The sequence below is a fragment of the Tepidicella baoligensis genome (assembly GCF_013432195.1).
In the GTDB taxonomy this organism is placed as follows: Bacteria; Pseudomonadota; Gammaproteobacteria; order Burkholderiales; family Burkholderiaceae_C; genus Tepidicella; species Tepidicella baoligensis.
The window spans coordinates 57672-110918 of sequence record NZ_JACCDB010000010.1; the positions used below are offsets into that span (position 1 = coordinate 57672).

The 53247-nt window shown below is 62.7% G+C and carries 55 protein-coding genes, 2 tRNA genes and 1 riboswitch (1 of these 58 cut by a window edge); of the genes, 28 read left to right on the top strand and 29 right to left on the bottom strand.

Going from position 1 to position 53247, the window contains the following annotated elements:
- The 6 genes in view from HZS63_RS10745 to bamC are tightly spaced (at most 52 nt apart) and all read left to right on the top strand, a layout consistent with a single transcriptional unit that may run on beyond the window.
- On the top strand, positions 1–1167 hold the 3' portion of the coding sequence (locus tag HZS63_RS10745; protein WP_180684031.1) for an AsmA family protein. Its footprint begins 657 nt before the window's first position; 1167 of the gene's 1824 nt are visible here — the last part of the coding sequence; the start codon falls outside the window, past its left edge; the stop codon is at positions 1165–1167.
- Positions 1168–1210: 43 nt separating this feature from the next.
- A complete protein-coding gene (locus HZS63_RS10750) occupies positions 1211–2461 on the top strand; it encodes an MFS transporter (RefSeq protein ID WP_180684032.1) in 1251 nt (416 codons plus the stop codon).
- Between the two features lie 26 nt (positions 2462–2487).
- Positions 2488–2640 carry a hypothetical protein gene (locus tag HZS63_RS10755; protein WP_180684033.1) on the top strand — a complete coding sequence of 51 codons (153 nt, stop codon included), beginning with the start codon at positions 2488–2490 and terminating at the stop codon, positions 2638–2640.
- A gap of 6 nt (positions 2641–2646) precedes the next feature.
- A complete protein-coding gene (locus HZS63_RS10760) occupies positions 2647–3225 on the top strand; it encodes a class I SAM-dependent methyltransferase (RefSeq protein ID WP_180684034.1) in 579 nt (192 codons plus the stop codon).
- A 41-nt stretch (positions 3226–3266) separates the two neighbouring features.
- The gene (gene dapA / locus HZS63_RS10765) at positions 3267–4151 is read left to right on the top strand and encodes a 4-hydroxy-tetrahydrodipicolinate synthase (RefSeq protein WP_180684035.1); all 885 of its coding nucleotides are present in this window, start codon (positions 3267–3269) and stop codon (positions 4149–4151) included.
- Positions 4152–4203: 52 nt separating this feature from the next.
- Positions 4204–5331, top strand: coding sequence for an outer membrane protein assembly factor BamC (gene bamC, locus HZS63_RS10770; protein ID WP_180684036.1), 1128 nt, complete (start codon positions 4204–4206; stop codon positions 5329–5331).
- A gap of 65 nt (positions 5332–5396) precedes the next feature.
- On the opposite strand, the gene ahpF is transcribed toward bamC, so the two are convergent.
- Together ahpF and ahpC are read right to left on the bottom strand one after the other, a co-directional pair.
- The gene (gene ahpF, locus HZS63_RS10775) at positions 5397–6983 is read right to left on the bottom strand and encodes an alkyl hydroperoxide reductase subunit F (protein WP_180684037.1); all 1587 of its coding nucleotides are present in this window, start codon (positions 6981–6983) and stop codon (positions 5397–5399) included.
- Positions 6984–7180: 197 nt separating this feature from the next.
- A complete protein-coding gene (ahpC, locus tag HZS63_RS10780) occupies positions 7181–7744 on the bottom strand; it encodes an alkyl hydroperoxide reductase subunit C (protein WP_180684038.1) in 564 nt (187 codons plus the stop codon).
- Between the two features lie 296 nt (positions 7745–8040).
- Between ahpC and HZS63_RS10785 the strand changes: the two genes are divergently transcribed.
- The 7 genes from HZS63_RS10785 to hemP all read left to right on the top strand — a co-directional run bounded on the left by HZS63_RS10785 (position 8041) and on the right by hemP (position 14394).
- Positions 8041–10371, top strand: coding sequence for a TonB-dependent receptor (locus tag HZS63_RS10785; protein ID WP_180684039.1), 2331 nt, complete (start codon positions 8041–8043; stop codon positions 10369–10371).
- 6 nt (positions 10372–10377) lie between these two features.
- Positions 10378–11070 carry a Fe2+-dependent dioxygenase gene (locus tag HZS63_RS10790; RefSeq protein ID WP_180684040.1) on the top strand — a complete coding sequence of 231 codons (693 nt, stop codon included), beginning with the start codon at positions 10378–10380 and terminating at the stop codon, positions 11068–11070.
- Positions 11070–12185 carry an alpha-hydroxy acid oxidase gene (locus HZS63_RS10795; RefSeq protein ID WP_180684041.1) on the top strand — a complete coding sequence of 372 codons (1116 nt, stop codon included), beginning with the start codon at positions 11070–11072 and terminating at the stop codon, positions 12183–12185. The genes HZS63_RS10790 and HZS63_RS10795 overlap by 1 nt, the downstream gene beginning before the upstream one ends.
- A 93-nt stretch (positions 12186–12278) precedes the next feature.
- Positions 12279–13034, top strand: coding sequence for an energy transducer TonB (locus HZS63_RS14250; protein ID WP_180684042.1), 756 nt, complete (start codon positions 12279–12281; stop codon positions 13032–13034).
- Positions 13035–13040: 6 nt separating this feature from the next.
- Positions 13041–13775, top strand: coding sequence for a MotA/TolQ/ExbB proton channel family protein (locus tag HZS63_RS10805; protein ID WP_180684043.1), 735 nt, complete (start codon positions 13041–13043; stop codon positions 13773–13775).
- An 11-nt stretch (positions 13776–13786) separates the two neighbouring features.
- Positions 13787–14194: an ExbD/TolR family protein gene (locus tag HZS63_RS10810; RefSeq protein WP_180684044.1), complete on the top strand. Its 408-nt coding sequence runs from the start codon at positions 13787–13789 to the stop codon at positions 14192–14194.
- Positions 14191–14394, top strand: coding sequence for a hemin uptake protein HemP (gene hemP, locus HZS63_RS10815; protein ID WP_219339165.1), 204 nt, complete (start codon positions 14191–14193; stop codon positions 14392–14394). Before HZS63_RS10810 ends, hemP begins: the two co-directional genes overlap by 4 nt.
- Positions 14395–14421: 27 nt before the next feature.
- Here hemP and HZS63_RS10820 read toward each other — a convergent pair whose 3' ends face one another.
- The gene (locus tag HZS63_RS10820; protein WP_180684045.1) at positions 14422–14829 is read right to left on the bottom strand and encodes a GlcG/HbpS family heme-binding protein; all 408 of its coding nucleotides are present in this window, start codon (positions 14827–14829) and stop codon (positions 14422–14424) included.
- 108 nt (positions 14830–14937) lie between these two features.
- Here HZS63_RS10820 and HZS63_RS10825 point away from each other — a divergent pair, with 108 nt between their 5' ends.
- Positions 14938–15630 (top strand): Bax inhibitor-1/YccA family protein, encoded by a 693-nt coding sequence (locus HZS63_RS10825; RefSeq protein ID WP_180684046.1) that lies wholly within the window; start codon positions 14938–14940, stop codon positions 15628–15630.
- An 84-nt stretch (positions 15631–15714) separates the two neighbouring features.
- Entirely contained in the window at positions 15715–16179 is a 465-nt protein-coding gene (locus HZS63_RS10830) for a hypothetical protein (protein ID WP_180684047.1), read from the top strand.
- A 3-nt stretch (positions 16180–16182) separates the two neighbouring features.
- On the opposite strand, the gene rlmD is transcribed toward HZS63_RS10830, so the two are convergent.
- The 4 genes from rlmD to surE all read right to left on the bottom strand — a co-directional run bounded on the left by rlmD (position 16183) and on the right by surE (position 20214).
- Positions 16183–17622, bottom strand: a complete 1440-nt coding sequence (gene rlmD / locus HZS63_RS10835; RefSeq protein ID WP_180684048.1) for a 23S rRNA (uracil(1939)-C(5))-methyltransferase RlmD — start codon at positions 17620–17622, stop codon at positions 16183–16185.
- The gene (locus HZS63_RS10840) at positions 17622–18443 is read right to left on the bottom strand and encodes a peptidoglycan DD-metalloendopeptidase family protein (RefSeq protein ID WP_246316304.1); all 822 of its coding nucleotides are present in this window, start codon (positions 18441–18443) and stop codon (positions 17622–17624) included. The genes rlmD and HZS63_RS10840 overlap by 1 nt, the downstream gene beginning before the upstream one ends.
- A gap of 89 nt (positions 18444–18532) precedes the next feature.
- Positions 18533–19174 (bottom strand): protein-L-isoaspartate(D-aspartate) O-methyltransferase, encoded by a 642-nt coding sequence (locus HZS63_RS10845; RefSeq protein WP_180684050.1) that lies wholly within the window; start codon positions 19172–19174, stop codon positions 18533–18535.
- A gap of 197 nt (positions 19175–19371) precedes the next feature.
- The gene (surE, locus tag HZS63_RS10850) at positions 19372–20214 is read right to left on the bottom strand and encodes a 5'/3'-nucleotidase SurE (RefSeq protein ID WP_180684051.1); all 843 of its coding nucleotides are present in this window, start codon (positions 20212–20214) and stop codon (positions 19372–19374) included.
- A gap of 103 nt (positions 20215–20317) precedes the next feature.
- Here surE and HZS63_RS10855 point away from each other — a divergent pair, with 103 nt between their 5' ends.
- Both HZS63_RS10855 and HZS63_RS10860 read left to right on the top strand, forming a co-directional pair.
- Complete coding sequence (locus HZS63_RS10855; protein ID WP_180684052.1) at positions 20318–21310, top strand: NADPH:quinone oxidoreductase family protein; 993 nt, start codon at positions 20318–20320, stop codon at positions 21308–21310.
- Between the two features lie 23 nt (positions 21311–21333).
- A riboswitch (TPP riboswitch) is annotated at positions 21334–21442 on the top strand.
- Positions 21432–22799, top strand: a complete 1368-nt coding sequence (locus HZS63_RS10860) for a sodium:solute symporter family transporter (protein WP_180684053.1) — start codon at positions 21432–21434, stop codon at positions 22797–22799. Its footprint overlaps the riboswitch before it by 11 nt.
- A 22-nt stretch (positions 22800–22821) precedes the next feature.
- Here HZS63_RS10860 and HZS63_RS10865 read toward each other — a convergent pair whose 3' ends face one another.
- Positions 22822–24180 carry a glutamine synthetase family protein gene (locus tag HZS63_RS10865; RefSeq protein WP_180684054.1) on the bottom strand — a complete coding sequence of 453 codons (1359 nt, stop codon included), beginning with the start codon at positions 24178–24180 and terminating at the stop codon, positions 22822–22824.
- Positions 24181–24365: 185 nt separating this feature from the next.
- Between HZS63_RS10865 and HZS63_RS10870 the strand changes: the two genes are divergently transcribed.
- Positions 24366–24629, top strand: a complete 264-nt coding sequence (locus HZS63_RS10870) for a hypothetical protein (RefSeq protein ID WP_180684055.1) — start codon at positions 24366–24368, stop codon at positions 24627–24629.
- 241 nt (positions 24630–24870) lie between these two features.
- Here HZS63_RS10870 and HZS63_RS10875 read toward each other — a convergent pair.
- The 3 genes from HZS63_RS10875 to HZS63_RS10885 form a co-directional block, all read right to left on the bottom strand.
- Positions 24871–24946, bottom strand: a tRNA-His gene (locus HZS63_RS10875).
- A gap of 67 nt (positions 24947–25013) precedes the next feature.
- The gene (locus HZS63_RS10880) at positions 25014–26927 is read right to left on the bottom strand and encodes a SurA N-terminal domain-containing protein (RefSeq protein ID WP_180684056.1); all 1914 of its coding nucleotides are present in this window, start codon (positions 26925–26927) and stop codon (positions 25014–25016) included.
- Between the two features lie 329 nt (positions 26928–27256).
- Entirely contained in the window at positions 27257–28039 is a 783-nt protein-coding gene (locus tag HZS63_RS10885) for an IclR family transcriptional regulator domain-containing protein (RefSeq protein ID WP_180684057.1), read from the bottom strand.
- A 111-nt stretch (positions 28040–28150) separates the two neighbouring features.
- On the opposite strand from HZS63_RS10885, the gene HZS63_RS10890 reads away from it, so the two are divergent.
- The 5 genes from HZS63_RS10890 to HZS63_RS10910 all read left to right on the top strand — a co-directional run bounded on the left by HZS63_RS10890 (position 28151) and on the right by HZS63_RS10910 (position 32792).
- Complete coding sequence (locus HZS63_RS10890) at positions 28151–29122, top strand: Bug family tripartite tricarboxylate transporter substrate binding protein (protein WP_180684058.1); 972 nt, start codon at positions 28151–28153, stop codon at positions 29120–29122.
- Between the two features lie 8 nt (positions 29123–29130).
- Positions 29131–30369, top strand: a complete 1239-nt coding sequence (locus tag HZS63_RS10895; RefSeq protein WP_180684059.1) for an aromatic ring-hydroxylating dioxygenase subunit alpha — start codon at positions 29131–29133, stop codon at positions 30367–30369.
- Entirely contained in the window at positions 30362–30826 is a 465-nt protein-coding gene (locus tag HZS63_RS10900; RefSeq protein ID WP_180684060.1) for an aromatic-ring-hydroxylating dioxygenase subunit beta, read from the top strand. The genes HZS63_RS10895 and HZS63_RS10900 overlap by 8 nt, the downstream gene beginning before the upstream one ends.
- A 77-nt stretch (positions 30827–30903) precedes the next feature.
- Complete coding sequence (locus tag HZS63_RS10905) at positions 30904–31782, top strand: PdxA family dehydrogenase (protein WP_180684061.1); 879 nt, start codon at positions 30904–30906, stop codon at positions 31780–31782.
- A complete protein-coding gene (locus HZS63_RS10910; protein WP_180684062.1) occupies positions 31779–32792 on the top strand; it encodes a 2Fe-2S iron-sulfur cluster-binding protein in 1014 nt (337 codons plus the stop codon). Before HZS63_RS10905 ends, HZS63_RS10910 begins: the two co-directional genes overlap by 4 nt.
- Before the next feature lie 87 nt (positions 32793–32879).
- On the opposite strand, the gene HZS63_RS10915 is transcribed toward HZS63_RS10910, so the two are convergent.
- The 6 genes from HZS63_RS10915 to uvrC all read right to left on the bottom strand — a co-directional run bounded on the left by HZS63_RS10915 (position 32880) and on the right by uvrC (position 37897).
- Positions 32880–32955 (bottom strand) — tRNA-Val (locus HZS63_RS10915).
- Positions 32956–32974: 19 nt separating this feature from the next.
- Positions 32975–33247, bottom strand: coding sequence for an HU family DNA-binding protein (locus HZS63_RS10920; RefSeq protein ID WP_180684063.1), 273 nt, complete (start codon positions 33245–33247; stop codon positions 32975–32977).
- On the bottom strand, positions 33234–34367 hold the full coding sequence (locus HZS63_RS10925) for a tartrate dehydrogenase (protein ID WP_180684064.1): 1134 nt from the start codon (positions 34365–34367) through the stop codon (positions 33234–33236). The genes HZS63_RS10920 and HZS63_RS10925 overlap by 14 nt, the downstream gene beginning before the upstream one ends.
- Positions 34368–34385: 18 nt before the next feature.
- Positions 34386–35279, bottom strand: a complete 894-nt coding sequence (locus HZS63_RS10930) for a DMT family transporter (protein WP_180684065.1) — start codon at positions 35277–35279, stop codon at positions 34386–34388.
- 14 nt (positions 35280–35293) lie between these two features.
- Positions 35294–35863 carry a CDP-diacylglycerol--glycerol-3-phosphate 3-phosphatidyltransferase gene (pgsA, locus tag HZS63_RS10935; protein ID WP_180684066.1) on the bottom strand — a complete coding sequence of 190 codons (570 nt, stop codon included), beginning with the start codon at positions 35861–35863 and terminating at the stop codon, positions 35294–35296.
- A gap of 21 nt (positions 35864–35884) precedes the next feature.
- Complete coding sequence (gene uvrC / locus HZS63_RS10940) at positions 35885–37897, bottom strand: excinuclease ABC subunit UvrC (protein WP_180684067.1); 2013 nt, start codon at positions 37895–37897, stop codon at positions 35885–35887.
- Between the two features lie 43 nt (positions 37898–37940).
- Between uvrC and earP the strand changes: the two genes are divergently transcribed.
- The 3 genes from earP (at position 37941) to HZS63_RS10955 (ending at position 40731) form a co-directional block, all read left to right on the top strand.
- Positions 37941–39038, top strand: coding sequence for an elongation factor P maturation arginine rhamnosyltransferase EarP (gene earP, locus HZS63_RS10945; RefSeq protein ID WP_180684068.1), 1098 nt, complete (start codon positions 37941–37943; stop codon positions 39036–39038).
- Positions 39039–39131: 93 nt separating this feature from the next.
- Complete coding sequence (gene efp / locus HZS63_RS10950; RefSeq protein WP_180684069.1) at positions 39132–39686, top strand: elongation factor P; 555 nt, start codon at positions 39132–39134, stop codon at positions 39684–39686.
- A gap of 163 nt (positions 39687–39849) precedes the next feature.
- Complete coding sequence (locus tag HZS63_RS10955) at positions 39850–40731, top strand: LOG family protein (protein WP_180684070.1); 882 nt, start codon at positions 39850–39852, stop codon at positions 40729–40731.
- Positions 40732–40747: 16 nt separating this feature from the next.
- Here HZS63_RS10955 and mnhG read toward each other — a convergent pair whose 3' ends face one another.
- The 12 genes from mnhG to HZS63_RS11020 all read right to left on the bottom strand — a co-directional run bounded on the left by mnhG (position 40748) and on the right by HZS63_RS11020 (position 51158).
- Positions 40748–41086 carry a monovalent cation/H(+) antiporter subunit G gene (gene mnhG, locus HZS63_RS10960; RefSeq protein WP_180684071.1) on the bottom strand — a complete coding sequence of 113 codons (339 nt, stop codon included), beginning with the start codon at positions 41084–41086 and terminating at the stop codon, positions 40748–40750.
- Positions 41083–41349 carry an MrpF/PhaF family protein gene (locus HZS63_RS10965; protein ID WP_180684072.1) on the bottom strand — a complete coding sequence of 89 codons (267 nt, stop codon included), beginning with the start codon at positions 41347–41349 and terminating at the stop codon, positions 41083–41085. Before HZS63_RS10965 ends, mnhG begins: the two co-directional genes overlap by 4 nt.
- Entirely contained in the window at positions 41346–41693 is a 348-nt protein-coding gene (locus tag HZS63_RS10970) for a Na+/H+ antiporter subunit E (protein WP_180684073.1), read from the bottom strand. Before HZS63_RS10970 ends, HZS63_RS10965 begins: the two co-directional genes overlap by 4 nt.
- A gap of 1 nt (position 41694) precedes the next feature.
- Positions 41695–43149 (bottom strand): complex I subunit 5 family protein, encoded by a 1455-nt coding sequence (locus HZS63_RS10975; protein ID WP_180684074.1) that lies wholly within the window; start codon positions 43147–43149, stop codon positions 41695–41697.
- Positions 43146–43583 carry an NADH-quinone oxidoreductase subunit K gene (locus tag HZS63_RS10980; protein WP_180684075.1) on the bottom strand — a complete coding sequence of 146 codons (438 nt, stop codon included), beginning with the start codon at positions 43581–43583 and terminating at the stop codon, positions 43146–43148. The genes HZS63_RS10975 and HZS63_RS10980 overlap by 4 nt, the downstream gene beginning before the upstream one ends.
- A complete protein-coding gene (locus HZS63_RS10985; RefSeq protein ID WP_180684076.1) occupies positions 43580–44044 on the bottom strand; it encodes an MnhB domain-containing protein in 465 nt (154 codons plus the stop codon). Before HZS63_RS10985 ends, HZS63_RS10980 begins: the two co-directional genes overlap by 4 nt.
- Entirely contained in the window at positions 44041–46356 is a 2316-nt protein-coding gene (gene mbhE / locus HZS63_RS10990; RefSeq protein WP_180684077.1) for a hydrogen gas-evolving membrane-bound hydrogenase subunit E, read from the bottom strand. Before mbhE ends, HZS63_RS10985 begins: the two co-directional genes overlap by 4 nt.
- A 53-nt stretch (positions 46357–46409) precedes the next feature.
- Positions 46410–47798, bottom strand: a complete 1389-nt coding sequence (locus HZS63_RS10995; RefSeq protein ID WP_180684078.1) for a DNA recombination protein RmuC — start codon at positions 47796–47798, stop codon at positions 46410–46412.
- A gap of 7 nt (positions 47799–47805) precedes the next feature.
- Positions 47806–48813 carry a 2-hydroxyacid dehydrogenase gene (locus HZS63_RS11000; protein WP_180684079.1) on the bottom strand — a complete coding sequence of 336 codons (1008 nt, stop codon included), beginning with the start codon at positions 48811–48813 and terminating at the stop codon, positions 47806–47808.
- A gap of 22 nt (positions 48814–48835) precedes the next feature.
- Entirely contained in the window at positions 48836–49564 is a 729-nt protein-coding gene (locus HZS63_RS11005) for a nitroreductase (protein ID WP_180684080.1), read from the bottom strand.
- Between the two features lie 176 nt (positions 49565–49740).
- A complete protein-coding gene (locus HZS63_RS11015) occupies positions 49741–50190 on the bottom strand; it encodes an acyl-CoA thioesterase (protein ID WP_180684081.1) in 450 nt (149 codons plus the stop codon).
- Complete coding sequence (locus HZS63_RS11020; RefSeq protein ID WP_180684082.1) at positions 50187–51158, bottom strand: arginase family protein; 972 nt, start codon at positions 51156–51158, stop codon at positions 50187–50189. The genes HZS63_RS11015 and HZS63_RS11020 overlap by 4 nt, the downstream gene beginning before the upstream one ends.
- A gap of 232 nt (positions 51159–51390) precedes the next feature.
- Between HZS63_RS11020 and HZS63_RS11025 the strand changes: the two genes are divergently transcribed.
- A complete protein-coding gene (locus tag HZS63_RS11025; RefSeq protein WP_180684083.1) occupies positions 51391–51930 on the top strand; it encodes a phasin family protein in 540 nt (179 codons plus the stop codon).
- Positions 51931–52130: 200 nt separating this feature from the next.
- Positions 52131–53183: an extracellular solute-binding protein gene (locus HZS63_RS11030; RefSeq protein ID WP_180684084.1), complete on the top strand. Its 1053-nt coding sequence runs from the start codon at positions 52131–52133 to the stop codon at positions 53181–53183.
- The last annotated feature ends 64 nt before the right edge of the window (positions 53184–53247 follow it).

Here is a 53247-nt window from a genome sequence, read left to right on the forward strand (position 1 = left end):
CACATCGCCTCCAGCCATTTGGCGCTGCCCCGCCTGCAGGGCGAGCTGGACCTGCACCACCCCGGCCTGCCGCAACAGCGCCTGACCCTAGCACTCACCGGGCAGGCTGGCCTGAACTGGGGTGCCTCCACCGCCGAAGCCCGGCTGGACACTCGTCTCGACGGGAGCCCCGTCAAACTGGCACTGGAGGTGGGCGCCTTCCAGCCCTTCACCTTCAAGCTGGACCTGGACGCTCAGCGCCTGGACGTGGACCGCTACACCAAGCGAGAAGCCGCCCCCGCACCCGCTGGAGGACCGGCTTCAGCGCCCAGCCGCATCGACTTGAGCGGGCTCAACGCCCTCAACGGCCAGGCCACGGTGCGCATTGGCGAGTTGAAGGCCAGCGGCCTCACACTCAACGAACTGCGCCTGGGCATGTCGGCGCGGCAAGGGCGCATCGACGTAGCCCCCATCAACGCCCAGCTCTATCAGGGCACGCTCACGGGCAGCGCCAGCCTGCAGACGGCCGGCAACCGGCTGAGCCTGCGCCAGACGCTCAGCAACGTGGCCATAGCCCCCCTGCTGAAAGACCTGGCCGCCAACGACAAACTGGAAGGCCGTGGCAACGTGACGCTGGACGTGAACACCCGGGGGGCCACCACGCAGGACTGGCTGCGTGCCCTGCAAGGCACCGCCAGCCTTGATCTGAAGGACGGTGCCATCCGGGGCATCAACCTGGCCCAGGTGGTGCGCAACGCGCAACAGTTGTTGGGCAGCTCCCGCGCGGCGGCCCTGAACACCAATCCCTCCCAGAAAACCGACTTCAGCGAACTGAGCGCCAGCTTCCAGATCAGCCAGGGCATTGCCACCAATCGGGATCTGAGCCTCAAGGCGCCGTTGATACGCCTGGCCGGCGAAGGCCGCGTGAACCTGCCTGACCAGACCCTGGACTACCTGCTCAAGCCCACACTGGTGGCGACCAGCCAGGGCCAGGGCGGTCGCGAGACCAGCGACCTGCGCGGCCTGACCGTGCCGGTTCGCCTGACCGGCCCGCTGGCCAACCCCGACTGGCGCCTGGAGCTCGGCAGTGCCGTGACAGACACCCTGCGCTCCACCGCACAGGACAAGCTGCAGTCCCCCCAAACCGACCAGATTCGCGACCGCCTTCGCGGGCTGATCGGGCGTTGAGCCTGCGCGCACGCAAATCCCGTGTATTGGTTAGGATTGGCGGATGACCTCGACTGACGCATCCCCTCCGCCCGACCGGAAGCTGTCGGCCCTGCAGGTACTGGCCTGCGGCGCCGCCATCGTTACCCTGTCCATGGGCATCCGACACGGCTTCGGCCTGTGGTTGCAGCCGATCACCCAGGAACAGGGCTGGACGCGCGAAACCTTCGCCTTCGCCATGGCGATCCAGAACCTGTCGTGGGGCCTGTTCGGCATTTTTGCCGGTATGCTGGCCGACAAGTTCGGCGGCTACCGGGTGCTGGTGGGTGGTGCCCTGCTGTATGCCCTGGGGCTGGCCGGCATGGCGCTGTCCACGTCCACGCTGGTGTTCGCACTCACGGCGGGCGTGCTCATCGGCGCCGCCCAGGCCGGGACGACCTACGCGGTGATCTACGGCATCATCGGCCGGCAAATTCCGGCCGAGCGGCGCTCCTGGGCCATGGGCATGGCGGCGGCGGCCGGTTCGTTCGGCCAGTTTCTGATGGTGCCGGTCGAAGGCTTTCTGATCGCGCAGTTCGGCTGGCAGGACGCGCTGCTCATCCTCGGAGCGGCTGCCCTGCTCATGGCGCCGCTGGCCTGGGGGCTGCGCGAGCCGGGCTTCAGCGGCCAGACGACGCCGGTGGTGCGCGAGCAAACCATCCTGCAGGCCCTGCGCGAAGCCTTCGGCTACCGCAGCTTCCAATTGCTCATGGCCGGCTACTTCGTGTGCGGCTTCCAGGTGGTGTTCATCGGCGTGCACATGCCCAGCTACCTGAAGGACAACGGCCTGTCGCCCCAGGTGGCCAGCTACGCGCTGGCGCTGATCGGGCTGTTCAACGTGTTCGGCACCTACGCCGCGGGCGTACTCGGGCAGAAGCTGGCCAAACGCAAGATCCTGGCGTTCATCTACCTGATGCGCTCCGCCGCCATCACCTTGTTCCTGTTGGTCCCACTGTCACCTTGGTCGGTGTACCTGTTCGCCTGCGCCATGGGCTTGCTGTGGCTCTCCACCGTGCCCCCCACCAACGCGATCGTGGCGCAGGTGTTCGGGGTGGCCCACCTCTCCATGCTGGGTGGTTTCGTCTTTTTCAGCCACCAGGTGGGCAGCTTCATGGGGGTGTGGCTCGGCGGCCTGCTGTACGACCGCACAGGCAGCTATGACATCGTCTGGTACATCTCGATTGCGCTGGGCATTTTTGCCGCCCTGGTGAACTGGCCCATTCGCGAACAGCCCATCCATCGCGGTCCCCAGCGTGTGGCAGGCGCCACGGCCTGACTCCGCCAATGGAAGCCTCCTCGGCCATGACACCGCAGCCCCGACCACCCCAATCCCAGCCAGCTTGGCGTTGGCTGGGCTGGGCGATCGCTGTCGCACTCATGCTAGGGGTGTTCAGCCTGTACGCCCACCCTGATTTCATGGTGGACCTCGCCGACCGGCTCTGGTCCTGCTTCTGAATCCGCATGCTGCACACCGCACAGACACCGTCCGACTGGGTTTGCCGCTGGACCCATCTCATCCCCGACCAGCGGCCCGGCGGTCCTCGGACCCTCGATTTGGCTTGCGGCCACGGCCGGCACACCCGCTGGCTGGTGCGTCAAGGCTGCCACGTCACCGCGCTCGACCGCGACGCCGAGGCCCTGATCACGCTGGCCGACCTGGCTCCGCAGGTCCGGACCGTGTGCGCCGACATCGAATCCGGCCCCTGGCCTCTGGCCGGCCAGCGCTTTGATGCGGTGGTGGTCACCCACTACCTCTGGCGCCCACTGTGGCCACAAATCCTCGACAGCCTGGCTCCGGAGGGCGTCCTGATCTACGAAACCTTTGCCCACGGCAACGCCAGCGTCGGCAAACCTGCCCGACCGGATTTCCTGCTTCAACCGGGTGAATTGCTGCAGGTATGCAAAAACCTGCGCATCGTCGCCTATGAAGACGGTTTCCTCACCGCACCCGAGCGTTACATCCAACGCATTTGCGCAGTGCGCCCCAGCGGCAAAGAAATCGATCCACCGCCTCGCTATCCACTGCGCGCGGCTGGGTAGAATGCGCATTTGATCCATTTCCTCACCACCATCCCTCCTCTATGACAACGATCACTGGCAGCATCGTGGCGCTAGTCACCCCCATGCTTGAAGACGGCAGCGTGGACTACCCTACCTTGCGCCAGTTGATCGACTGGCACATCGCCGAAGGCACCGACTGCATCGGCGTGGTGGGCACCACGGGGGAGTCCCCGACGGTGAGCGTGGAGGAACATTGCGAAATCATTCGCGTGGCGGTGGAACAGGCCGCTGGTCGCCGGCCGATCATGGCCGGCTGTGGCGCCAATTCCACGGCCGAAGCCATCGAATTGGCCAAGTTCGCCCGCAAAGTCGGCGCCGACTGCCAGTTGCAAGTCGTTCCTTATTACAACAAGCCCACCCAGGAAGGGCAATACCAGCACTTCAAGGCCATCGCCGAGGCCACGGGCGATCTGCCCATCGTGCTCTACAACGTGCCCGGCCGCACCGTGGCCGATCTGGCCCACGACACCGTGCTGCGCCTGGCTCAGGTGCCTGGCATCGTCGGCATCAAGGAGGCCACCGGCAACATCGAACGCGCCCAATGGCTGATCCGCGAAACCCCCGAACACTTTGCCGTCTATTCCGGTGACGATCCCACCGCCGTAGCGCTCATGCTCTGTGGCGGCCAGGGCAACGTGAGCGTGACGGCCAACGTGGCCCCCAGACTCATGCACGAGCTCTGCATGGCCGCCATCGCTGGGAACGTGAAAACCGCCATGGCCATCCAGATGAAGCTGATGCCTGTGCACAAACAATTGTTCGTGGAGCCCAATCCCATACCCGTGAAATGGGCCATGGCCCAGATGGGCCTGTGCAGTGCCGCCCTGCGGCTACCGCTGACCCCGCTCAGCCCAGCCAATCAACCCGTCGTGGCCGAAGCCCTGCGCACCGCAGGCCTGCTTTGAAGCACCTTCTGGAACTTCTGACACACGCGCCAATCATCCGATGAGTCGCTCCATGAACCTGAAACACACCGCTGTCCGACATCCCCCCCGCCCCAACCTTGTTCAGTGGGGAACCGTGGCCCTTGCCGTCGCCCTGGCCAGCGGATGTTCGGTCCTGGAAGAAGACCGCATCGATTACAAAAGCGCCCGACAGGTCAATTCCCTCGAAATTCCGCCTGATCTCACTCAACTCAGCCGCGACTCTCGCTACACCATTCCTGGCGGCGTGGTCACTGCCACCGGCTTCCAGATCGCACAACCCCAGCAGGGGATGCCGACCGCCGCCAACCAGATCGGCGATGTGCGTATCGAGCGGGCTGGCAACCAGCGCTGGCTGGTCGTGGACCGGGCTCCAGAAGAGCTGTGGGGATCCATCAGAGACTTCTGGCAAGAAAACGGCTTTCTGCTCATACTCGATCAGCAGAACCTCGGCCTGATGGAGACCGACTGGGCCGAGAACCGCGCCAAGCTGCCACAGGACTTCATCCGCGCCACCATTGGTCGGATTTTCGAGAATCTCTACTCGACCGGCGAGCGCGACAAGTTTCGTACCCGGCTGGAGCGCAACGCCGCCGGAGGCACCGAGATCTACATCAGTCACCGCGGCATGGTAGAGGTCTATACCAGTGCCCGCCAAGACAACACCATCTGGCAACCACGCCCGGCTGACCCGGAGCTCGAAGCCGAGTTCCTGCGTCGCCTCATGGTCAAACTGGGCGTGAGCCAAGAGCAGTCGCAAGCACTGATCGCCGCTGGAGCCATACAGCCGGCCGCGCGCGTTGCCACGGTCGACAACGTTCCCGTGGTGCAATTGGATGAAGGTTTCGACCGGGCTTGGCGGCGCGTGGGTCTGGCACTGGACCGCACGGGTTTCACGGTGGAAGACCGTGACCGCTCGCAAGGTGTGTATTTCGTTCGCTATGTGGCCCCTGATGCCACCATGGAAGCGGAAAAAACGGGCTTCCTGAGCCGCATGTTTGGAGGCTCGCGCCGCAACGATGCCACCCCTGTGCGCTACCGCATCGTCGTGCGCAGCAGTGACAACCAATCCACCGTCTCGGTGCTGGACGCCAATGGCCAGCCCGAGTCCTCGGCGAACGCCCAGCGCATCGTTCAGGTGATTGCCGACGACCTCAAGTAATCAGCACTTCAACCCTGCAACAAAACGGCCAGCCATGCTGGCCGTTTTGTCATCTGCCAAGGGCTTCAGAGCGCGGCTGCTTCCTCGGTTGCAGGCATCGGGGTGCGAATCAGGTAGTCGAAGGCGCTGAGCGCGGCCTTGGCACCCTCGCCGGCTGCGATCACGATCTGCTTGTATGGCACCGTGGTGCAGTCACCCGCCGCAAACACACCCGGCACATTGGTTTGCCCCTTGGCGTCCACCACGATCTCACCGAATCGATTGAGCTCCACGGTACCCTTGAGCCATTCGGTGTTGGGCACCAAGCCAATCTGCACGAAAATGCCCTCCAGCTCCAGGTGGTGTTCGGCGCCACTGATCCGATCCTTGTACCGGATACCGTTGACCTTGTGGCCATCGCCAGTGATTTCGGTGGTTTGGGCATTGGTGATGATGGTCACGTTCGGCAGGCTCTTGAGCTTGCTCACCAGCACAGCATCGGCCTTGAGCTGATCAGCGAACTCGATCAGCGTGACGTGCTGCACGATGCCGGCCAGGTCGATGGCCGCTTCCACACCGGAGTTACCCCCGCCGATCACTGCCGTGCGTTTGCCCTTAAACAACGGGCCATCGCAGTGCGGGCAATAGGCCACGCCCTTGTTTTTGTATGTCTGCTCGCCAGGCACATTCACGTTGCGCCAGCGCGCACCGGTGGACAGGATGACAGAGCGCGCCTGCAGCACCGCACCGTTGGCCAGCTCCACCGACACATAGCCGCCTTCCTGCTCGGCCGGAATCAGCCTCACGGCCTGTTGCAGGTTCATGATGTCCACGCCGTAGTGCTTGACCTGCTGCTCCAGCGCGGCGGCAAACTGGGGGCCTTCGGTTTCCAGCACCGAAATGTAATTCTCGATGGCCAGGGTGTCGTTCACCTGCCCGCCGAAACGCTCGGCAGCCACGCCGGTGCGGATGCCCTTGCGCGCGGCATAGACGGCTGCCGCCGCCCCGGCCGGGCCACCACCGACGATCAGCACGTCGAACGGGTCTTTCACACTAAGTTTGGCGGCCTCTTTCTCGGCGGACTTCGTATCCAGCTTGGCCACGATCTCTTCCACCATCATGCGGCCGGAACCAAACACCTGGCCATTCAGATACACCATGGGTACCGCCATGACCTCGCGTTCGCTGACCTCCTGTTGGAACAGCGCGCCGTCGATCACCACGGTCTTGACCTTGGGATTGAGCACGGCCATCAGGCTGAGCGCCTGCACCACATCCGGGCAGTTGTGGCAGCTCAGCGACATATACACCTCGAACTGGTAGTCGCCATCCAGCGCCCGGATCTGTTCGATCACGTCCGGATCGACCTTGGGGGGGTGACCACCCGTCCACAGCAGTGCCAGCACCAGCGAGGTGAATTCATGCCCCAGCGGAATGGCGGCAAAACGCAGGCTCATGTCAGAGCCGACCCGTTGCAGGCTGAACGATGGCTTGCGGGCATCGGTGCCATCGGTACGCACGGTGATTTTGTCGCTCAGGCTGGCAATGGTCTGCAGCAACTCCACCATCTCGCGGCTGCTGTCGGAGTCATCCACCGTGGCGACCAGTTCAAACGGCAAGGTCACACGTTCCAGGTAGGCTTTCAATTGGGCCTTGAGGGTATCGTCGAGCATGGTTTTCTCCTTGTAAGCAGGGTGTTGGGAGGTTGCCGTCAGTGCAACCCATACCTAAATTATAGATTCAGACTATTGATTTTGTTATTGGATATTTCTAATCTATCGATAGACTCTTTCCATCTGAACTCGAGTCGAAAAAAAAGGTGTCGACCTGCGACACCTTTTTCTCTGGCCAGTCAACAGGCCCAGCGGCATCAGATCTTGCCGACCAGTTCCAGCGACGGAGCAATGGTCTTGGCCCCTTCGTTCCACTTGGCAGGGCACACCTGACCGGGGTTGGCGGCGGTGTACTGAGCGGCCTTGAGCTTGCGCAAGGTTTCCTTCACGTCGCGGGCGATCTCGTTGCTGTGGATTTCAGCGGTTTTGATGATGCCTTCAGGGTTGATCACAAAGGTGCCGCGCAGCGCCAGACCTTCTTCTTCGATGTGCACGCCGAAGGCGCGGGTCAGGGTGTGAGTGGGATCGCCGACCAACGGGAACTTGGCCTTGCCCACAGCGGGAGAGGTCTCGTGCCACACCTTGTGGGAGAAATGGGTGTCGGTGGTGACGATGTAGACCTCGGCACCAATTTTCTGGAACTCGGCGTAGTTGTCGGCTGCGTCTTCCACTTCGGTGGGGCAGTTGAAGGTGAAGGCGGCTGGCATGAAGATCAGCACGGACCATTTGCCTTTCAGGCTCTGGTCGGTCACTTCGATGAACTTACCGTTGTGGAAGGCTTGGGCCTTGAATGGCTGGACTTGAGTGTTGATCAGAGACATGAGGATTTCCTTTCAGTTGTAGAGAACACGAAACAAGAAACAAGTACGCCAGCAGGGCAAGGTCATGTGCTGACGTCTTGGCGCAATGATAGCCCAAAACAATGAATAATGACGAATGATAGTTTCTATTGCGCCGATAGTTTTTCCCAGCACGGCACGCCAGATCCGCTCCTACCCACACACCTATAAGTGAATGATACTCATTATCGTTAAATAGGGTATGATCTCGCTTTCAGCCAGCCAGAACGGGTACCCGTTGTCAGCCAGCCAGCAACCTCAAACCGTTCGACTGTCGCATGAAACCGCTGCCTGCTTCGAGTGCACACGCGCCTGCGCGCACCTCCGCTTCAACCACGCTGCCGACCCTGCTGCCAATTGGGGCCATGCTCCTGGCCAGTTCTTTTGCAGCCCTGGCGCAGGGCCCGTCACCTGCCGAAACCACCCTGTCCGCCGTCACCGTGAAAGAGCAAGCCGAGGCCCCTGAGGGCAAAGACTCCTTGCGTGCCACGGAATCCAGCATCGGCAAAGGCCGGCAAGCGCTGCGTGACATTCCTCAATCGGTGACCGTGGTCACGGAAAAATTGATCGATGACCGCAACCTCCATACCGTCAAAGAAGCCTTGAAAAACACCGCCGGTATCACTTTCCTGGCAGCGGAAGGCGGCGAGGAGGACATTCGACTCAGAGGTTTTTCCTTGCAAGCCACCGGGGATTTGTTCATCGACGGCATGCGAGATCCCGCGATCTACGACCGCGACACCTTCAATCTCGATCGCCTGGAGGTGTTGCGAGGATCGGCGTCCATGCTGTTTGGCCGCGGATCGACCGGGGGTGCCGTGAACCAGGTCAGCAAAGTGCCGCGCCTGATCGATGAGCACGAAATCGACCTCACCTTGGGGAGCCATGCCTACCGGCGCATCACTGGAGATTTCAATATCCAGACCGGCCCCAATGCGGCCTTGCGCATCAACGCCATGGCCACCAAAGCCGACAACAACGGCTCGGGCAGCAGCATCGACAAACGCGGACTGGCAGCCAGCTACCGCTGGGGGATCGGCGAGCGGAACGAATTTCGGGCAAGCCTGTACCACCTGGACAACCAAAACGGCATCAACTACGGTTTGCCCTTCATCGCACCTTACGCCGGTGCGCCTGCCTCTGAGCGGGCCTTGCTGCCACTGGACCCCAAGGCCTACTATGGCCAGGCCAGCGACTACAACGAGAGCGGCGGCACCATCGCCACGCTGGCCCACACGCACCGTTTCAGCCACGACAGCGAGTTGACCACCCAGGTGCGCACCGGCAGCTTTCACCGGGACCAACGCTCAGGCGCCATCCGGCTGGCCGGCGCAGCACTTCAGCCCGGAGGGGTAGCGGCCAACCTGACGAACTTCGGCCCCAACACGGTTCTGACACGGGGCACCCACCTCAAAATCCAGGACATGGATGTGCTACAGGCGCAAACCGACTACACGAAGGCCTTCACCGCACTCGGCATGCGCCACCAGCTCATGGCGGGGGCCGACTTTTCCGAAGAAAAGCGCACCGTCTTCGCGGCACGCAATGCAGCACAGGGCGGCGTCAACCTGACCAAGCCCAACACCACCGTCGGAACTCCCAACGACGGGGCCTCGGTGGACGAGTCCGCCCGGGTGCTGCGGGTCAACAACGATTACACCTCCACTGGCTGGGGTGCCTACGTTCAGGACGTGGTACAGGTGTCGCCCCACGTCAAGCTGGTCGGCGGCTTGCGCTACGACAACCTGACGGGAGACTACAACCTGCGCAGCATCCCCAACAACGCAGCGGGGCCGGAGACCGTCACTGCCTACCGGATGAAAGTCTCCGAGGTCAGCCAACGCATTGGCGCACTCTATCAGCCGAATAACAGGCACTCATACCACGTATCGGCAGGCACATCATTCAACACATCGGGAGAAGCCTATTCGCTGAGCGCTGGCAATGTTGGCACGCCACCCGAAAAAAGCATCAACTTCGAGATCGGCGCCAAACTCGATTCGGCCGACCGGCAATGGACCACACGACTGGCCCTGTTTCGCTCGACCAAACTCAACGAACGCAACACCGACCCAGACGTGACCGTCATCGATCCCCAGAGCGGGCAACCCACCGCCGTCATCACGACCTCCGGCCGGCGCCATGTGGCGGGCTTCGAGGTCGATATCGCGGGCCGCCTCAACCCGAAGTGGGAGGTCTATGGCTCATACATGTGGATACCCGTCGCGCGCGTCACGCAGGCAGCGCCCTGCCCTGCTTCCGGCGCCTGCGCCCAAAGCGCCCCCGGCGAGCGTGTGGGCGATCGACCGGCGCTCACACCGGAGCACAGCGGCACCGTATGGACGACATACCAGCTCACCCCGAAATGGCGCGTGGGAGGCGGGTTGAACTTCCGCAGCAAGCAGAGGCCCACCCGTGTCGAATTCCATGTCCCGGGGTATGTGACCGCCGACCTGATGGCCGAATACCGGTTCGACTTCGACAAGCTCGCGCTCAAGGCGCAACTGAGCAACGTGACCAATAAGCTGTATGCCGACCAGCTCTATCCGGCCCACTACGTCCCGGGTGCGGGGCGCATGTTACAGGTAACCGCCACCATGAAGTTCTAAGCCACCATGCTCCTCACCCTGCCCGACATCCTCACCCCTGACGAATTGCGCCTCGTGCGCGACTGGCTCGCCCACGCACCTTGGGAAGACGGCCGCGCCAGCGCAGGCCCGCAAGCCCGTTCGGTGAAGCACAACCAGCAGCTTCCCCGCGATTGCGAGGCGGCCCGACAGATCGTCGGGCAGGTGACGCGGGGACTCGACCGATCTCCGCTTTTCTTCAGCGCGGCGCTGCCGCTGCGCCTCTTCGCACCGCGCATCAACCGCTATGCCGGTGCCAGCAACCACTATGGCCCGCACGTGGACAACTCGATCCGGCTTCAGGCGCTGCCCAGTGGCCAGACCGAATACGTGCGCACCGATGTATCGTGCACCGTGTTTCTGAACGACCCCGATGAATACGAAGGTGGCGAACTCACCGTGCACGACACCTACGGCACCCACAGCGTGAAACTGCCCGCCGGACACGCGGTTCTGTACCCCGGCACCAGCGTGCATGAAGTCAGACCCGTGACCCGTGGCGAGCGACTGGCCTGCTTTCTCTGGATACAGAGCATGGTCCGCAGCGATGAACAACGCCGTCTGCTGTTCGACCTCGACATGAACTTGCTCAGAATGCGAGAGCGCCATGGCGAATCGGCTGAAACAACGGCACTGACCGGCATTTATCACAATTTGCTACGCCTGTGGGCAGATACCTGATGCGCACGGCTGATTCACCACCGGTCAACCTGGCTGACCATGAACGCCAGGCCCGCGAGCGCTTGTCACCCTGGACAGACGCCTACTTCAATGGCGGCGCTGCCGACGAACACACCCTGCGGGCCAATCAGGCAGCATGGTCACGGCTGATGCTCTGGCCCCGGGTGTTGTGCGCTGTTGGCATGCCGACCCTGACCACGACGCTGCTGGGACGCGATTGGCCCACCCCCGTACTGGTGGCGCCCATGGCTCAACAAGGCAGGCTTCACCCCGATGCCGAACGGGCCACAGCTTTGGCCGCTGCCGCCCAGGGCGTGGGCATGGTGCTCAGCATGCAGGCCAATACCCCGCTGGAGCACATCGCCCATGATGTAGGCGCAGACCCGGAACGGGGCCCGCTGTGGTTCCAGCTCTACCACCTGGGCGACCGCGGCTGGACTCTCGAGCTGGCCGAACGTGCCGCCCGAGCGGGTTATGAGGCGCTCGTCCTCACCGTCGATGCCCCCATCCAGGGTGTACGCGATCGCGAGCGGCGAGCAGCCGTGTCCGAGTCGAGTCCACTGCCGCAGCCCCACATGCCCCCCGCCTCCGGGGCTGCACAGGGTCTGGCCTCATTGTTACAACAAGCCGCAAGCTGGGCCGATGTGGAATGGTTGCGCGCCCACAGCCCCTTGCCCCTGCTGCTCAAAGGCATCCTGCATCCGGCCGATGCCCGCGTGGCATGCGAGGCCGGCGTCGCTGGCATCGTGGTGTCCAACCATGGTGGGCGGGTACTCGACACCACACCCCCCACCGCCGATGTGCTCCCCCACATCGTCGAAGCCGTTCGTGACGAGATCCCCTTGTTGGTCGATGGGGGCATCCGGCGCGGCACCGACGTCTTCAAAGCCCTGGCCCTGGGCGCCAGGGCCGTGCTTCTGGGACGACCGGTGGCTCACGGACTGGTCAACGGAGGAGCCCGCGGCGTAGCGCACGTGCTGCGCCTGCTGCTCGACGAATTCAGCGCCACCATGGCCCTGTGTGGTCTGGACAGGGTGAGCGCCATCACACCCCGATATTTGTACCCCAATCCGAACCCGTTCATCAATTTAAATGAGATTAATTCTCGTTTATAATCCAGTCAGATCCTATTTTTACAATGCCATGCTGTCAGGTCTCTTGTTCTCATTGTTGCTCGTCATCGCGCTGGGCTGGTGGGTGCTGAGATCATGAACTTCCCCCCTACAACCTCTATGCCACCCTTCACCACACGCCACTTCGTCGTCGTGACCGCTGTGGTCGCCGCGCATGCGGGCGCGTTGTGGGCGTTGCAAGCAGGGCTGCAAAACCGCCCGCCACAAGAAGTGGTCATCCCCGCCCAGATTGTGGCCGAATGGGTGACTGCGGCAACTCCGGCCCATCCGGCACCTCCGCCCGCCCCTACCTCTGCGCCGCCGGTGGCTGCACCCCCACCGCGTCCGAGCCCTGCTGCGCTCGCGCCTCGCCCCATGTCTGCGCCAGTCTCACAGGCGGCGTCGAGCGCGGAGCCGCTGCCAACCCTGCCCGTCGCGAAAACAGAGCCACCCGCTGCCGATGCCTCGCCCGCCACCTCGCTGGCGACGCCGCCTGCCCATTCGGACAGCACGGTGCCCAGTGCCCTGTCCCTGGCCAGCGCACCCCCGGGGCCACCCGCGCCGCCACGCATCGAACTGCCTTCTGCCGCGGCCCGCTACCTCGACAACCCACCGCCCCGTTATCCCCCGCTGAGCCGACGCCTCGGCGAACAAGGTCAGGTGGTGCTGCGCGTGCGCATCGAGGTGGACGGCACTGCCTCCCAGGCCGAAATCCGCACCTCGAGCGGCTACGCCCGGCTCGACCAAGCCGCGTTGCAAACAGTACTGGCCTGGCGCTACGTTCCAGGCACCCGCAACGGCGTGCCCGAGGCCATGTGGTTCAACATCCCCATCAATTTCGTACTGGAGTAATTCGTCATGGACATGCAATTCGGCCTGGGCCACGTCTGGCAGCAAGGGGACTGGGTCATCCGTTTGGTGGCCATCATTTTGCTGACGATGTCGGTGGCCACCTGGGTGGTGATCGTGCTCAAGGCGATCACCCTGCACCGTCTCCGCGCCCAAGCCCGGGCAGTGGACAGCTTCTGGCACAGCCAGGACTTTGCCGAGGGACTGAACAAGCTCGGCCCGGCTGACAACAACCCCTTTTATTTACTCGCGCTGCAAGGGCGCGAAGCCACCACCCACATCCTGCACCTGGACGGCGAACCACGCCGCCAGTTGCACGACAGTCTGGACGTGAGTGAATGGGTGACGCGCTCTTTGCGCAACGCCATCGATGACGTGACCACCCGCCTGCAGGCCGGTCTGGTGATCCTCGCGTCGGTGGGCTCGACGGCCCCCTTCATCGGTCTGTTCGGCACGGTCTGGGGCATTTACCATGCGTTGCTGGGTATCGGCATGGCGGGCTCGGCGACCATCGACAAGGTGGCAGGCCCCATAGGCGAGGCGCTCATCATGACGGCGCTGGGCCTGGTGGTGGCCATCCCGGCCGTGCTGGGCTACAACGCCCTGGTGCGAGGCAACAAAAGCCTGCTGCACAAGCTCAACCGCTTCGCGCACGACCTCCACGCCTACTTCGTGACCGGGGCCCGTGTGGGTGAGGAAGGGGTGCCATCGAACGCCAAGGTACGGCCGATCAAGCAGGCCTGAGGAGCAACACCATGGCGTTTTCCAACCCCGAATCCGACGACGGCGAGGTGATGAGCGAGATCAACATGATCCCGCTGATCGACGTGATGCTGGTGCTGCTGATCGTGTTCATGATCACCGTGCCGGTGATGACCCATTCGGTGAACGTAAACCTGCCACAAGCCGCCACAGAGCCCCTGCGCGAGCCACCCGAAACCATACGCCTGAGCGTGAACGCCGAAGGTCAGTTGCATTGGAACCAGACGCCCATCACCCAGACCGAACTGGAGGAACGGCTGGCCCAGATCGCCCCCCTAGACCCCCAGCCCGCCGTGCACATCCGCGGCGACAAGGCGGTGCGTTATGAACACGTGGCCAGCGCCATGGCAGCCGTCCAGCGCGCCGGCATCCGCAAGCTGGCTTTCGTGACCGAACCATGATGCAAACCGAGCCCCACATCGATCGTCACCTACCGTCAGAAGCAGGCCACTCGCCACTTTCCATGTCGGCCTATGGGAGCGCCTTTACACTGGATAGCCAAGTCCTTCTGAACGGACAACGGGAGTTGCTGATCCGCCATCGAGGCCAACTCTACCGGCTGAAGGTCACCCGTCAAGGCAAGCTGATCCTGACGAAATGACCCGCTGGGGCTCGCCGCTCAAGATGCTCAAAGGCCGAGCGCGGCAATGCCAGCCTTGGCGATCTGGACATCCTCGCTGGACTTGACACCACTGACGCCCACAGCCCCGATGCACTGGCCGTCCTTGACGATCGGCACGCCGCCCTCCAGCATGCCGGCAATGCTGGGAGCACTCAAAAACGACGTGCGCCCCTGATTGATCACGTCCTCGTAAATCTTGCTCTCGCGCCGGCCCAGCGCAGCTGTGTGCGCCTTGGCCGGAGCGATGTGGGCCGAGACCGCGGGCGCTCCATCCAGCCGCTGCAGCCACAGCAGGTGACCGCCGTCGTCCACGATGGCGATGGTCACGGCCCAGTGGTTTTTCAGCGCCTCGGCTTCCGCGGCGGCCGCGATCAGCTTGACGTCCGCAAGCTCCAGGACGGGTTTGGTGTTCATGAACTTTCCTTCCGAAAGTGGATCAGTGACGAAGACGTAAGCTTAATCGCTTCTCCGCGTGGCGATGGCTTATAGAATGGCAGGCATTTCCTACAGGAGCACGCAACGATGACCCAACCGACGCAAAGCTATGGCCGTTTCGGCACCACGATCGCCACCCAGCAGCGCAACAAGGTCCTGCGCAACACTTACTGGCTGCTGGCCCTGAGCATGCTGCCCACGGTGCTGGGCGCCTGGATCGGCGTGAGCACCGGCATCACCGCCTCGCTCAGCGGCGGGTTGGGGCTGGTGGTGTTCCTCGGCGGTGCCTTTGGCTTCATGTTCGCGATCGAGAAAACCAAGAACTCTGCCGCCGGTGTGCCGGTGCTGCTGGCCTTCACCTTCTTCATGGGTCTGATGCTGTCGCGCCTACTGGCCATGGTGCTGGGCTTCAAGAATGGCGCCGATCTGGTGATGACGGCCTTTGGCGGTACTGCGGCCGTGTTCCTGATCATGGCCAACCTCTCCACGATCATCAAGCGCGACCTGGAAGGGCTGGCGAAGTGGCTGTTCATGGGCGCCATCGTGCTGATGGTCGGTGCCATCATCAATGTGTTCGTCGGCAGCCCGGCTGGCATGGCCGTGATCAGCGTGATGGCCATCGGCATCTTCAGCGCTTTCCTGCTGGTGGACCTCAAGCGCATCATCGACGGCGGCGAGACCAACTACATCAGTGCCACGCTGGGCCTTTACCTGAGCTTGTTCAACATCTTCCAGAGCATGCTGGCATTGCTCGGTCTGTTCGGCGGCGAGCGGGACTGACGTAACTGCGCGAGGGCGTGAAAACGAAATGAGGGGGCTTGAGCCCCCTTTTCATTGCCCAGCCCGCCCAACGTTTGTTGAACAATGCGGTTCATGGTCGCGCCCACGTTTCCCCTTCGCCGCGCCAGCCTGCTGCTGGCTCTGCCTCTGGCCACGCTGTTTGCCGGCTGCGACATGCTGGGCATCGAGACGCCCGGCATGGCAAACGCCAAAAAAGAAGCGGAGGGCAAAGCCATCGGAGCAGCCTGCCGGCATGCCGTACGCAGTCTGGAGGACTGTTACAACTCCAACCCCCGGGTTTCGAAAGCAGCCATCTTCGAAGGTTGGCGCGAGATGGACGAGTACATGCGGGAAAACGAGATCGAGGGCATGCCTGCTGCGCCACCAGCGCCACCGGCCCCTCCCCCCGAAGAGGTGATCTTGCCCCCCTCCACGCCTTCAGCCGCGCCATCGCCTGCAGCGGGACCGGCCATGACGCCCGGTACCTCGGCAGCGCCCACGGGAGCCATAGCACTGCCACCCCGGCCGAATCTGGCGCCGCCGCGCTGAGCGTCAGTCGTCTCGGTCGAACACCGCAATGCTTTCCACGTGAGCCGTGTGTGGAAACATGTTGACCACACCCGCCGCACGACAACGGTAGCCGGCCTGATGGACGATCAGTCCGGCATCGCGCGCCAACGTCGCGGGATTGCAACTCACATAGACGATGCGACGCGGTGGCTGCCATCCCGTGGGTGAGCGCTGGCCGGCCAGGTGAGCCTGATGCAAGTCGGCCAACGCCTTGACCAGGGCGAAAGCCCCTTCTCGGGGCGGATCGACCAGCCACTTGTCGGCATAGCCGTCGGCCACCAGCATCTGCGGGGTCATCTCGAACAGGTTGCGCGCCTCGAAACGGGTGGGGGCCAGCCCATGCCCTAAAGCCAGGTGGCGATCAAGGTTTTCCCGTGACCGCGCCACCAAGGCTTCACTGCCTTCGATACCCAGCACCTCACGGGCTTGAGTGGCCAGCGGCAACGTGAAGTTGCCCAGACCACAGAACCAGTCGATCACGCGCTCGTCGCGGTGCACGTCCAGCAGGCGCACCGCTTTGGCCACCAGCACCCGATTGATATGGGGGTTGACCTGGGTGAAATCGGTCGGCTTGAACGGCATGCGTATGCCGAATTCGGGCAGAGCATAGGCCAACAGGGGCTCATCGGCTTCGGGGTCGAGCGGGTGTACGGTATCGGGTCCCTTGGGCTGCAACCACCATTGCAGACAAACGCCTTCCTCTCGCCGGGCGGCGGCAAAGTCCCGCAAACGTTGCAGGTCAGAGGCGCTCAGCGGCTCCAGATGGCGCAGCACCAGCGCGGTCACTTCATCGCCCACCGCGAGTTCGATCTGCGGACAGGTTTCGCGGGCATCCATGCCATGGATGAGTGCCCGCAAGGGCAGCAGCAGGCGGCTCACATGAGGCGGCAGCACGGCGCACTCGCGCATGTCGGCCACATAGCGGCTCTTGCGTTCGTGAAACCCGATCAGCACTTCGCCTTTCTTCTGCACGTAGCGCACCGACAACCGCGCCCGATAGCGGTACCCCCAGGCCGGACCTTGAACAGGCCGGAGCACCGACTCGGGCCGTACCTTGGCCAGATGCCAGAGGTTGTCCTCCAACACCCGTTGTTTGACGGCCACCTGCGCACCCGCGTCCAGGTGCTGCATCTTGCAACCGCCACAAGCCCCCGCATGCAGGCCGAAATGCGGGCAACGGGGCGCCACCCTCAAGGCCGATTCCCGATGAATGTCGGTCAGGACGGCCTGTTCCCACTGGTTCTTGCGGCGCTGTGTCTGGGCACTCACCCACTCGGTGGGCAAGGCACCATCGATGAACACCACCTTGCCGTCCGGGCGGCGGGCCACGCCCTGGGCCTCCAGGTCCATCGAGGTGACTTCCAGCCACCCGGGCAGTCGGCCCGTCTCGACGACGGCCTCCGTTGCCTCGGCCGGTGCCATCAACGGCGCGGGAGGTGGTTGAGGGGATCGACGGGCTTGCCCTGCCGACGCACCTCGAAATGCAGCTTCACCCGGTCTGTATCGCTGCTGCCCATTTCGGCGATCTTCTGACCCTGGCGCACGTTTTGGTCTTCGCGGACCAGCAAAGCCTGGTTGTGGGCGTAAGCGGTAAGGTAGGTGTTGTTGTGCTTGAGGATGATCAGGTTGCCATAGCCGCGCAGGCCGGCACCGGCATAGACCACCCGCCCATCGGCCGCCGCCACCACCGGATCGCCCGCACGCCCCCCGATGCCGACGCCCTTGTTGCGCGCTTCGTCGAAGGCATCGATCACGGGACCGTTGGCAGGCCAGATGAAGCGGATTTCCTCGGTCGCAGGCACCCGGGTGGGTGCGGCGGCAGGCGCAGGCGAGGCAGCAGCAGTGGTCGTCGAGGACTCGGTCAAAGGACGCCCCTGCGCGTTGGACATCGGCACCGGCTGAGCCGCCGTGCCCTGTTCAGGCGCCGGGGCAGCCACCGCAACGGGCTCAGGCGGCGCCACGCGCAGCACTTGGCCAACCTCGATCACATTCGGGTTGACGAGGCCGTTCCAGGCCTGAATGTCGCGCCAGTTCTGACCGGTTTCCAAGCCAATCCGGATCAATGTGTCACCAGGGCGTACCGTGTAGTATCCAGGTTTACCGGCATTCTCAGCGCCTGGAGGCAGCGGGGTGGTCGCTGCCGTGGTGGCCGGTACCGGGGAACGGTCCACCACCGGCGCCCGCTGAGCGGGTTGGCGAGGAGCGGCACAACCCGCCAGCATCAGCGCAGACAGCAACAGCATCAGGCCCCAAGCGCCTGTCCTCCCACGGGACTCCATCGGTTCCATGCAATACCTCGTCAAAATCAAAAAGCCCAACGCGCCCACGGCGGTCAGGCCACCCCCGATTTTAGAGGGACAAACAGAACGGCTTCCAACACGTTCTTCACATATCCGCTCGGGGTGCGTTCCACCACCACCAGACTTTGCTGCCCAGGTACGAGTTCCGCAGGCGCCACCAGCCGCGCCCCCACCGCGAGCTGCTCCAGCCAAGCGGTCGGAAGGTCCCGCCCTCCTGCTGCTGCCACGATGCCCGCATAGGGCGCACCGGAAGGGAAACCCGACATACCGTCGCCAAAGATCAAATGCACGTTGGGCAGGCGCAAGGGTCGCAGATTTTCCCGCGCCCGCTCGTGCAGGCCTTTGACGCGCTCCATGCTGTACACCTCGCGACACAGGTGACTCAGCAGAGCCGCCTGGTAACCACAGCCAGTGCCAATCTCGAGCACACGCCCCAAGCGGCCTGTATGGCCATCACACAGCAGTTCCAGCATCCGCGCCACCACACTGGGCTTGGAGATGGTCTGCCCCCAGCCGATAGGCAGGCTGGTGTCCTCATAGGCTTGGGCCACAAGCCCGGAATCGACGAAGCGGTGCCGCTCGATCGCCAAAAATGCCTGCTGCACTACAGGATGCTGCAAGCCCCGCGCCACCAGCTTGTGGACCATGGCTTCGCGCACCGCACGGGAATCCATGCCCGCACCCGTGACTGGTGCGGGCGCAATGGCTGGCGCTCTGCCCGTCGAAACGGACCGCGCAGCGCCTCCCCGTACGCCACCACCCTGTGCCCCCGCAGATGTGGCCGCCCAGCCCGGCAGACGGACGGGAAAACCTGGGCGCTCCTTGGATTCGGGCGTCGCCGGTGGGGATGTGGCGGGAGAACGGGGCCGGCTCACCTCGACTGATGCTCCATGGGGCGCTGCATGTCCAACGGTTCGGCTGCTATTGGCTGCTGAGCAGACAAATGGGCCGCCGACTGCGCCCAGTACGCCAACCGGGAATGGTCTGTCAGGTCGATCTGCAAGGGCGTGATCGAAACGAACCCCTGCGCGGTGGCGTGGAAATCCGTCCCTTCGGCGTCATCCTTGGCGGGGCCGGCCGCGCCAATCCAGTACATGGTTTCACCGCGCGGGTTCACCTGGGTGATGACGGGCTCCGCAGCGTGACGACGCCCGAGCCGGGCCACTTTGAAGCCTTGCATTTGCGCCAGGGGCACGCAGGGCATGTTCACATTGAGCAACCATGGTTCATGGTGCCCACCCACGCTGGCGAGGCGGTGGGCCTCGATCGAGGGCATCAGGAAACGCACCAGTTCCTGTGCCTTGGCGGCAGCGGCGTCCAGATGACGCCAGCCCTTTTCGGTTTGAGAAAACGCGATCGCCGGTACCCCGAACAGGTAGCCCTCCATGGCCGCGCCCACGGTACCGGAATAGATGGTGTCATCGCCCATATTGGCGCCGTTGTTGATGCCAGACACCACCAAATCGGGGGTATAGCCCAGCAAGCCCGTGAGCGCGATGTGCACACAATCCGCCGGCGTGCCGTTGACGTAGCGAAACCCGTCGGGGGCGGTGCGCACATACAGCGGCGAATGCAACGTGAGCGCGTTGGATTTCGCGCTGTTGTTGTGCTCGGGGGCCACCACCTCGACTTCGGCAATCTCGCTCAGGGCTTCGTACAGCGCCCGAATGCCCGGGGCCTGATAGCCGTCGTCGTTGGACAGAAGAATCTTCATTGGATGGGATTGTAGGGCGTCGCCACAGGGACAAGCGAAACTGGCCCGGCATGGTCGTCGTCCCTATGATCCAGCATGGTACGAGACCGACAAGGAGACCTGCATGCAAGCCTGGCTGTGCGAAAACCCCGTGGGCGTGGACGCCCTGACCTGGAAGGAGTTGCCGACTCCGCAACCTGGCCCCCAAGACGTGCTGATCGAGATCCACGCGGCCAGCCTCAACTTTCCCGACCTGCTGATCGTCCAGAACAAGTATCAGATCAAGCCCCCGCTGCCGTTTGTGCCCGGCGCGGAGTACGCCGGTGTGGTGCAAGCCGTGGGCAGCGAGGTGACCCACCTCAAACCTGGGCAGCCCGTGGCCTGCCTGAGCGGCACCGGAGGGTTCGGCACCCACACATTGGCACCGGCCGCACTGTGCATGCCCCTGCCCCCCGGGTTCGACCTGGTGGACGCGGCCGCCTTCATCATGACCTACGCCACCTCCTACCATGCCCTCATCGACCGCGCGGCCCTCAAGGCGGGGGAAACCGTGCTCGTGCTCGGCGGTGCAGGCGGCGTGGGCACAGCAGCGATCCAGATCGCGCGGCAAGCCGGTGCCCATGTGATTGCTGCCGCCTCCAATGATGAGAAATGCGCGTTGTGCCGCGAAGTCGGGGCGCACGCCACCATCAACTACAGCGAGCACACGCCCGCCGGTACGCTGCGTGAAGCGATCAAGCAGGCCACGGGCGGCAAGGGCCCGGATGTCATTTACGACCCGGTCGGCGGCGATTTTGCCGAACCGGCTTTCCGCTCCATCGCGTGGCGGGGGCGCTATCTGGTGATCGGTTTCGCCTCCGGACCGATTCCCAGCCTGCCGCTGAACCTGCCGTTGCTCAAGGGAGCTTCCATCGTGGGCGTGTTCTGGGGCGATTTCGCCAAGCGCGAGCCCCAGGCGAATGCCGCGATGATGCAAACCCTGGCGCAGTGGTACCTGCAAGGCAAGATCAAACCCGTGATCGACCGCACCCTGCCCATGAACGAACTGCCTCAGGCCTATGCGCTGATGGGCAGCCGTCAGGTCAAGGGCAAGCTGGTGCTGGTGAATTCGCGCTAAACTCGCTGCCACACCATGTGTTCAACAGTCGCCAGGGGAGTCCCGTCAGGGGCTGAGAGTGCGTCCAACCCGCGCAGACCCTGGAACCTGATCCGGTTCATGCCGGCGGAGGAAGCGCGACATGGCTTACGCCACTTTGGCCGCCCTGGGAGCGGCACTCCTGTTGTTCGTCTGGGTCGGCCTGCGGGCACGCACCCCACACGCTGATCTCGACCAGTACCTCACGGCCCGCAACTCGCAGGGGGCCACCACCCTCGGGCTGTCGTTCCTGGCGTCGGGTATGGGCGCCTGGATTCTGTTTGCCCCGCCAGAGGTGGGGGCTTTCGTGGGCCCCGTGGCCGTGGCGGGTTATGCAGCGGGCGCAGCCCTGCCCTTCCTGCTGCTGGCCTGGTGCGGCCCGGCCATCCGGCGCCGATTGCCGCAAGGCCGAAGCATCAGCGAATACGCCCAGGCACGTTTCGGCACCGGCCTGCGCCACTGGGTGTCGGCCATGTCGGTGCTGTACATGCTGTGTTTCATCACGGCTGAACTCACGGCCATCGGGGCCATCACGGCCATGCTGTCCGACATACCGGGCAGTTGGACGGTGGTAGGCGTGGCCATCACCACCCTCATCTACACCGCTTGGGGCGGCCTGCGCGCCAGCCTGGCCACCGACCGCTGGCAGGCCTGGTTGCTGGTGGGCCTGCTGGTGATCGTCGCCGGTGTGGCCGTCCCCTCCCTGCCGGCTGGCGCTTTCGAGCACCCCCTACCCGCCGCACCCATCGGGGTATCGCTGTCGGTGGCTCTGACGCTGGTGATCGCCGTGACGGCCGCCAACCTCTTTCACCAAGGCTACTGGCAGCGGGTATGGGCGGCGGAAAGCGACCAGGCCTTGCACCACGGTGCCTGGCTGGGTGGCGTGGCCACCGTGCTGGTGGTGATCGTGGTGGGCGGGCTGGGCATCCTCGCGGCCGCTTCGGGCAAGAACCTGGGCCAGCCGCCCATTCCCTTCTTTGCCCTGCTGGCCGACGCGCCGGGGTGGCTGGCCCTGCCGGCGCTGCTGCTGGCGCTGGCGCTGGTCGCCTCGTCGGTGGACACCTTGCAGAACGGCATTGCCTCGCTGGTGGTCACCAGCCGCCGTGGTTTTTCCCTGACGGCGGCGCGCTGGGTCACGGTGATTCTGATGGTGCCTGTGGTGCTGGTGGCACTGCAGGGGTTGTCGGTGTTGCGCCTGTTCCTGATTGCCGATCTGCTGTGTGCCACGGCCGTGGTGCCGGTGCTGCAGGGGCTGTGGAACCGCATGACGCCGGCGGCCGCCGTGGCGGGCTGCGTGGCCGGCCTGATCGGCGCCGTGCTGCCCGGCTGGGTGCAGACGGGTTCGCTGGCAGGTGGTCTGCTGGCGGCCAGCTTCCCCCAGAGCATCCCCACCCTCGCGCCCTTCCTCGGGGCTCTGGTGGCATCGACCGTGGTGAGTGTGGGACTCGCCTGGCTCAGACCCGCCCGTTGAGTACCAAGGCGGGCGCTTGCACTCACACGTGCAGCAACAGGAAGCGCCGCTCCCAGGGGCTGACCACGTCGAAATACTCCTGGTATTCCGCCGCCTTGATAGCGCTGTAGGTTTGCAGGAAGTGCTCACCAAACAGCTCGGCCAGGGGTTGGCAGGCCGTCAGGCGTTCGATGGCGTCGTCCAGGTGGCGCGGCAGCTGGTGCGGCTGCTCGTAGGCGCTGCCCGTGGTTGGCTCAGAAGGCCGGATGCGCTGCTTCATGCCCAGGTAGCCACAGGCCAGGCTCACCGCAATCGCCAGATAGGGGTTCACATCCACCCCCGCCAGCCGGTTTTCCACGCGCCGCGCCTCCGGACCCGAGTGGGGGACGCGCAGGCCGCAGGTGCGGTTGTCGTAACCCCAGCTCAGGTTGATCGGAGCTGACGTGAAGCGCGACAGGCGGCGGTACGAGTTCACATAGGGCGCAAAGACCGCCGTGGCGGCCGGCAAATAGGTCTGCAAGCCGCCAATGAAATGGAAAAACTCGTCGGAAGCCTCGCCGTCCGGACGGCTGAAGAGGTTCTGACCGGTTGCCGTGGACAGCACGCTCTGGTGAATGTGCATGGCGCTGCCAGGTTGCCCTTGCATGGGCTTGGCCATGAAGGTTGCATACATATTGTGCCGAATCGCCACCTCGCGCACCGTGCGCTTGAACAGGAACACCTGGTCGGCCAGCGGCAACGGATCGCCGTGGTCGAGGTTGATCTCCATCTGCGCCGTGCCCATTTCGTGGATCAGCGTGTCGAGCTGGATGCCCTGGGCTTCGCACCAGTCGTACATCACGTCAAAAATGTCATCGTACTCGTTCACCGAATCGATGGAAAAGCTCTGCATGCCAGCCTCGGTGCGGCGCGTGCGACCCACCGGGGGCTTGAGAGGAATGTCCTCATCGGGTTCGATCTGGACCAGATAGAACTCCATTTCCGGCGCGATGATCGGCTTCCAGCCTTCGGCCTCGTACAGGCGGATCATGCGGCGCAACACGCCGCGGGGTGACAAAGGGGTTTCCGTGCCGTCGAAACGGTAGCAGTCGTGGATGATCTGGGCCGTCGGCTCCTTGGCCCAGGGCACCGGCCGCAGCGTGGTGGCGTCGGGGGTGAGCACCATGTCGCCATCGGCCACCGAGGTGAAATCCTTTTCGGGATAGTCGCCGGTCACCGTCATGGTGAGCACCGCCTCGGGCAGGCGCAGGCCCACGGCCGGGTTGTACTTGTGGCGGGGCACGATCTTGCCGCGCGCCTGGCCCGCCATGTCGGGAATCAGGCATTCCACCTCGGTGATGCGGTGCTCGTCCATCCATTGCTGGATGTAGGCGGGGTCGTGTGTAGCTGAAGCTTGGGTCATGACAAACGGTCGAGTGACGATGGGTTAACTGTACGCCGAGCCTGCCCGAACAGCACAACCGCTTGCAGCAATCTGGATGGGGCCGCTTTGCCCGCTCCCGCTTTGCTCATATCCCGGCTCATATCCCGGCACTTGATCGGGCAAAGCCATCGGGATACCATGCAAGCCTTATTGGAAAGGCCCCCATGCGACACATGCCAACCCTGCGCCAGCGCTCCCGCAAGGAGGCCACCGCGCCCATGCGGCTGTTGAATCACCTGATGTTCGCCACCTTGGCGCTTTTCATGATCCAGCAGCAACTGGTCGTGCCCGGTCCGGCTATGTCAAGCGGCCCCTGGGTGGCCCAAGCGCTGCACTTCCAGCCCAGAACGCCACCGCCCACACTGGATCCAGAACAGTTGAGCATGGAAGATGTCGATTGGCTCGGCGATCGCCAGCGGCATCGGTGATCCTGACCAGGGGTCCACAGAGGTGCGGAACAGACGCATGGCGGGTTTTTCTTGGCTTTTTTTTGCCACATCCCATGACCCGGCCAACTGACTTGGGCACTTGACCATATGCCGACGGTCTTCCGAACACACAGCACAGGGACGAGTGCCGCAGGTCAAGCACCCAGCAGGCGCTTATCCGCTTTGCCTATCACCAAAAACGAATCAAGGCCCACAGGGCCTTGATTTTGAAGGGAAATGATGGGGTGGCTGATGGGACTCGAACCCACGACAACAGGAATCACAATCCTGGACTCTACCAACTGAGCTACAGCCACCGTAGCCTTTAATTATATCCCGTATCCCAAGCCTATTGATGTACCGGCCCAGAAAAGCCTCGGTTTTTTACGAGGCTTCCCCACGCTTGGCTAGAACCTGCACTTTGAAGCGGGCACGCAAAGACTGAATATACGCCTGGGCTTCCGCCTGACCCCACAGTTGGGCCAGTTGGTTGCGTTCCAGGGAGGCGCGCACCGGGTCGGGGGTTTCGCGTTCCAGCACGCGATTGACGCGGATGACCATCACACCCTCTGCACCCAGGTCCGCCGACGTCCAGGCCGCCGTGGACGGTCCGGCCGGCACGCTCAACGCCGCTCCGAGCGCCGGTCCGGGCAGGCCCTGGTCGTCGATACGGGAAACGATCCGTGGGGCTTGCAGGCGCGGCTGCGCTCCGGCCTGCCAGGCCACGAGTTGATCCCTGGCCTGCTGCCGGGCGGCTTCCAGGGCACGCTGTTGCACCAGGCGTTCGCGCACCTCGGCTTTCACATCCTCGAAAGGCTGCAGGTGCGCCGGCCGGTGCTCCAGCACGCGGGCCGATACCAGCCGGTTGGCGCCGATCTCCACCGCTTCGGTGTTGCGCTTCTGGCGCAGCGATTCGGGCGAAAACACAGCCTGCAGCACGCGTTGGTTGGCCAACGCGGCGTCGCGGCCGGCATCCAGCGGACCGGTACGCAACACGCCATTGGCACGGCGTATGGTCAGACCCAAGGCTTCGGCAGCGGGCACGAACGTGTCGGCTTGTTCATAAACGAGGTTGCTGAAATCCTCTGCTGCCTCGGCAAAGCGCCGTTGAGCTTGTTGCTGGCGCAACTCCCGTTCCAAGCGGGGACGCGCAGCCTCGAAAGACTCGGGTTGCGGACGCCGAATGTCGGTCACTTGGATGATGTGAAAGCCAAACTCGGTTTCCACCACGTCGGAAATGGCATGGCGCTCCAGTGCGAAGACGACGTCCTCGAACGGTTTGACCATGGCGCCACGGGCAAAGAAATCCAGGTCCCCGCCCTGCGCAGCCGACCCGGGATCCTGCGACCGGGTACGGGCCAGCTCGGCAAAACGATCCGGATGGGCCCGCAATTCGGCCAGCAAGGCTTGTGCTTCGCGGCGCACCGCGGCCTTGGTTTCGGCGTCCGCGCCCGGTTCCACCGTCAGCAGGATGTGACGCGCACGGCGCTGCTCCTGCAGAGCCAGGTTGGCAATGTTCTGCTCATGGTAGGCCCGCAGATCGGACTCACTGAGTTGAATACGGGCAGACACCGCGTCGAGGTCCAGCACCAGATATTCGACATCCACCTGCTCGGGTGACTGGAACAGTTGGGGGTTTTGCTCGTAGAACGCTTGCAGATCCGCGTCGGATACCTCGATCGCCGCCCGGAAGTCCTGTGGTCTGAAATGTGCAACCTGCACTTCACGGCGCTCGAAGAATGCCCGCAATGCCTGGTCAGCCACGGCAGGGGTGAGAAAGGCGCTTTGAGTCAATCCGTCAATGACCTGCCGGCGGGCCAAGTCGGCGCGAACGTTGGCCTCGAACATTTCGGCGGTCATGCCCTGGGCGCGCAGCAGTTGCTGGTAGCGATCCACATCCAAACTACCATCGGGCCGGCGCAATGCTGCGATGCTCGGGTCCTGGGTGAGTTCGCGCGCCAGACGCTGATCCGTGGTCAGGTAGAGGCCCTCGGCAGACGCCAGAGCGAGCAGGCGCTCGTTGATCAGGCGCTCCAGGGTGTCGAAGCGGCTGGCCTCGTTGTCGAGCAGGCTGCGATCGATGCCAGGCATGGAGGCCACCAGACGATCCACCTCCTGGCGGTGGGCGAAATCCCACTCCTGGCGTGTGATCTCGATGCGGCCCACCTTGGCGACCACATCGCGGCCTTCACGCAGATTGCTGTAACCCTCGACACCGAACAGCACGAAAGCCGGGATGATCAGCAACATCAGGAAGCCCATGAGGAACTTGATGTTGTTGCGGAAGAAATCAAACATGTGTGCGCAGCCTGAAACAGAAAAGGCGAACCCGTGTTCGCCTTTCATGGGGGTGGTGGGTGCTGACGGGTTCGAACCGCCGACCTACGCCTTGTAAGAGTATCAAGAGTATCGCACTTCCTTAGAAATCAACACCTTACACCCTCTACCAACTTTCTACCACCCGAGGCGAACAATTTGGTGGATAGCCTGAAATCTTACCAACTTTTGGCTCAGATGATTTACCAACATCCAGGAAGACCAAGATTGATACTGGGCAAGACATTGAATAGAACCAGCCGAATGTGGGGATTGTAACGATCTGCTGAAGAGCACAGGCTCTGCCCGCGCTACTTTTCAGCTGAAACCGGAAACAGACTGGCTTCCAGCGTTTTCTGGGCCCGCGTCAGCTGTCCTATAAAAGACCGCTGGAATTCAGCCATACTCATCCGCTCGGCCCTGACAGCAATGCTCATGGCAGCCACTACATTGCCTGACCTGTCGCGGACAGGCACAGCCATAGAGCGGACCCCCATCTCAATCTCTTCATCACTTTCTGCCCACCCTACTTCTCGGCACCGCTCCAGCAAGTCCATGATCTGGGTCAAATCTGTGATCGTATTGCGTGTCAGTGCTCTTCTGTCCATTGACAGCAACTTGGCTTCAGCCTCTGCCATTGGCAGACTGGACAGCAAGACACGACCTATCGCAGAGCAGTAGCCCGGTAGCCGGGACCCTATGCCCAGGCCAATGCTCAAACTGCGCCTCGCAGTGGATCGGGCTACGATGATGGCATCGTGATCCAGCAACTGCCCCAGTGATGCCGACTCCCTGGTCCTTTCAGATAGAGCATCCAGCAGTGGCTGGGCTATGGCTGGCAATGGCCTGGAAGCAATAAAGGCGTTCGCCACCAGCAATGTTTTGGGTGACATCCAGAAGAATTTGCCATCCCCATGAAGGTAACCCAAATCGTACAGGGTCAACAGTGAGCGACGAGCAGATGCAGCACTTAAACCCGTCAGCCGGGCCACATCGGTAATGGTCAATCTCGGGTACTGCCTGCTAAAAGAGGTCAGTACCTGAAGTCCCTTGCGCAAGGAAACCACCGAGTCTCTGTCGCGCTCATGACTCATATGACTCATGACTCAAGGTTTACCCTAAATTTTGCGCATTGCGCAAATATTGCTTGAAGGGGCACTTGATTGCTTCCAATAATCCGTCTTCCAACAACACAGGAGACATGCATGAACCCAACATCCATCCGTCGTCGTACCGTCATTCAAGGCGCGGCCTTGACCTTGATGGGCGGGAGCGTATGGGCACAAAGCGGCAATACCCTACGCTTTATCGTTCCCTTTCCGGCGGGAGGCACCGCAGACATCTTGCCACGAATCGTAGCGGAAAAAATACGTGCCCACTATGCAGGCGGGGTCGTGGTGGACAACAGGCCGGGTGCTGGCGGCAACATTGGTGCAGAGCGAGTATTCCGATCTGAACCTGATGGTCTGACCGTACTGGCTTCGCCACCTGGCCCGATAGCAGTGAACCACCATCTATACAGCAAACTGTCTTTTGATCCCACCCAGTGGGTTCCAGTCACTGTTCTGGCCACAGCGCCCAACATCCTGGGTGTCAGCAACAAGCTGCCGGTCAAGAACCTGCAGGAACTCATTGCCTACCTGAAAGCCAATCCAGGCAAAGTCAGTGTGGCATCGCAGGGTAACGGCTCCACCTCCCACCTGACTGCGGCCCTGTTCATGCAGCTCACAGGCACTGAAATGATCCATATTCCATACAGGGGCACAGCACCCGCACTGGTGGACCTGATTGCTGGAAACGTGGACGTCTTTTTCGACAACATCAGCTCGTCTGCGCCCCATCACAACTCCAACAGCATCCGCATCTTTGCTGTCGCAGGTGAGAAAAGGTCCAAAATCCTGCCCGACATTCCCACTTTTGCCGAACAGGGCCTGCCCAACATGCAGGCCGTAACCTTCTTCTCGGTTGTAGCGCCTCCCGGAACACCTGCTGCAGCGGCAGCAAGGCTTCAGTCCCAGATTGCCGAAGCCCTGTCTTCCCCCGAGGTAAGACAACGGTTTGAAGAACAGGGCACTGAACCAGCGGGCTGGTCGCCAGAGCGCACTGGACAGTTCATCAGAGCCGAGTCTGAAAAATGGAAAAAAGTTATTCAAACAGCCAAGGTGACATTGGAATAAGGCCAAACATGCAAACACAGACCATTCAATGGAAGCGGCGAGACAACACTCGCATTCCTTACGCGATCTACGGGGACAGCCTCACCCACCAGCAAGAGCAGGAACGCATCTTCAGAGGTGCAGTCTGGAACTACCTCTGCCTGGAAGTCGAACTGCCAGAAACTGGCAGTTACCGCACCACCTTTGTTGGGGAAACCCCAGTGGTGGTGGTTCGCGGTGAAGATGAAGAAATCTACGCTTTTGAAAACCGCTGCGCCCACCGGGGCGCGTTGATCGCGCTGGAGAAGTCCGGAAAGGTGGAAAGCTTTCAGTGTGTCTACCACGCATGGAGCTACAACCTCCAGGGAGAGCTGACCGGGGTGGCTTTTGAGCAGGGCGTCAAAGGGCAAGGAGGAATGCCTCCCACCTTCTGCAAGGAAGAGCACAGCCCTCGAAGGTTGAGGACAACTACCTTCTGCGGGCTGGTTTTTGGCAGTTTCTCTGACGATGTCCCCGACATCGAGGAGTACCTAGGTGAAGAAATTGCAGCCCGCATTGAACGGGTGCTGCACAAACCAGTGGAAGTCATAGGTCGCTTTACCCAGGCACTGCCCAACAACTGGAAGCTTTACTTTGAAAATGTGAAGGACAGCTATCACGCCAGTCTGCTGCATACCTTCTTTACCACCTTTGAAATCAACCGTTTGTCCCAGAAAGGCGGCGTGATCGTCGACAGTTCGGGAGGGCACCATGTCAGCTACTCCATGATTGATCCTGCAGCCAAAGACGACTCATACAAAGAACAGGCTCTGCGATCTGACAATGAAAGGTACCGCCTCAAAGATCCCAGTCTGCTGTCTGGCTTTCATGAGTACGACGATGGCATCACCCTGCAAATCCTCTCCGTGTTCCCCGGTCTGGTGGTTCAGCAAATCCAAAACTGCATAGCCATACGTCAACTTCTACCCAAAGGCATCGAGAAGAGCGAGCTGAACTGGACCTATTTGGGTTATGCCGATGACACCCCCGAACAACGCAAGATCAGGCTGAAACAGTTGAATCTGGTCGGGCCGGCTGGGTTCATTTCCATGGAAGACGGTGCTGTCGGCGGTTTTGTCCAGCGTGGCATAGCCGGCGCCAGCGACCTGGATGCCGTGGTCGAGATGGGCGGAGATGCCGTTGGCTCCAGTGAAGGCCGGGCCACGGAAACTTCAATTCGTGGTTTCTGGAAAGCTTACCGCCATCACATGGAGGCAGCCCATGATTGACCTCCTTCAAATCGCGGTCTTCAATGCCGCCTACGCCGATGCAATTGACAGCGATGATCTGGAGCGGTGGCCCAGCTTCTTCACAGCCGAGTGTAACTACCGGGTGACCAGCATCGAGAACTATCGCGCGGGACTGGCAGCAGGGCTGGTTTGGGCGGATACGCGGGACATGCTGACAGACCGAGTTTCCGCCCTTCGGGAAGCCAATATCTACGAAAGGCACACCTACCGGCACCTAATCGGCATTCCCCTGATCACAGAAGCCTCGGACAGCACAGCGCAAGCACGAACCCCTTTCATGGTGGCTAGGATCATGCACACCGGCGAAACCGACGTTTTCGCGACCGGGGTGTATCTGGACCGGTTCATCAGGCAGGACGGGCAACTCCTGCTGTCCGAGCGCATTGCCGTTTGTGACAGCTCAGTGGTAGATACCCTGCTGGCCCTCCCACTGTGAATACACTTGTCAGCCGACGCATAGCACTGGCTTTGGGCGATCCTCATGGCATTGGGCCAGAAATTGCCCTGAAAGCCATGAGCGCCCTGCCTGAGCCACAAAGGTCCAACATCACCTTGTTTGGCCCAGCTCAGGCCCTGGAGCACGCTGCCAACATCTGCGGACTGCAAGACCTTCTGGGAAAAGTCAGTCACGTCGAAGCTGGCACTTTACCAGGAAAGATCAAACCAGGGGTAATTGACGCGGACGCCGGTCTTTCCACTGTGGAGTCGGCCACCGCAGCCATCCATGCCTGCCGTCAAGGAATGTTCGATGCAGTGGTGGCCTGCCCCCACCATGAAACCGCTATACACAAGGCAGGCATTCCATTCAGCGGCTACCCATCCCTGGTCGCCAGAGTCTGCAACGTCAGTGAGGACGAAGTCTTCATGATGCTGGTTGGAGGTGGCCTGAGGATAGTTCACACCACCTTGCATGAAAGTATCCAGAACGCCCTAAACCGGATTACACCGGAACTGGTTATCAAGGCCACACAGGCAGGCATACGTGGTTGTCAGCGGCTGGGCATCGAAACACCCTCGGTGGCCCTGTTTGGCATCAACCCCCATGCCTCGGAGGGAACCCTCTTTGGCACAGAAGACGAAAACATCACCGTCCCGGCAGCCAAGACACTGCGGGAGTATGGCCTCCACATCGACGGCCCCATGGGTGCAGACGTTGCCCTGGCAGACCGCAGGCATGACCTGTACGTGGCCATCTTTCATGACCAGGGGCATATCCCCGTCAAACTGCTGTCGCCCAAAGCGGCCAGCGCCCTTTCCATCGGAGCTGATGTCCTGTTGTCGAGTGTAGGTCATGGAAGCGCCATGGACATTGCAGGCAAGGGGATTGCAGAACCAACAGCCGTTCTACGAACCGTGGCACTGCTAATGGGAAACCAGACCATATTCACATGAGCTTTCAGATCAAACTTCAAGGCACGGACATCAGCTTTGTCTGTCAACCTGGACAGACCATCCTTGATGCAGCCCTCAAATCTGGCATCTCACTGCCCTATTCCTGCCGCAAAGGCATCTGTGGCAATTGTGCCGGCAGCGTAACCGAGGGCAACATCCAGCCGCATGGCTCACTCCCCTTCCGCCACGACAATTGTGCTGAAGGACAGGTTCTTTTCTGTGGATGCGAGCCATCCACCGACCTGGTCATACAGCCGACCAGCTGGAAACGCTCAGAAGACGGTGCCCCCAAAACCTTCACCGCCAGGGTTTACCGCAATGAACTGGCCGCACCAGATGTATCGGTGCTGCAACTGAGGCTACCCGCTGGCAAAAAGATCAAATTCCGTGCAGGGCAGTATCTACTCATCCGCATGGAAGATGGCAGTTCCCGGAGCTATTCCATGGCCAACGCTCCGCATGAAAGTGACGGCGTAACCCTGCATATTCGTCATGTACCAGGGGGATATTTCAGCAGCAGGGTTTCAACTCTCAAACCAGGAGACACACTGGACATCGAACTGCCCTATGGCCATGTGGATCTAGATGAACAAGACAACAGACCCGTGGTTTTCGTGGCGGGTGGCACAGGCTTTGCACCCGTCAAATCCATTCTCGATGGACTGCTCAAAAAGAAAGCACAAAGACAGCTGGCATTGATATGGGGGGCGCGTGACCCTTCAGGTCTCTACATGCAGTCAGCTGTTGAAAAATGGCAGAAGTTCTGGCCTGACTTCCAGTTCGTGCCTGCAGTGAACACTGTACCCACAACAAGCCATGGAAACAGCTACTTTGTGGGCAGAGCCGATGAAGCGCTGGCCTGCCGCTTCAATGACCTGAATAACCACATCATCTACATCTGCGGTTCTCCGGGTATGGTGGAAGCCGTCAGACAAACCGCCCTCTCCTGTGGAGCAAGTCCCAAAGACATCCATACCGACAGCTTTGTTGAGGGGCCTGCAAGTCAATGAAGTGGATCATCGCGACTCAAGAATGGATGCCCCTTGCAAAACGAGGGGTCCAAATTCTTCTAATTTCTTGATTCAATTAGGTTTTTGTGGTGGGTGCTGACGGGTTCGAACCGCCGACCTACGCCTTGTAAGGGCGCCGCTCTACCAGCTGAGCTAAGCACCCCACCGAAACCGGAAAACCGTTATTTGATGGCGTCTTTCAACGCCTTGCCAGGACGAAACTTAGGGATTTTAGCCGCTTTGATCTTGATCGCGGCGCCGGTGCGAGGATTGCGGCCGGTGCGGGCAGCACGCTTGGTCACCGAAAACGACCCGAACCCCACCAGCGATACCGTCCCCCCCTTCTTCAGGGTGGTGCCGATGGCCTGGATGGTGGCATTCAGTGCGCGGGCTGCCGCCGCTTTGGACAGGTCCGCGCTGCTGGCGATGTGCTCGATGAGTTCAGCCTTGTTCATGGATTCCCCTCTGTGTTGCAACCGGTGGTGTAGCTTGGATCATACCAGCGACGGCGCGTCCCACATCACCCGTGGTGGCCCTGCCGCCCAGATCCGGTGTGCGGGGGCCGCCACTGCCGGGCTCCAGCACCGCCTCGATGGCCCGCAGCACGGCGTCGTGTGCGTCACGATGGCCCAGAAAGTCCAGCATCATCGCGCCGCACCAGATCTGGCCGATGGGATTGGCAATCCCCTTGCCCGCGATATCCGGCGCCGAACCGTGCACCGGTTCGAACAGAGAGGGGTGCTGCCGCGTGGGATTGAGGTTGGCACTTGGCGCAATGCCGATGGTGCCCGTGCAGGCGGGTCCCAGATCGGACAGGATGTCACCGAACAGGTTGCTGGCCACCACCACGTCGAAGTGGTCGGGGCGCTGCACAAAGTGCGCGGTGAGGATGTCGATGTGGAACTTGTCCACGAACACCTCGGGGTAGGCCTTGGCCATCTCGGCCACGCGTTCGTCCCAGTAGGGCATGGTGATGGCGATGCCGTTGCTTTTGGTGGCGCTGGTCAGGTGCTTCTTGGGGCGGCTTTGGGCCAGTTCAAAGGCGAATTTCAGCACACGGTCCACGCCGTGGCGGCTCATCACCGTTTCCTGCATCACGATCTCGCGCTCGGTCCCAGGATACATGCGGCCGCCGATGCTGGAGTACTCCCCTTCGGTGTTTTCGCGCACGATCATCATGTCGATCTCGCCGGGCTGGCGCGGACTGCCATCACGCCGCACCACCGGCGCGATCACGCCGGGCATGAGCCGGGCCGGCCGCAGGTTGACGTACTGGTCGAATTCGCGCCGGAACAGCAGCAGGGAACCCCACAGTGAGATGTGGTCCGGAATTTTCTCGGGCCAGCCCACGGCGCCGAAGTAGATGGCGTCGTGTCCGCCGATCTGGTCCTTCCAGTCGTCGGGCAGCATCTGGCCGTGCTTCTCGTAGTAGGCCCAGCTCGAAAAATCGAAGTGGTCGAACTGAAGGCCAATGTCGAACTTCGAGGCCACGGCCTCCAGTACGCGCAGCCCTTCGGGCATGACCTCCTGGCCAATGCCGTCACCGGCGATCACGGCAATGCGATGGGTTTTCATGGCAGGTTTTCAGGGAAACTAGGGTTTGGGCGGCCGTATCACCAGGCTGACGCCCACCGCAGTGAGCCCCATGCCCAGCACGGTGTAGACGGTGATGGGTTCGCTGAAGAGTATCCAGGCCAGCAGTGCGGTGCATGGCGGCACCAGGTACATGAGGCTGCTGACCGAGGCCGCCGCCCCACGTTGAATGAGCATGTACAGCAGCGAACTGCCGCCCAGCGTGAGGCCCAGCACCGACCAGGCCATGGCGCCCATCAATTCGCCGTTCCAGTTCATGCCCTCGGTTTCGAGCAGGGCCAGCGGCAGCGTCGCGGCAAAAGCGGCCATGAGCTGCACGGTGTTGGCGCTGCGCACATCGCAAGGCTTGACGAAGCGCTTCTGGTAGAGCGTGCCCACGGTGATGCTGAACAGCGCCAACACCGCGAACGACAGGTTGAGCCAGGTCGCGGTATCGCCCTCGCTGCCGGCGACAAACTTGTTCGACACCACCAGCACCAGCCCGGTGAAACCCAGGGTCAGCCCCATCCACTGCCGTTGCGTCACGGCGCTGCCGGTGGCCGACAGCCAGATGGCCGTGAGCACCGGCTGCAAGCCCACCACCAATGCCGACAAACCTGACCCCATGCCGGCCTTGATCGCCGCCCACACGCCACCCAGATAGCCTGCATGCATCAGCACGCCCAGCACCGCCAGATGCAGCCATTGTTCACGATCCTTGGGCCAGGCCACTTTGGCCAGCCAGATCCACACCAAAAAGCACAGGATCGACAGCGCATAGCGCCAAGCCAGAAAGGTCATGGGCGGCGCATGCGGCATGCCGTAGCGCGCCACGATGAAGCCCGTGCTCCAGATCAGCACGAACACCCAGGGCATGGCGCGCAGCCACGAGTTGTCTCCAGCGTTTCCGACCATGATCGTCACCCGGGTCAGCGCGCCTTGGCCCGGATTTCGGGCAAGGCCTTCTGCAGGTAATACACCATGGACCAGACGGTGAGCACCGCGGCGGCCCAGATGAGCAACGTGCCCCAGAAACGGGTGTCGATCAGGCCCAGCACGCGGCCGTCATACAAGAGGAAAGGAATGGCCACCATCTGCACCGTGGTCTTGAGCTTGCCCACCATGTGCACCGCCACGCTCTTGTTGGCACCGATCGTGGCCATCCACTCGCGCAGGGCGGAGATGGCAATCTCCCGGCCGATGATGATGAGCGCCACGAACACATCGGCCCGGTCCAGGTGCACCAGGACCAGCACACAGGCGCAGACCAGGAACTTGTCGGCCACCGGGTCCAGGAACGCGCCGAACGACGAGGTTTGGTTCAGCTTGCGTGCCAGGTAGCCGTCGGCCCAGTCCGTGAGCGCAAACGCCACGAACAGCACGGTGGCGATCAGGTTTTGCATTGGCTCACTGAGGCCAGGCCAGTAGAACACCGCCACGATGAGGGGAATGGCGACGATGCGCGCCCACGTGAACAGCGTTGGCAAATTGAAGAACATGGCCGTGATTATGCGGGGTAATCAGTGCAAGGCGCGGTAAATGGTCTCGGCAAGCTCGACGGAGATGCCGTCCACCGAGGCCAGATCCTCCACGCTGGCGGCAGCCACCCCACGCACGCCACCGAAACGCTGCAACAGACGGGCGCGCTTCTTCGGGCCCACGCCGGGAATGTCTTCCAACCTGCTGCCGCCGGTGCGGGTCTTGGCCCGCTGCGCCCGCATCCCCGTGATGGCAAAGCGGTGCGCCTCGTCGCGGATTTGCGCCACCAGCATGAGCGCGGCCGAATCCGCCCCCAGGTAGATTTTTTCCCGGCCATCGGCAAACACCAGCTCTTCCAGCCCGACCTTGCGACCCTCGCCTTTTTCCACACCGACGAGCCGCCCCACATCCAGCCCGAGCGACTCGAACACTTCTTTGGCTGCCCCGACCTGGCCTTTGCCACCGTCGATCAGCACGATGTCGGGCAAACGGTGTGGGCCCGTCGGGCCCGACTCGTCTTCACGAAGGGCTTGCGCGAGCTTGCCGTAGCGCCGCTGCAATACCTGACGCATGGCGGCATAGTCGTCGCCCGGGGTGATGCCGTCGATGTTGTAGCGTCGGTACTGGGCACTTTGCATCTTGTGGCCTTCGAACACCACACACGAGGCCACGGTCGATTCGCCCGCGGTGTGGGAGATGTCGAAACACTCGATACGCAAGCGATCCAGCGCATCTTCCGGCAGATCGAGCGCCTGGGCCAGGGCGCGGGTGCGCGCCTGCTGCGAACCCTCTTCGGCCAACAGACGGGCCAATTGGAGGTCGGCGTTCTTCTGGGCCATGTCCAGCCAGGCCCGCCGGTGCTCGCGCGGGTTGAACACCGTGTGCAGACGCACGCCACTTTGTTCCGTCAACAGCTCGATGAGGTGCGCGTCCACCGGTGCGCCGAGCACCAGCACAGGCGGCGGGGGCACGCCGGTGTAATGCTGCGCCATGAAGGCCTCCAGCACGCGCTGTTCGACCGAAGGGGGTGCACTGCGGCGCTCAGCCAGTGGTTCGGTAGGCGCCACATCCGAAACGCCAACGCCCCCCTTGTCATCATCCAGTGCGGCGATCACCACCCCCTCTTCCACATGCGCCGGGAAATACGGCCGGTCGCCGAGGTGGCGCCCGCCACGCACCATCGCCAGGTTCACACAGGCGCGCCCGCCCTGCACCTTCACGGCCAGGATGTCCACATCCTGATCGCTGGTGCTCTCCATCGCTTGCTGGTGCAAGACCTTGGAAAGTGCCGCGATCTGGTTGCGCACCTCGGCCGCCTGCTCAAAAGCGAGTTGCTCTGCGTAGGCCAGCATGCGGCGTTCCAGCTCGTCGAGCACCGTCTGGGTTTCACCCCGCAGAAAGGCGCTGGCGCTGCGCACGTCGGCGGCATAGTCGGCCGGGCTCACGCGCCCCACACACGGGCCACTGCAGCGCTTGATCTGGTACAGCAGACAGGGGCGCGTGCGGTGGTTGAACACCGTGTCTTCACAGGTGCGCAGCCGAAACACCTTCTGGATCAACTGGATGGCCTCCTTCACCGCCCAGGCATTGGGGTAGGGACCAAAGTACCGATGGCGCTTGTCCACGGCCCCGCGGTAGTAGGAAACCCGTGGGTAGTGCTCAGGGCGCGGTGAGCCGCCGGACCCTTGCGTACTTTCGGTGTGTGAAGGCGCCCAACTGCTGGCACTGAGCTTCAGGTAGGGATAGCTCTTGTCGTCTCGAAACAGGATGTTGAAGCGCGGCTGCTGCGTTTTGATGAGGTTGTTCTCCAACAGCAACGCTTCCGCCTCGGACCGCACCACCGTGGTTTCCAGGCGCGCGATCTTGCTGACCATGTGGCCAATGCGCGTGCCATCGTGGCTGCGGGTGAAGTAGCTGGACACGCGGCGCTTGAGGTCGCGCGCTTTGCCCACATACAACAACAGGCCCTGGGCGTCGAAATAACGGTAAACGCCCGGCAACGACGGCAAACTGGCCACCGCCTTGAGCAGATCTTCAGAATGCGGACTCGTCATGATCGATCGCCATTGTGGCACCAGGCCAGCGACAATTGGGCCCATGCCGCACGTTGCGCCCCCTTTGCACTGGGACATTTTCTGCCGCGTCATCGATAACCACGGCGACGTGGGTGTGTGCTGGCGCCTGGCCCGAGGCCTGGCCAGCCAGGGACAACGGGTACGGCTGTGGCTGGACCAAACCGACGCTCTGCACTGGATGGCCCCCGGGGCCCTGGAAGGCGATTGGCCACAGATAGAGGCATGGGCGTGGGAGACCGAATGGCCCCATGAACGGCTCGCCAACCTGCCCCGCTCCGACGTGTGGGTAGAGGCCTTCGGCTGCGAGCCGCCTGAAGGATTCGTCCTCCAGCAACGGGCACTTTGGCCCAGTGGCGAGGCTCCCGTCTGGGTGAACCTGGAATACCTGAGCGCCGAACCTTACGTGGAACGCATGCACCGCCTGCCCTCACCGCTCATGAGTGGTCCGGCACGTGGCTGGACGCGCTGGTTTTTCTACCCCGGCTTCACCTCTGCCACCGGCGGCTTGTTACGGGAGGTCGATCTGCTTGCACGTCAAGCGGCCTTCGCGCGCCACGCATGGCGGGACCAGGCCACACCCGGCGGCGCCCCTACGTGGATCAGTCTGTTCTGTTACGAGCCCCTCGCCCTGCCTTGGCTCCTGGGCAGGCTGCACGACGACAGCGAAACCACTTTGCTCATCACCCCTGGGCGGGCCGAGGCTGCCGTCCAGCGCTGGCTGGGATCGCATGCACCGCCCCGCCATTGGGTGCGCCGCCCCCTGGTGGACCAACCCGGTTTCGACGAAATGCTCTGGGCCTGCGACCTCAACTTCGTGCGCGGCGAGGACTCACTGGTGCGGGCACTCTGGGCTGGCCAAGCCTTCGTCTGGCAGATCTATCCACAAGACGACAACGCCCACCACACCAAACTCCACGCCTTCCTGGACTGGCTCGGCGGCCCTGCCGACCTGCGCGACTTCCATCTGTTCTGGAACGGCATGGGCGGCCATCCGCCCCCCGATCTCTCTCCCGGCAGGCTGAGGGATTGGGCCAACGTGACCGAGCACGCCCGCGCCCGACTCCTGCAACAACACGATCTGGTCACACAGCTCTTGGGCTTCGTCATGGAAAAACGTTAAAATCAAGGGTTTTGCGACATGCTCGCTCACCGCCGCGCGCCAAGGGAATGCCCTCATCCCTTCGCCTGAGCGGCAACAACACACGGAAGCACCATGAAAATCGCTCAAGAAATCCGCGCCGGTAACGTGATCATGCACGGCAAGGACCCGATGATCGTCCTCAAAACCGAATACGCCCGTGGCGGCCGTGGCGCTGCCACCGTGCGCATGAAGCTCAAGGCCCTGCTCAGCAACATGGCCACTGAAGTGGTGTTCAAGGCCGACGACAAGATCGACAACGTCATCCTCGACAAGAAGGAATGCACCTATTCGTACTTCGCCGATCCGATGTACGTGTGGATGGACGCCGAGTACAACCAATACGAAGTCGAAGCCGGCAACATGGGCGACGCCCTGAACTACCTGGAAGACGGCATGGCTGCCGAAGTGGTGTTCTACGACGGCAAAGCCATTTCGGTGGAACTGCCGACCAGTGTGGAGCGCGAAGTCACCTGGACCGAGCCTGCCGTCAAGGGCGACACCTCCGGTAAAGTCATGAAGCCCGCCAAGATCGCCACCGGCTTCGAAGTGGCCGTGCCTCTGTTCGTGGATCAGGGCGACCGCATCGAAATCGACACCCGCACCGGCGAATACCGCAAGCGCGTTTGAGCGCGCGCGTGACGCCCATGTATCACAAGGCTCTGCGGAGCCTTTTTTTGTTTTCCCATCACCCCGCCTGCCACCCAGGTCGTTGTGTGCGTGCCGTTGGCACTTGCGCAGGGGCTTTGAATCCAACCGGAACTGACGCCCACATATCCCGAGACTCTGCACCATGGACGCGACCCACAACCTCCAGACCAGCCGACTGGCCGATGCTGCCGTTGAAATGCACCTGACCTCGGATGGCGAGCAACGACTCATACCGGACGCCTACCGGCTGGCCTTTGCCGACCCGGAATTTCTGCTGCGACGCGAGACACGTGGCATCCGCTTCCAGCTGGAGCTGCTCAAGCCGGACCTCGCCCAGCAGGCCCACGGCATCGAGAACACCATCGTGGTCTTTGGCAGCGCGCGCTTTCGGGAACCCGCCGAGGCCCAACGGTTATACGAGGCGGCCCAGGCCAGCGGTGATGCACAGGCCCTGCGCCGCGCCGAAGCGCTGCTGCGCAATGCCCACTACTACGACAAAGCACGTCGCTTTGCCCAACTGGTGGCCGACTACAGCCTGAGCTGCCCGAAAAAAGACCAGCTCTACATCGCCACTGGCGGCGGCCCAGGCATCATGGAGGCAGCCAACCGTGGCGCCCATGACCGTGGCGTACTCAATATCGGACTCAACATCCTGCTGCCTCACGAGCAGGAACCCAACCCCTACATCAGCCCAGAGCTGTGCTTCAAGTTCCACTACTTCGCCCTGCGCAAGATGCATTTCCTCATGCGCGCCAAGGCCCTGGTGGCCTTCCCGGGCGGCTTCGGCACCCTGGACGAACTGTTCGAGGTCATCACACTGGTGCAGTGCAAGAAGGCCAAGCCGGTGCCGATCTTCCTGTTCGGATCGGAGTACTGGAAGCGGCTGGTGAACTTCGACGTGCTGGTCGAAGAAGGCGCCATCTCGCCCGAAGACCTGGATCTGTTCCAGTACGTGGACGAGCCCGAACAGGCCTGGGAAGGCATCAAGCGCTTCTACGGCCTGCCCGACGCCTGCGGCCTCTAACCCCCTTCAGGCAGGATCAGCGGCGGGATTTCTCGGCGGGATCGTCACCCACCAGCTTGGCCTGGGAGACGTTGTCGATCGTGCCCGCCTCCCGCACGGCGGCCCGGGCCAGCAGATGGGAGGCCACCGGCAAAGTGGCCAGCAGAAAGCCCACGATCAGCACCAGACGCCAAGCCCAGTCCCACGACAGCGAACCCAGGGCCGCGCCGATACAGACCATGGCCAGCGCCAGCGTACCCGCCTTGGTGGCCGCATGTTGACGGGCCAAGGCATCGGGCAAGGTGATCACGCCCCAGGCAGCGATGAGCAGCAACAGACCGCCCGCCACCAGAAACAATCCAGCGATGGCGCTCATGAGCCGACCCCCTTGTCCACCAAACGGGCCCAGCCTATGGTAGCCACGAAGCCCACCAGCGCCAGGCCGATTCCCACGTCCAGGAAAACCGTGCGCCCCGTATGCAGCGATGCGGCCACGCACAACGCCACGGCAGCGGCCAGAAAAATATCGAGCGCCACGATGCGGTCCGCATGCTGCGGGCCCTGCACGATGCGGTAAGTGGCCAAGGCAATCGCGAGGAGCGCGCCGAGGACCAGGAGGAAGTTGGCCCATGCGATCATGACTGCTCCCCAAAGAGGGCCACAAGGCCGGGTTCAAAGTCTTCCCGGATGCCCTGCACCAGGGCATCGGTGTCGGAAGCGTCGAGCACGTGCATCAGAATTTCACGCTTATCCATATCGATGTCGAGGGTGGTGGTGCCGGGCGTGAGCGTGATCATGCAGCCCAGCAGGGAAGCGCCCTGAGCACTCATGGGCGCAAAGCGCACCCGCAGAAAGGCCGCTGGCGGAGGCTTGCGCTCCCCGAAACTGGCGCGCAGGATGACTTGCACCGTCTGGAAGCCAGAAATCACCACGGCCTTGAGAAAACGGGCCAGCAAAACGATGGCAGCGATCGGTTTTCCCATGTCAGCGACCTCCCAGCGTCTGGGCAGCGGCCTGGGCATACTCGACCAGGAACTGCGGATTGAAGGAAATGCTCAGCGTCACCGCGGCCAGCCCCAGCGTGGCGACCCAGGCTGGCCACAGGTTCGGGGTGCGAGGCAGGGTCCAGTGCTCGTCCGGGTGCGACTTCCAGAACGCCTCCATCCAGATTTTGACCATCGAATACAGCGTCAGCACACTGACGATGAGCGCGATCACCGTCCAGGCGATGCGGCCCTGGGCAATCGCCTCCTGCAAGACCAGCAGCTTGGACCAGAACCCCGACAACGGCGGAATACCCACCAGGGAGAGCGCCGGAATCAGGAACAGCACGCCCAGCAACGGCTTGACCTTGTAGAGTCCACCGATCTTGCGCAGATCGTAGTTGCCGGTGAGGCGCCAGATCATGGCGGCGATCAAAAACAGATTGGCCTTCACCACGATGTGGTGCAGGGTGTAGAACAGCGTGGCGGCGTTGCCGGCTTCGCTGGCCAGCGCCACGCCGAGCAGGATGTAGCCGATCTGGCTGACGATGTGGAAAGCCAGGATGCGGCGCATGTCCCAGTGATAGGCAGCACCCAGCACCCCGAACAGCATGGTGCCGGCGGCAATCCAGCCCAGGACCACGTAGACAAGATCGGGGGCTGGGGCAAAGATATCCCCCACCGAGCGCAGCACCGCATACACGCCGACTTTGGTGAGCAGACCGGCGAACAGCGCGAGCACCGGTGCCGGCAGGGTGTGGTAGGACGCCGGCAGCCAGGCAAACAGCGGAAACGCGCCCGCCTTCACCAGAAAGGCCAGCATCAGGCCCGACACCAGCAGCGTCACCACCCAGGGTGAAAGCTGGGGCGCTGCCTGAGCCAAGGCGGTGTAGTTCAGGTGACCCGTGGCACCGTAGATCATGCCCACGGCCACCAGCAACAACAGCGTGCCGAAGATGTTGAGCACGAAGTACTTGAAGGTGCCGTCGAGCTGGTCGATGCGGCCGCCGATGGCGAAAATCCCCACCGCGCAGATCAGCATCACCTCGAACCAGACGTAGAGGTTGAACAGGTCGGCCGTGGCAAACGAGCCCCCCACCCCGGCCAGCACGCCGAACATCAGCGGCAGGAGCAAGGGATGGCGTGGTTCGCAATCGGCATCGCTGGCCATGAACACGAGCGACGCCAGCCCCATGATGGCGGTGATGAGCACCATGGCCGCGCCGGTGCGGTCCACATGGAATTCAATGCCGAACGGAGCCCCCCAACCACCGAAAACAGCCTGTGCGGCCACGCCATGGTGAGCGGTATCGACCAGCGCCACGGCACAACCGAAGAACAGCAGCATGCCCACGTAGCTGAGCACGTTCTGCAGTCCAGGGCGTTTTTGTGCCAGTGTCGTGGCCACCACCGTAACCAGGGGCACCAGCACCGGGCTGACAGCCAGCACACTCATGGCGCCTCCTTGGGCTGGGCGGCAGGAGCGTCCGGCCAGGCCGGTTCGTGGGCGGCGCCGTTGTACGGCGGCTTGACGGGGTCGGTGGGATGCGGTTCAGCCATTCGAAGTTCGAGGGCATCGTCGGTGCCAGCGCTCTGGATCAGACGCAGCACCAAGGCCAGAGAGAAACAGACAAGTGCGAAGCCGATGACGATGGCGGTGAGCACCAACGCCTGCGGCAAGGGATTGGCGGCATCGCGCAGCACGGTTTCGCCGAGCGGGACCACCGCGGGCTCCATCACGTCGATGCGGCCGGAAACGAACAGAACCAGATTCACCGCGCTACCCAGAATGCCCAAGCCGAGTACGCAGCGAAACACGTCCTTGGACAGCGAGAGGTAGATGCCCGCAGAAACGGCCATCCAAATGGTCAATGCGATCAACCAGATCATGAGCGCCCCTCCTCCGTGGCATCGCCGCCATCATCGGCTTCGCCCAGTGCCAGCAGCGCCAGTGCATAACCGGCCAGCGCCCCCCAGACACAGAGGTACACACCGATATCGAACAACAACACGGTAGAGACGGCGAACTCGGTGAAGCCCAAGGGAATTTCGCCCCACCAGTGGGTCAGGAAGCTTTCCCCCGAGAAAAACGCGGGCATGCCGGACAAGGCACCGACACCCACCCCGATAGCGGCCAGACGCACCGGCGAGCCCGTGGGCAAACGGCGGGCGGCGGCGTCACTGCCTTTGGCAATGGCCCAGAGCACCGAGGCACTCACCGCCACCAGCCCACCGATGAAGCCTCCGCCCGGTTCGTTATGGCCGCGCAGCAACACCCAGAGCGAGGCGGCCAGAATCACCCAGTACAGAGGGCCGGACACCGATTCCAGAATCACGAGCCGTCTGTTCATGCATCACCTCTCTGATGGGTAGCGTCCAGTTTTTCGCGCCGCATATGCGCGCGCACCGCCTGCAGCAGAGGCAACGCGGCCAGGAAAGACAGCATGACCACGCTGATCTCGCCGAGCGTATCGAGCGCCCGGAAGTCCACGAGGATGACGTTGACCACGTTGCGGCCGTGCGCCTCGGGCACGCTTTTCTCGGCAAAGAACTGCGACAGCGCCGGATCGAAGGCCCCGCCCACGGCCACCAGCAGCCAGAGCGTGACCACCCCACCAAAGGCGATCGACACCGGCAGCGCCCAACGACTCGCGCTGGCATGTTCCAGCCCCTGCCCCATACCCCGTTGTTTGAGCTTGAGCAGCACCGAAGCCACCACGATCACGAACACGGACTCGACCACGAACTGGGTGAACGCCACGTCGGGCGCCCCCACGTACATGAAGAACACCGCGCTGCCAAAACCCACCAGTCCAGAAGCCAGCAACAGGACCAGGCGGTCGCGCTGGAATACCGCCAGCAAGCCGCCGGCAGCAATGATGGCGCAGGCTCCCACGAAGCCGGCCGTGGGAGTGACCCAGTCGGGCCAGACCCACTGGTTCCAGCCCACCAGCAGGATGCCACCCATCAGGGCCGAGATGAACGCCAGCAGCAACACACCGTAACCCGGCAGGCTGCCATGCTGCAGCGTGCGCGTACACATGGCAGACACCACAGGAATGCCTTTGATGAAACGGTCGTAGTTGGCCACCATGCCGATCTTGTCCAGCGGGCCGACGAGTCGATCGAACATCCGGTGCAACGGATCCCAATACCAGAAGATACCGGCTCCGATGACCAGGGTAGCGAGCAACGAAAGCAGCCCTGGGCCCAGCTCCAGCGCGAAGTGCACCGCCACCGCTTCGGCTCGGGGCGACATGGCCTGAGAGGCGACACCGACCAGCCAGTCGGCCATGAAGGGGAAAATACCCAACACGATGCCGATCGCGGCCAAAGCCAGCGGCGGCCCCACCAGGCACAGCCCGCCCTCGTGCGCCTCGGGCGTGTCGTTGTGACCTGGGTGACGCCAGAAAATCCGCACCGCGGCCACACCGGCCACGGCCACGGCCACGGCACCGAAAATGGTGTTGGCCACTTTCACGATCTCCATCACGTCACCCATGGCTTTGGCCTCGGTGATGGCGTCTTTGACGATATAGCCGAAAGACAGTGGAACGCCCGCCATCGACAAGCCCGCCAGCAGCGCAGCCGCCGCCGTGAAAGGCATGGCATGACGCAAGTTGCCCAGCCGATCGATGACACGGGTACCGGTGCCGTGGTCTACATTGCCCGCCACGAAGAAGAGCGGCGCTTTGTACAGCGCATGGGCCAGCAGCAATGCGCCCACGGCCACGGCGGCACCCTTGCCGTCCATGCCCACCAGCATCACCAGCGTGCCCAGGGTGGCCACGGTGGACCAGGCCAGAATCCGTTTGAGATCGCGTTCGCGCAAGGCCAGCAACATGGCCCAAGCAGCAGTGATGGAGCCAATGGTCTGCAACGTCCATTGCCACAGGGTCCAGTCGCCAAAGCCAGGGTCGAGCCGGGCCACCAGATAGACCCCCAGCTTCACCATGGTCGCCGAGTGCAGGTAGGCCGACACCGGGGTGGGCGCCGACATCGCGTTGGGCAGCCAGAAATGGAAAGGGAACTGCGCGCTCTTGGTGAAGGCACCCAGCAGGATCAGCACCAAGGCCGTTGTCAGCGCCGGAGTGCGCTCGGTCTGGGGCAGCGCGGCAATGATCTCCTGGATGGACAGCGTCCCCATCACCTGCCCCAGCAGGATGGCACCAGCCAGCAGTGCCAGACCCCCGGAGCCGGTGACGACCAAAGCCTGCTGAGCCGATTTGCGGCTGTTCGAGTCCTCGTGGTTGAAACCCACCAGCAGGAAAGAGACGAGGCTGGTCATCTCCCAGAACAGGAACAGCACGATGAGATTGTCTGCCGTGACACAGCCGATCATGGCAATCATGAACAGCGTCAGCAGGATGTAAAGCCGATTCTGCTGCGGGTGGCCCGCCAGGTAGCCCCCTGCATAAATGAACACGGCCGTACCCACGCCGGTGATCATGAGCAGCATGAGCAGCGACAGACCGTCGATATGGAAATTCAGATTGACGTCGATCGCCGGCACCCACGAGACGGAAATGTCGGCAGGCAGGTGCACGGTGGTGGCGGTCCAGAGAACGGCCAGCAACGCCATCAGCGGAATCAGCACGAAGGCTGCCCGGGCGCCGAGGCTCATCGCATCGGCCGGGTGGTCGTGTGGGGGATGTAGGGCCATGGGGTTGAGTGTAATTTTTTTTCTGTCGCGTTTTGCGGGGGCGCCCGCGCCAATCAGGCGTCTTCGTAGCGATCCAGCGCGGGCAGGATGGTTCCCGCCTGCTCGGCGGGCAGGGCTTCGACCTGTTTGAGCGCACGGCCCATGGCCCGGCTGCGCACCTCGGCGCTTTCCAGGCTGTTGAGCACGGTCTGCGTCTGGGTCTTGACCTTGGCGAGCACGTCACCGAACTTGCCAAACTCGGTCTTGACGGCACCCAGCACTTGCCACACCTCGCTGGAGCGCTTCTCCAGGGCCAGGGTGCGAAACCCCATTTGCAAGGCATTGAGCATGGCCAGCAAGGTGGTGGGGCCGGCCAGCGTGACGCGGTGCTCCCGCTGCAGGGACTCGACCAGCCCCGGGCGACGCAGGACTTCGGCATACAGCCCCTCGGAAGGCAGGAACAGCAGCGCGAAATCCGTGGTGTGCGGCGGCTCCAGGTATTTCTCGGCAATGGACTTGGCATCCATCCGCACCCGAGCCTCCAGGGCTTTGGCCGCCGCCTCGGCGGCCACCGGGTCGGCCTGACGCTGGGCCTCCAGAAGGCGCTCGTAATCCTCGTTGGGGAATTTCGCGTCGATCGGCAGCCACACGGGCGAGCCATCGTCGTTTTTGCCGGGCAGTCGAATGGCGAAGTCCACCACGTTGCGGCTGCCGGGCCGGGTGGCCACCTGGGTGGCGTACTGCTCGGGCGTGAACACCTGCTCCAGCAGCGCCGCCAACTGGGCTTCGCCGAACATGCCCCGGGTTTTCACATTGGTCAGCAGGTGTTTGAGGTCGCCCACGCCTGCAGCGAGGGTTTGCATCTCACCCAGACCCTTGTGCACCTGTTCCAGCCGTTGCGCCACGTGGGCAAAACTTTCGCTGAGACGGTTTTCGAGGGTTTTATGGAGCTTCTCGTCCACCGTGGCGCGCATCTCTTCGAGCTTGGCCGCGTTGCTCTGTTGGAGCTGTGCCAATTGAGATTCGAGGGTGGCGCGGACCTCGGCGAGTCGTCGCGCATTGGCTTCGCTCAACGCCTGAAGCTGCTGGGTCAGGGTATCGCCCAAGGAACCCCGCAACTGCACGAGTTGCTGGGCAAATGCATCGATCTGGGCATTCTGGGTGCGGAGGGCTTCTGCCCCTTGCTTGAGCAAGGCCTCCTGGAACGTGGACAGGGTTTGAGAGACCTCCTGCCGTTGTCCGCGTCCAGATTCGCTCAGCTCGCGGCGCAGCTCGCTTTCCAGCCGGTCGATGCGTTGCGCCAGGGCTTGCAAGAGATGCAGCATCTGCAGGCGTGCGGCCACCGCCTCGGGCGGCTCGGCCGGCACGGCACTCCGGGTTCTGGCCTGGTGCACCAGCCAGACGACGAGCAACAGTTGAACAATGGCCAGCAACACCAGCCACAGGTTGGGGAATTCGGTCATCCCCCGATTATGTGGCCGCTCGAGGGGCTCCCGCCTGGGGCTGCGGCGCGTTGACCGGGGTCAGGGCCTCGCCCCGGGTGAAGAAAGCGATCAGATTGTCGGCGGCCAGGTTGGCCATGGCCAGGCGCGTGGCCAGCGTGGCGCTGGCAATGTGGGGGGTGAGCACGACGTTGGGCACCGTGAGCAAATCCGGGTGCACCTTCGGCTCGCCTTCGAAAACATCTAGCCCGGCGGCGGCGATGCGACGGTCACGCAAAGCCTGCGCCAGCGCCGCATCATCGACGATGCCACCGCGCGCGATATTGACCAGCGTGGCCGTGGGCTTCATCATGGCCAGTTCGGCCGCCCCGATGGCGTGGTGGTTCTGTGGCGTGTAGGGCAGCACCAGCACCAGGTGGTCGGCCTGCCGCAGCAGTTCCTCCTTGCTGACGTAGGTGGCCCGGCATTCGGCTTCGGTGGTCGGGTCCAGACGGGAGCGGTTGTGGTAGATCACCCGCATGCGGAAACCGTGTGCGCCCCGGCGGGCGATGCCTTGCCCGATCCGCCCCATACCCAAAATGCCCAGCGTGCTGCCATGCACGTCCTGGCCCGCAAAGAGGTCGTAGGCCCAGCGATCCCATCGCCCGGCACGCAAGAAATGCTCGCTCTCGACCATGCGGCGGGCGGCGGCCAGCAACAGGGCAAAGCCGAAATCGGCGGTGGTTTCGGTGAGCACATCCGGGGTATTGGTGCCGACGACACCGGCTGCCGTCATGGCCGCCACGTCAAAATTGTTGAAGCCGACCGCCATGTTGGCGACGATGCGCAATTGGGGGCAGGCGCGAAGCAAGGTGGCATCGATGCGCTGGCTGCCGGTGGTGAGCACGCCGACCTTGCCCTGCAAACGCCGGATCAACTCATCGGGCGACCAATCCTCGTCGTGCCCGTTGTAACTGACCTCGAAGTGCTGGCGCAATCGCTCCAGCACCTCGGGGAAGATGGCTCGCGCCACCAGAATGGCGGGTCGCTGCTGCATGGACTCAGGCGGTTGCGAAGGCTCATTCGAGCCAGGTGGTGAAATCCGCCACGGGTACACGCGGCGTATGGAAAGTGTTGACCTTGTCGGCTGGATCGGCATACCCCAGCGACATGCCACACACCAGCATTTCATTGTCGCCCGCGCCGATGTGCGGCAGGATGATGTTAGCAAATCGGTTCCAGGCCGCCTGTGGACAGGTGTCCAGACCGCGGGCACGTGCTGCGACCATCAGGTTCTGCAAGAACATGCCGGTGTCCACCAGCGAGCCCCCGCCCATGATCTTGTCGATGGTCACCATGATGCCCACCGGCGCATCGAAGAACCGGAAATTGCGCTGGTGCTGGGCATGCATCTTGTCCTTGTCGCCCTTGCCGATGCCCAGCAGGGCATACAGACTCCAACCGTTCTCGCGTCGGCGGTCGATGTAGGGACTGACCCATTGCTTGGGGTAATAGTCGTAGGCCTCCTGGTATTCGTCCGCGAGGGCCGGGTTGTCGCGCAGGGCATCGTGTGCCGCACAGACCTTGCGGACCAGTTCATCGCGGCTGCGGCCCTGCAACACATACACCTTCCAGGGTTGTGTGTTGGTGCCCGACGGCGCCCGGCTGGCCACCTCCAACACATGCGTGATCAGCTCGCGTGGCACCGGGTTCGGCAGAAAGGCGCGCACCGACATGCGGCCGGTGATGGCGGCGTCCACGCTGGCAGGGTCCTGCACGGGGGGGCGTGCCACAGGGTTTTGAGTCATGGGAGTCTCCGGTTGCATGTGACGTTGACGTAAACGTCAATTATGGCGACGCCTGCGCCAGCCTGCTCAACACAGGCGCAGCAGCGCCTGGCGCAACGGCTGCGGCAACGGCACAGGGCGGCGCGTCTGCCGGTCCACATACACATGCACNTATGGCGACGCCTGCGCCAGCCTGCTCAACACAGGCGCAGCAGCGCCTGGCGCAACGGCTGCGGCAACGGCACAGGGCGGCGCGTCTGCCGGTCCACATACACATGCACGAAGTGGCCCGCAGCCGCGGTGAGCTCGCCATCGGCGCTGAACAACCCCACCTCGTAGCGCACGCTCGAGCGCCCCAAATGCCCGACCCTGAGGCCGGCGTGCACCGTCTGCGGAAACGCCAGTGACTCGAAGTAGTTGCATTGCGTCTCGATGACCAGACCGATGACCTCGCCCTGATGGATGTCCAGCACACCCTGTTCGATGAGGTAGCCGTTGACGGCGGTATCGAACCAGCTGTAATAGACCACATTATTGACATGGCCATAGATGTCGTTGTCCATCCACCGGGTGCCTATGGTCCGGAACACTGGGTAGGATGCACGTGGCTGAGGCTGAGGGCGGTGGGTGGGCGGCGGCGCGTTCATGGCAGGGCATTCTGCCACCGAGGCGTGCGTTCGCTGGCCTGCCAGCGCTGCCAATGCGACAGCGCCAGCCGCCAGGTGTTGAACTGCACCCTCAGCGTGGTTTCGATATCGCGCCCATATCCGCCCGCCATGGTCATGGCCAGCGGAATGCGGCGCGCCCAGGCCCACTCGAACACGCGCCGGTCACGTGCCTCCATGCCGTCATCCGTGAGCTTGAGACGCCCCAGTCGATCGCCCTCGTGCGGATCGGCACCGGCCAGATAAATGACGAGGTCCGGTTCGAACCGGCGTTCGAGCTCCCCCAACGCCCACTCCAGCGCCTCGATATAAGGTGCGTCGGTGCAGCCATCGGGGAGTTCCACGTCCAGATCGCTGGGCTCTTTGCGAAACGGGAAATTCTTTTCCCCGTGCAGCGACAGTGTGAACACGGAAGGGTCATCGCGGAAGATGCTGGCGGTCCCATTGCCCTGATGCACATCCAGGTCGATGACGGCCACCCGCAAGGGTTGCTGGCGTTGCGCCGCCCCTTGGCGCGCCCATTCAGCCTGCATGAGACGAGCCGCCACCGCAGCGTCGTTGAACACGCAGAATCCACCTCCCTTATGAGCATAGGCATGATGGGTGCCTCCGGCCAGATTCGCAGCGATGCCCTCCCCGGACAGCGCCGCCCGGCAGGCCTGCACCGTGGCTCCCACCGAACGACGCGCCCGCTCCGCCATGGCGGGGGTCCAGGGAAAACCGATCTCACGCTGCTCGGCGGGCGTGAGCGTGCCCTGCATCACCGCGTCGATGTAACGCGGGGTATGGACCAGCGCCAGCTCCCCATCACTCGCAGGCTGAGCCTGCTGCATCCGCACCAAGGGCAGCCCCCGCGTCAAACGATCCCGTAGGGCTGCGTACTTGCCCATGGGGAAACGGTGCCCTTGCGGCAGAGGCAACACAAAATGGTCGGCGTAGTAAGCAAACACCCGCGAATTGTGACTTCCCATCCAAGCCCCTGCGCCGTCCTCAGGCTCATGCCGTGCTGGAATCACAATACCCCGTTCAGGCTCATACCTCGTTGGACAAGACTGGGGGTTGCAAAACCGGGGAAAAACCCTATAATCTGAGCCATGTTGCAGCGCAGCAATTCATGCAAGTCCATGACTTGACCACCAAAATGCCGCTTCAACATCGGACCCTTACACCCTGGAGTTGAACATGCTGACTGCTGAACAAATGGTTGCCGCCCAGAAGGCCAACATCGAAACCCTTTTCGGTCTGACGCAAAAAGCCTTCGAGAGCGTCGAAAAACTGATGGACCTCAACTTGCAGGTCACGAAAGCAGCATTGAGCGAATCGGCCAACAACGCCCAGGCCATCCTCAGCGCCAAGGACGCCCAGGAACTCATCGCCCTGCAAGCCTCTCTCATGGAACCCTTGGCCGAGAAGGCAGCTGCTTACAGCCGTCAACTCTATGAAATCGCTTCCGGCGCACGGGACGAGTTTGCCAAGGTGGCCGAAGCTCAGGGCAACGAGGCCCAGGAAAAATTCATGACCGTGGTGGACAACATAGCCAAAAACGCCCCCGCTGGCACCGAACCCGCCGTGGCCATGATGAAAAGTGCCGTTACCGCTGCCACCAACGCCATGGAAACCGTCCAGAAGGCCGTCAAGCAGGCCACGGACGTTGCCGAATCGAACTTCCACGCCATGGCCAACCAGGTCACCCCAAGCAAAACCACCAACCGCAAGCGTTGAAATTGGCGGATTGACCCTCAAGTACCGGTTGTCTCCTCGGGTCTCTTCGAAATCGGATTCAGGGACCCTTCAAGGGCTTCGCAGTGCGAAGCCCTTTTTTTATGCTCGGCGTCCATCGATGCGTCAAATTTCGAATAGGAATCGTTTTCGTTTGTGTTAATATGGACTCCCGCTCTTCCTTATTCACCCGTGAACGCCATATGACTTTGCCCAACATCCTGAAACTGACCATCGGAACCCTTGCGTTGGCCGCTGTGACCGTGACCGCGTCGGCCCAGAACCAGGTGCTCAACCTCTATTCGGCCCGCCACTACCAGACCGACGAAGTGATGTACGACACCTTCACCCGCACGACCGGCATCCGGATCAACCGGGTCGATGCGGACGACGCGGGCATCGTGGCCCGTCTGCGGGCCGAAGGCGCTGCATCTCCCGCCGATGTGGTGCTGCTGGTCGATGCGGCCCGCTTGGCTGCTGCCGACAGCCAGGGACTGTTCCGTCCCATCCAGTCTGCCAAGCTGGACGCCGCCATCCCGGCCAACTTGCGCGCCGACCGCACCCCGGAAGGGGTGACCTGGACCGGCTTTTCGACCCGTGCCCGCGTGATCGTGTACGACCCGCTGCGCGTCAAAGCCGAAGATGTGCAAACCTATGAACAACTCGCCGACCCGAAACTCAAGGGATTGGTCTGCACCCGTTCCGGCTCGCATCCCTACAACCTGTCCCTGTTTGCCACCGTGGTGGAACGGCTGGGAGACGAACAGGGTCAAGCCTGGCTCCAAGGCATCGTGGACAACATGGCACGGGCGCCCAAGGGCGGCGATACCGACCAGATCCGCGCCGTGGCCTCCGGTGAATGCGGTGTGGCGCTGACGAACAGCTACTATGTGGCACGCCTCATCAAATCGAACCGTCCCGAAGACCGGGCCGTGATGGAAAAGGTTCGCGTCGTGTTTCCGAACCAGGCAACCACCGGAACGCACGTCAACATCGCCGGCGCCGCCGTGGCCCGTCATGCGAAAAACCTGGACGCCGCCGTGCAGTTCATGGAGTTTCTGGCCAGCCCATTCGCTCAGGACTATTTTGCCAACGGCAACAACGAGTTCCCCGCCGCCAAAGGCGTGAAGGTGGACAACCCGGCCCTGAAATCCATCGGGGGGGAAGATTTCAAGCAGGAAAACATCCCCCTGGGCGTAGTGGCCAAAAACCTCACCAAAATCCAGCAAATGCTGGACCGTGTCGGCTACAGGTGAACCACAGCCATTCGATGGCCGGGAACCCGCTGCACGCGGGTTCTTTTTTTGTGCGCCCAGCATG

Bases quoted from the DNA above. Each gene is read 5' to 3' on its own strand.
- HZS63_RS10750 (WP_180684032.1), top strand. From the start codon at position 1,211: ATGACCTCGACTGACGCATCCCCTCCGCCCGACCGGAAGCTGTCGGCC.
- HZS63_RS10755 (WP_180684033.1), top strand. From the start codon at position 2,488: ATGACACCGCAGCCCCGACCACCCCAATCCCAGCCAGCTTGGCGTTGG.
- HZS63_RS10760 (WP_180684034.1), top strand. From the start codon at position 2,647: ATGCTGCACACCGCACAGACACCGTCCGACTGGGTTTGCCGCTGGACC.
- dapA (WP_180684035.1), top strand. From the start codon at position 3,267: ATGACAACGATCACTGGCAGCATCGTGGCGCTAGTCACCCCCATGCTT.
- bamC (WP_180684036.1), top strand. From the start codon at position 4,204: ATGAACCTGAAACACACCGCTGTCCGACATCCCCCCCGCCCCAACCTT.
- ahpF (WP_180684037.1), bottom strand. From the start codon at position 6,983: ATGCTCGACGATACCCTCAAGGCCCAATTGAAAGCCTACCTGGAACGT.
- ahpC (WP_180684038.1), bottom strand. From the start codon at position 7,744: ATGTCTCTGATCAACACTCAAGTCCAGCCATTCAAGGCCCAAGCCTTC.
- HZS63_RS10785 (WP_180684039.1), top strand. From the start codon at position 8,041: ATGAAACCGCTGCCTGCTTCGAGTGCACACGCGCCTGCGCGCACCTCC.
- HZS63_RS10790 (WP_180684040.1), top strand. From the start codon at position 10,378: ATGCTCCTCACCCTGCCCGACATCCTCACCCCTGACGAATTGCGCCTC.
- HZS63_RS10795 (WP_180684041.1), top strand. From the start codon at position 11,070: ATGCGCACGGCTGATTCACCACCGGTCAACCTGGCTGACCATGAACGC.
- HZS63_RS14250 (WP_180684042.1), top strand. From the start codon at position 12,279: ATGAACTTCCCCCCTACAACCTCTATGCCACCCTTCACCACACGCCAC.
- HZS63_RS10805 (WP_180684043.1), top strand. From the start codon at position 13,041: ATGGACATGCAATTCGGCCTGGGCCACGTCTGGCAGCAAGGGGACTGG.
- HZS63_RS10810 (WP_180684044.1), top strand. From the start codon at position 13,787: ATGGCGTTTTCCAACCCCGAATCCGACGACGGCGAGGTGATGAGCGAG.
- hemP (WP_219339165.1), top strand. From the start codon at position 14,191: ATGATGCAAACCGAGCCCCACATCGATCGTCACCTACCGTCAGAAGCA.
- HZS63_RS10820 (WP_180684045.1), bottom strand. From the start codon at position 14,829: ATGAACACCAAACCCGTCCTGGAGCTTGCGGACGTCAAGCTGATCGCG.
- HZS63_RS10825 (WP_180684046.1), top strand. From the start codon at position 14,938: ATGACCCAACCGACGCAAAGCTATGGCCGTTTCGGCACCACGATCGCC.
- HZS63_RS10830 (WP_180684047.1), top strand. From the start codon at position 15,715: ATGCGGTTCATGGTCGCGCCCACGTTTCCCCTTCGCCGCGCCAGCCTG.
- rlmD (WP_180684048.1), bottom strand. From the start codon at position 17,622: ATGGCACCGGCCGAGGCAACGGAGGCCGTCGTCGAGACGGGCCGACTG.
- HZS63_RS10840 (WP_246316304.1), bottom strand. From the start codon at position 18,443: ATGCTGTTGCTGTCTGCGCTGATGCTGGCGGGTTGTGCCGCTCCTCGC.
- HZS63_RS10845 (WP_180684050.1), bottom strand. From the start codon at position 19,174: ATGGATTCCCGTGCGGTGCGCGAAGCCATGGTCCACAAGCTGGTGGCG.
- surE (WP_180684051.1), bottom strand. From the start codon at position 20,214: ATGAAGATTCTTCTGTCCAACGACGACGGCTATCAGGCCCCGGGCATT.
- HZS63_RS10855 (WP_180684052.1), top strand. From the start codon at position 20,318: ATGCAAGCCTGGCTGTGCGAAAACCCCGTGGGCGTGGACGCCCTGACC.
- HZS63_RS10860 (WP_180684053.1), top strand. From the start codon at position 21,432: ATGGCTTACGCCACTTTGGCCGCCCTGGGAGCGGCACTCCTGTTGTTC.
- HZS63_RS10865 (WP_180684054.1), bottom strand. From the start codon at position 24,180: ATGACCCAAGCTTCAGCTACACACGACCCCGCCTACATCCAGCAATGG.
- HZS63_RS10870 (WP_180684055.1), top strand. From the start codon at position 24,366: ATGCGACACATGCCAACCCTGCGCCAGCGCTCCCGCAAGGAGGCCACC.
- HZS63_RS10880 (WP_180684056.1), bottom strand. From the start codon at position 26,927: ATGTTTGATTTCTTCCGCAACAACATCAAGTTCCTCATGGGCTTCCTG.
- HZS63_RS10885 (WP_180684057.1), bottom strand. From the start codon at position 28,039: ATGAGTCATGAGCGCGACAGAGACTCGGTGGTTTCCTTGCGCAAGGGA.
- HZS63_RS10890 (WP_180684058.1), top strand. From the start codon at position 28,151: ATGAACCCAACATCCATCCGTCGTCGTACCGTCATTCAAGGCGCGGCC.
- HZS63_RS10895 (WP_180684059.1), top strand. From the start codon at position 29,131: ATGCAAACACAGACCATTCAATGGAAGCGGCGAGACAACACTCGCATT.
- HZS63_RS10900 (WP_180684060.1), top strand. From the start codon at position 30,362: ATGATTGACCTCCTTCAAATCGCGGTCTTCAATGCCGCCTACGCCGAT.
- HZS63_RS10905 (WP_180684061.1), top strand. From the start codon at position 30,904: ATGAGCGCCCTGCCTGAGCCACAAAGGTCCAACATCACCTTGTTTGGC.
- HZS63_RS10910 (WP_180684062.1), top strand. From the start codon at position 31,779: ATGAGCTTTCAGATCAAACTTCAAGGCACGGACATCAGCTTTGTCTGT.
- HZS63_RS10920 (WP_180684063.1), bottom strand. From the start codon at position 33,247: ATGAACAAGGCTGAACTCATCGAGCACATCGCCAGCAGCGCGGACCTG.
- HZS63_RS10925 (WP_180684064.1), bottom strand. From the start codon at position 34,367: ATGAAAACCCATCGCATTGCCGTGATCGCCGGTGACGGCATTGGCCAG.
- HZS63_RS10930 (WP_180684065.1), bottom strand. From the start codon at position 35,279: ATGGTCGGAAACGCTGGAGACAACTCGTGGCTGCGCGCCATGCCCTGG.
- pgsA (WP_180684066.1), bottom strand. From the start codon at position 35,863: ATGTTCTTCAATTTGCCAACGCTGTTCACGTGGGCGCGCATCGTCGCC.
- uvrC (WP_180684067.1), bottom strand. From the start codon at position 37,897: ATGACGAGTCCGCATTCTGAAGATCTGCTCAAGGCGGTGGCCAGTTTG.
- earP (WP_180684068.1), top strand. From the start codon at position 37,941: ATGCCGCACGTTGCGCCCCCTTTGCACTGGGACATTTTCTGCCGCGTC.
- efp (WP_180684069.1), top strand. From the start codon at position 39,132: ATGAAAATCGCTCAAGAAATCCGCGCCGGTAACGTGATCATGCACGGC.
- HZS63_RS10955 (WP_180684070.1), top strand. From the start codon at position 39,850: ATGGACGCGACCCACAACCTCCAGACCAGCCGACTGGCCGATGCTGCC.
- mnhG (WP_180684071.1), bottom strand. From the start codon at position 41,086: ATGAGCGCCATCGCTGGATTGTTTCTGGTGGCGGGCGGTCTGTTGCTG.
- HZS63_RS10965 (WP_180684072.1), bottom strand. From the start codon at position 41,349: ATGATCGCATGGGCCAACTTCCTCCTGGTCCTCGGCGCGCTCCTCGCG.
- HZS63_RS10970 (WP_180684073.1), bottom strand. From the start codon at position 41,693: ATGGGAAAACCGATCGCTGCCATCGTTTTGCTGGCCCGTTTTCTCAAG.
- HZS63_RS10975 (WP_180684074.1), bottom strand. From the start codon at position 43,149: ATGAGTGTGCTGGCTGTCAGCCCGGTGCTGGTGCCCCTGGTTACGGTG.
- HZS63_RS10980 (WP_180684075.1), bottom strand. From the start codon at position 43,583: ATGATCTGGTTGATCGCATTGACCATTTGGATGGCCGTTTCTGCGGGC.
- HZS63_RS10985 (WP_180684076.1), bottom strand. From the start codon at position 44,044: ATGAACAGACGGCTCGTGATTCTGGAATCGGTGTCCGGCCCTCTGTAC.
- mbhE (WP_180684077.1), bottom strand. From the start codon at position 46,356: ATGGCCCTACATCCCCCACACGACCACCCGGCCGATGCGATGAGCCTC.
- HZS63_RS10995 (WP_180684078.1), bottom strand. From the start codon at position 47,798: ATGACCGAATTCCCCAACCTGTGGCTGGTGTTGCTGGCCATTGTTCAA.
- HZS63_RS11000 (WP_180684079.1), bottom strand. From the start codon at position 48,813: ATGCAGCAGCGACCCGCCATTCTGGTGGCGCGAGCCATCTTCCCCGAG.
- HZS63_RS11005 (WP_180684080.1), bottom strand. From the start codon at position 49,564: ATGACTCAAAACCCTGTGGCACGCCCCCCCGTGCAGGACCCTGCCAGC.
- HZS63_RS11015 (WP_180684081.1), bottom strand. From the start codon at position 50,190: ATGAACGCGCCGCCGCCCACCCACCGCCCTCAGCCTCAGCCACGTGCA.
- HZS63_RS11025 (WP_180684083.1), top strand. From the start codon at position 51,391: ATGCTGACTGCTGAACAAATGGTTGCCGCCCAGAAGGCCAACATCGAA.
- HZS63_RS11030 (WP_180684084.1), top strand. From the start codon at position 52,131: ATGACTTTGCCCAACATCCTGAAACTGACCATCGGAACCCTTGCGTTG.